Below are 57,671 nucleotides of genomic sequence, written 5' to 3'. Positions count from 1 at the left end.
TTTTTTTGAGAGAGCATCATTTCAAGTCATACTGTTTATTGTGCTTGCAATTCCTACAATTTCTCTCTATATTGCGAATGAAGTGCGGAAATTACAAAAGGAAGAGTTTATAGATGCTGCTCGTATACTAGGAGGAAGTAAGCGGCATATTGTTATGAAACATGTTTTTCCGCACTTATATATGACGTTTGTACTTGTGTTTATGCAGCAGTTTATTCAAACACTGATTCTTTTTCTTCATTTAGGATTACTTGAAGTATTTTTTGGAGGGACGGTACAGTTTGGTGGAATGGATAAAGAACTAGATTCTTATACACATGAATGGTCAGGTTTAATAGGTGTCTATTTTAGATCCCTAACAGTGCATCCGTGGATTCCACTCGTACCGATTACTTTCTTTGGACTTACTATTTTTTCAGGGAATATGATTGCACGAAGTATAGAGGATGCAATCGCGAAAGTAAGAGTAGGTGAAAGGAAAAAACAAGAAGGAGTAAAAGAGGTGCAGCAGGTTTCACTTCCTAAAGAAGAGTTATTTACATTTAAACATACGATGTAAAAGAAAAGAAGCAAGCACTTGTTAGAATGCTTGCTTCTTTTTTTATTTCGTAGAAACTTTACCTTCTGTTTGTGTTTGCGGAATAAAGTATCCTACAATACCTCCAATAATTGCTGGGACGATCCAACCAATCCCTAATTTGTAAAAAGGAATTGTACTTGCAATAGATGTAATCGCATGTGGCATCATTCCCACATTATCAAGCGCGTGAATACAGCTAATGATGAATGCAGCAATCATTGCACCGATGTATACAGATGGTTTACGTTTCGTATATTTATCAATAAATGATACAAAAATTAAGATGATTGTAATTGGATAAAGAATGATTAACACAGGTAACGTAATTTTGATTAACAAGTTGAGTCCTAGGTTTGAAACGATAAAGCTAAAAATACAAACATATAAGACAAGCTTTTTATAAGAAACATTGGTTAATACATTTGTGAAATAATTGGCAAATGCACTAACTACACCAATGGCTGTCGTTAAGCAAGCAAATATAATGGCGATGCTTAGCAGAATATTACCGCTTGTCCCAAATAATTGGTACATAATAGTTGCTAATAGCTGTCCACCATTTTCAAATTGTCCTAAATTCCCATTTGATGCTCCGATATATCCAAGTAAGAAATAAACGATTGTTAAGAAGAAAGCAGCAATACTTCCGCAAAGAATTGTGTATTTTGCAATAGATTTTTTTTCCTCAACACCATTTTGACGAATCGCATTTACGACAATTGTCGATAAAACGAGAGCGCCAATCGCATCTAATGTTAAGAATCCTTCTAAAAACCCTTTGAAAAATGGAATTTCTTTATAGTCGCCGACAGGGGGGATAGGTGTTCCCGCTGGAGACAGAATTGCTTTTGTTGCCATAACTGCAATAATTCCAAGTAAGATTGGTGTTAATATTTTTCCAATATGATCAACTAATTTGGATGGGTTTAATGATAAGAAGTAAACAACCGTAAAGAAAATAAGGCTAAACAGTAACATGGAATACCATTGGTCCTGGAAAAGTGGTGCGATTCCAATCTCATAAGAAACAGATCCAGTTCGTGGAATAACAAATAGTGGGCCAATTGAAAGGTAGATAATAATAGCTAGTATTGCTGCGAATTTTGGATGAACACGGCTCGCTAAGTTGTTAAAGCTACCGCCTGCAAGGGCAACAGCAACGATTGCTAATAACGATAAACCAACATCTGTAATGACAAATCCTGAAATAGAAACCCACATGTTTTCTCCTGAAGAAAGCCCAAGAAGTGGTGGGAAAATCATATTACCAGCGCCGAAAAAAACTGCAAATAGCAATAAGCTAATTGAGAGAATTTGCGATGGTTTTAAAGTTGTACGCATGTATAGAAAATCCTCCTAAGAATCTTTTTTTGTCGAAAATTCAAATAATTTGTCGAGTAACTGTTTTAATTTTAATCGTCTGATGACTAGAAAGCAACAGGGAATTTTAAAAAAAATTAAAAATAATGCGTTAAGTTGGATAATTATACGTTTATCCCGCTATGTGAGAGCAGTAATCTTCCTATTTCAAGATTCATAGAGAACATTGTCCAGTTCCAGTGGCTAGAATGTTCGGTGGCTTCGCTTCTTCCTGCGAGGTAAAAAACACCTCTACGTTAGAAGCTCCATCCCCTCACATTCTGGACGAGCCACTTCCACTTTTCTTTAAGAGGGTAGGTGGGAGATGATTTTTTGTGAAATTCCGATGGGTGCTGATTAATTCAAGTTTCGCTTTATATTTTTCTCATTTAAGGTGGCATACTACGTGTAAAGCTGTTTTGGATTAAGAAAGTAAAACTTTAACTAGTGAGGGGATTTTGTCTAGTTTCTTTTTCTAAATGATGATGTGAAGGTGTCACTGTCTGCGAATAGCGCGATAAAAATGTGTGAAATAAAGAAAGGTGACAGAGTATGGATTATGTAGAAATTTTTATTGAACTGCTATTTGGGTATGTTGTGTTATTTTTTGTCGTTAAAATCCTTGGGAAAACGCAAATAAGTCAAATTACACCATTTGATTTTATTTCAGCACTCGTTTTAGGGAATTTTTTAGGGGATGCTATTTATAATAAAGATGCCCATATAGGAAGGATTATCTTTTCCGTTATTGTGTGGGGAGCTTTCATATTAACTACAGAAATTATTACGCAAAAATGGAGAAAAGCTCGTTTATTCCTTGAGGGAAAACCATCTATTTTAATTGCAAATGGAAAGTTAGATTGGACCGAAATGAAGAAAAATCGTTTAGATGTTGATCAACTTCAGCATTTGCTTCGTGCAAAGGATATATTTTCTTTGCAAGATGTAGCGTTTGCAGTTTTAGAAAATGATGGATCGATAAGTGTGATGAAAAAATATGATGTAGATATGCCAACAAGAAAAGATTTGAAAATAAAAGGGAAGGAAAATGTATTGCCGATCCTTCTTATTAGCGACGGGGAGCTTATTACATACAATTTAAAAAAGTTTGGGTTACATGAAGTATGGCTGCAAAAAGAGCTAAAGAAGCAGAAAACAGATTTGAAAGAAGTATGTTATGCGGAATGGAGTAAAGGAGGGAGTCTTTATATTCAAAAATATTAGTAGGGAACGTGCACATACTGTTTTGGTATGTGCACAAAATAGTTAAAAATATATTTTCTTATCGCGTTCTTCTTTCAAAATTTCAACAGCTTCGCGGAAACGTTGGGAATGAACGATTTCGCGCTCACGTAAAAAACGAAGACTATCATTTATGTCAGGGTCATCTGATAAATTGATGAGCCATTGATATGTTGCTCTTGCTTTTTCTTCTGCAGCAATATCTTCATATAAATCTGCAATTGGATCCCCTTTTGCTTGTATGTATGTGGCTGTAAATGGAACGCCGCCTGCATTGTGATAAAATAGTGCACTATCATGATTGGCGTACTGAGCATCCAGCCCAGCGGCTTTCATCTGTTCTGGGGTCGCGTCTTTTGTTAATTTATAAATCATTGTTGCAATCATTTCAAGATGAGCAAATTCTTCTGTGCCGATATCTGTTAGTAAACCGACTACTTTATCAGGAATGGTATAGCGCTGGTTTAAATAACGGAGAGCAGCTGCTAATTCGCCATCTGCGCCGCCATACTGTTCAACTAATAATTTAGCAAGTGCTGGATTACAAGTACTTACTTTCACAGGGTACTGCAATTTTTTTTCATATATCCACATATTTTATCTCCTTTATCCCGCTATTTATGGAGGGTAATACTCCGATCTTAAAATTTAGCAAAAGAAAAAAGTTAGGTGAAGATTGATTATGAGTGGGGGATAAAACCCCCACTGATTCGATTTTCACTTCATATTTGCCATGGCCATGGACCTTTGCTCCATTCCCACGGGGCTTTAGAATAACTATTACCAAATTGTTGAAGTGGACCATACTTTTCCTCAATCTTTTGCTTTTGCAACCTTCTTTTATAGGAAAAATCATTAAATTGATTGATAGCTGTAACATCATCTGGATGAGTATCTAAATAAAGCGTGAGTTCGACTAATACAAAATCGAGTTCTTGCAGCTCTTCTATCCACTTATAATATTCATCTGGCAATGTTTGAGCCACGGATTCTCTCACCTTCCTTTCTTATAAGGGTTTTCATAAAAATCATAGAAAGCAGGCCACAAAGTGCCCTTTCTTAACGCTTCGTTAGGCGGGAATTGAGGTAAGTTTGGTGGCTGGAATCCCATATATAAATGAGGAGGAGTTGAATAAAATTTCTTTCCAATAGGCGGACAAGGATCGTTTGGGCCATGGTAAGGTGTGAAAGATTTCATAAATTTGTCCATAATATAAGCCTCCTTTACAAGTAAAATATTCATCACTATGTATTGTATTCAGACATAATTGTCATTTATGACTCATATAGAAAAACTAGTAGGGACAAGGGGGAGGTATATGTGGAGACGATTACAAATAACATTGTATTAGAAGTGAGGAATTTAAAGGAAACCTTATACTTTTATGAAGGGGTTTTAGGGTTTAAACCGAGTAGACACCGTCCGCAATTACATGTGCCTGGTGTTTGGTATGATGTTGATGCAACGAGAATTTGCTTCGTTTTAAATCGAGACAAAGATCAGGCTGTCGGCAGGGCATTATCTTCTTATATAAATGTTAATTTGCCATTTGACGATATAGAAAAGGTGCGGAAAAAATTAGAATTCTATTGTGTGTCATTTGAAGAATTAAAGGGATGTAACACGGAGAGAAGGGGGATTGTTGTGCATGATCCTGATGGGTATAGAATTTTAATTGAGCCGAGAGAGTAAGTAAGGAGGAGTTAATGGGATGAATAGCACGTATGAAGAAAATGCATTGTTTGAACATAAATTTTGGCTAAAGGTTCTTGGTGATCACGCCCAGTTTCTTTTAGATGCTTTAGCTCCAAATGAAAAAGAAGATATTCAAAAAGCGATGTATTTTGTCCAAATATTTGATAGGTTCCTCAGCAATATCCATACAGTAAATTTAATTGCATTTGCGAAAGATGCACACGAAGCCGCAGAGGGAATTAGGAAATTTAAGCTGAGTATTATACAAAAGCAGCTAGAAGGAAAAATCAAAATTCATTTTACACCAACTTTTCTTAACCATATGGTGAACGAAGTGGAAGAGTATATAACTGTGTTAGAGTATTTAATGAAAGGAGAAGTGCCACCTATTTTTCATGAGTTACATTATCATCTCGTTTGGCTAACGGATGCAGCTGGGCATGCAGGTTCCATTTCAGGTGGGCTAGATCTTGTCGAAAAACGACTGAAAGAGAAGTGCGAGAAATATGAAAAGCACTTTGAACAATTCTACTTGAAAGCTGTGGAAATGACGGGTTACTTACGGACAGAACTACACTCTTTTCCAGCCCTAAAGAAATTTACCAAAGATGTTGCATTGGAATTGAAATTATTTTCTCATTTTCTTCACGAGCTAGAGGAATTGGGAATATCTAATCAAGTATTAAGCATCATCTCTGCAAGAATGGCAGACCATATGGCAAGGGAAGAATGTTATTATTTATTGAAACTGGCACAAGCTTCTGGCTTAGAGACACCAAAGTGTAATCCACTTTAATTCATACTAATAAAAATTCGCAGAGATGTGGATTTTTATATGGTATTTTTGTTTTTTTAGGAGATGCTAGAAAGGAATTTATAGAAGGGAGGAATAGGAATGCAATTAGCAACGCATGAATTACGGGACTTAAGTGAACTGATAGCAGGAGACTATAACACAATTAATACGATGTCTACATATATACAGCAAGCACAGGATACGGAGTTGAAACAAATGTTACAGAAGCATCTTCCTCTTCATGTGCAAGATTATAATTTGAAGGTGGAATTTATACAAAGTGAGTCACCTCCCAATATATCAAAGTTTCAGCCGTCTAAATTAAAACCAGTATTAGCTTCTTATACAGAGTCACCTTCACAACAATATTCCCCCGTTACACCAAGCGTGGCTGCGCAGCTTCCTAATGATCGGTCAATCGCACTTGGATATTTACTGAATCAAAAGTCGTCTGCGTTTAATTGTGCAGGTTCTTTATTAGAGTGTGCGAATCCAGAGCTAAGAACGCTTTTAGAAAATACCTTCTTAAACAGTAGTCATCATGCTTATGATATTTGGCAGTATATGGTGAAAAAAGGATATTATCAACTATCGCCAGCACCAAGTTCTGAAATGCAAGCCATAGCAAGTATGTATCAGCCACTTCATGAAGGATAACTGAAAAAGATTGACAAGTTCTAGCAAATATTTTAAGGTAATTTTATAAGATTGCGTATATAAAGGGGAGTAACTTATCACAATAAAGTCGTCATTACAGGGAGAAACCCTCGGCTTTATTGGCAACATCTTTGTTGTTAGTGAGACCTTTACCGGCAATGGTAAAGGCCCCTTATTGTCTTTTTTAGGACCTTTACTATATTTGGTAAAGGTCCTTTTTGTATGCAGAAAAGGAGAGGTGAAAAGTGAAAAAGTTTATAAACCGATTTCGATTTATGCTTCATCTTCGCCAGTTTGGTCCATTTCTATATGACTTTTTTACATCAAAAGAAGTCGCAGTGCAGAAGAAAATCCTATCCATTGCTTTATTAATCGGGTATGTCATGTTTCCATTTGATCTTATCCCTGATTTTTTACTATTCTTTGGTGTATTAGATGATATTGCTGTTGTCTTATTTATTTTGCAGCGAATTGTGAAAATGGCGCCGAAGCACTTACAAGAAAAATATAATTTAAATAAAGGATAGGAGTTAATAAATGGAGCAGTTTATTTTAGATGTAATTGACTATTTAAAGCAGTTTTCTTATTTTGGTGTCATTCTAGCATTAACATTTGAGTTTATTCCAGCAGAAATTGTGCTGCCGCTTGTGGGGTATTGGGTATATGAAGGAGATATGAACTTTTGGCTTGCGGTATTAGCTGGAACGGTTGGAGGAACGACGGGGCCTCTAACACTATATGCACTCGGTTATTATGGTGGTCGACCGTTATTACTGAAATATGGGAAATACTTTTTTATTAAGGAAGAACAGATTCAAAAAGCAGATCATTTCTTTGAAAAATATGGACCAGCTGTGGCGTTTCTTGGGCGCTTTATTCCAGGAGTTCGTACGCTTATTTCAGTTCCATGTGGGATGGCGAAAATGAACATTTGGAAATTTAGCATATACACATTTGTAGCGATGTTACCGCTCACGACGCTATATATATATATCGGATTGAAGTTAGGACCTCATTGGAAAAAGGCAGGGGCAATGGTCGAACAATATACGCTACCGATACTAGGAGTTGTTTGTCTCATTGTAATAGGAATATTCATTTTCAAGTTTGTGAAAAAGAGAGATAAAGCGGAATCTATGTAAAAGATGATGAGACTATTTAATGCCTGTTCTAGATTATAGATCTAAATCCTTTTGTATTCCATGCAGGGCTAATCAACATCATATCTACTTGTAAATGGGACAATAAATGAAAAAGAGGCAACAATTAATCGTCGTGATTTCTATAAGAATTCTGGGACAAGCTTTTTTTTCATAGTAAGAGTTCATATTGTCTATTGTGGAAAAATTGATGAGTTGTGCCGAATCGCCGATATATAGAGTGATTCCGCTGATATATGAATTCGTGTTAGAATAAAAGTAGATAAAACATTAAGGGAGCGAATATTTTGGAACAGAAAAAGCTAAAAAGAATTCTTGAGTATGTATGGACTGCAGTTGTGCTCCTTGTTGGATATTATTTTTTGAAAGACAAAAGCATCTGGATTCTATTTTTAATGACTTTTTTATTAGCAGGCCTAGGAACGTTGTTTATTAACTTTTTCTTTGATAGTTTAAATGTATGGAGAAAGAAAAAGAAAGAAGCAAAATAGTAAAGGGGAATGAGTATGCGAACATAGAAGCTTGTGTATCAATTGGTTTACAGCTTGCATAAGCATATTTTTCATTCTACAAACGTTACTGGAAAAACCTCGAATGTAAAACAGCTCGCCTCTAATATGGCGAGCTGTTTTTTCATGCTTCTTTTTGTTCACTAGTATTTTCTTTAGTCAGTAAATGGCTATTGCGTCTAGAATAGAAGAAATATACACATAGCCCAATAACAAGCCAAACAGCAAAACTTTTCCACGTTGTTGCGGAAAGGTTAATCATTAAATAGAGACAACAGCAAATTGCAACGATTGGTAATATCGGTACGAATGGAGTTCGGAATCCTCGCTTTAAATTTGGATGTGTTTTCCGCAAAATGAGTACAGCACAGCTAACAAATATAAAGGCAGTCAATGTGCCAATATTGACTAAATTTGCAAGTAGATGTAGATCTAATAGACCCGCTAATAAAGCAGCTACAATTCCAGTAATCCATGTATTTAATAAAGGAATTTTCACTCGTTGATTCACACGAGATAATGCTTTTGGAAGTAGTCCGTCACGGCTCATTGCATAAGAAACACGAACTTGTCCGTACATAACGACTAAAAGAACAGTTGTCATTCCTGTCATTGCACCGACAGCTAATAACCCAGCGATCGTATCTTCACCAACAAAATGAAGAGCGAAAGCAACTGGATCTGAAACATCTAGCTGTGTATAAGGAACCATTCCAGTTAAAACAAAGGATACAATCATATATAGTGCCGTACAAATTAGAAGGGAACCGATAATTCCAATGGGTAAATCTCGCTGTGGTTTTTTCGTTTCTTCAGCAGCAGTTGCAATGGCATCAAATCCTAGAAAAGCAAAAAATACGGTTGCTGCACCTGTAATAATTCCATCATATCCAAATGGTAAAAATGGTGTCCAATTTTCAGGTTTGACGTACTTTGCACCTGCTACGATAAACGCGATGATAACTGCCAATTTAACTAATACCATAATATTATTAATGCGAGCACTTTCGCGTACACCGAAGCTAAGAAGGAGTGTAATCAAAAGTAAAATACATACGGCTGGTAAGTCGATTATTCCGCCTTTTCCCGTCCCGGGGGCCGAGGCGATAATGGCAGGTAGATGAATATTAAATCCGGAAAGTAACGATTGTAAATACCCTGACCATCCTACGGCTACTGCTGCAACTGCTAGTAAGTATTCAAGCATTAAACACCAACCGACGATAAAAGCAACAATTTCTCCAACTGTCATATATGCGTATGTGTAAACGCTTCCTGACATAGGGATAGAAGAAGCAAATTCTGCGTAACAGAAAGCTACGCATGCACAGGTAAATGCGGCAATAAGAAAAGATAACATAATACCAGGACCAGAGTGCTTGGCCGCAACGATTCCTGTTAAAACGAAAATACCTGTCCCAATTACAGCACCAATACCTAAGAAGGTTAAATCTAATGCGGTTAATGTTCTTTGTAATTGTTTTGGTGATTCAGTAGTAAGTGCCTTTTTTCGTAATAGTGACTTCACTTGGACTCCCCTCTCATTCCTTGATTTTCACAACTGCGAATATAATACGAGCCCATTGTAAAAGAGTATGTAAGTGAATAGAGGTACAGTTGTGTATGGATTATAAAAACTCTAGAATTGCTGTAGTCATTTTATTATAATTCAGAATATTTTGTCAAATAAAAATATGAAAAATAAAATTTTGATTGGAAGGGAAAACTATCTTCAAGAATATAAGCATTTTTTAGTAGGAGAAGATACTATGTTATTTTATTTTGAACTTGTCGTTATTTTACTTTGTACGAAATTAGCTGGCGATATTAGCGCCCGGCTTGGCCAGCCATCGGTGTTAGGGAAATTAATTGTGGGAATTATTATTGGACCTGCTGTCTTTGGAATTATTAATAGCTCTGAACTTATTGATGAACTGAGTGAGATTGGTGTTTTGTTACTTATGTTTATGGCAGGGCTCGAAACGGATTTAGAAGAATTAAATCGTAATTTGAAATCTTCATTCGCGGTAGCGATGGGAGGTATCATTTTTCCTTTTCTCGGTGGATATTTGGCAGGACTCGCCTTTGGGATGTTACAATCACATGCCATTTTTCTAGGATTATTGCTGTGTGCAACATCGGTGAGTATTTCTGTTCAGACATTACGTGACTTAGGAAAAATGAATACAAGAGAAAGTATAACAATCTTAGGAGCTGCGGTGTTTGATGACGTTATCGTTGTCATTTTATTAGCTTTTGTGATGAGTTTTTTAGGCACGCAAGATGTGAATATTACACTTGTCATCGCTAAGAAAATTATCTTTTTCGTGAGTATTGTTTTTATTGGCTGGAAAGTTGTTCCGTGGATTATGAGGATGCTGGTACCACTTCGAGTATCGGAGGCATTAATAAGTGCAGCACTTATTATTTGTTTTTCATTTGCGTACTATAGTGAAAAAATGGGGATTGCTGGTATTATCGGTGCATTTGCTGCGGGGATTTCAATTTCCCAAACAACATATAAACATGAAGTAGAACATAAAATAGAGCCGATTGCGTATGCGATTTTTGTTCCGATCTTTTTTGTTAGCATTGGTATGGAAATAACATTTCAAGGGATTGGAAACCAAATTTGGTTTATCACTATCATGACAATTATTGCAATTCTTACGAAATTAGTGGGATCTGGATTAGGCGCAAGGTTAACAGGATTTAATTTGGAATCCTCGATTAGCATTGGAGCTGGGATGGTATCACGCGGAGAAGTGGCACTGATTATCGCAGCTAATGGATTAACAGCGAATTTATTGGCGAAAGAAAGTTTCACTTCAATTGTCATTGTTGTTATACTTACAACGATTATTACGCCGCCATTATTGAAGAAGTATTTTGTATAAGCGAAAGGAACTTATCGGTTGTTGATAAGTTCTTTTTCATTAAAATAAAAGCAACCGCTAGCAATGGAGGTTGAATAGTGAAATCGTCAACGTTACTATCTAAAATAGAAAATCAGAGGAATCAATTTTCACCAGCTAAAAAAGGTTGCTGGGTATAATAGAAATGCAGAAATTTTTTCTAAATTAAGCAAACAAGAGAAACAGCAGAACGATTAGGAAAATTGAAATCAGAAAAGGTGGGGGAAACCTCATCCTTTTTTGCATGAAATAGACACATTTTTGTTATAAGAAGAAATGAAATCCCATAAAATATATTCGAATATTCGATTTTAAATTTCGCGAGGATGTAATAAAGGTGTGAAATGAAATTTCAAAGTAGGTGAGCGAATGCTAGAAAATTTATCGACAGAGCATCGTAATGAAAATACTATGAATTTAGATGAAATGAGTATAAAGCAGATTTTACAAACAATGAATCGAGAAGATTATAAGGTTGCTATAGCGGTAGAAAAAGAGATTGAGCATATCGAAAAAATTGTACAAAGTGCTATCACATCTTTTCAAAATGGTGGTCGTTTAATTTATATCGGAGCTGGTACAAGTGGGCGGTTAGGAGTTTTAGATGCTGCCGAATGTCCACCGACATTTGGAACAGATGAGAAACAGGTACAAGGATTTATCGCAGGTGGATCAAAAGCGTTTACGAAGGCAGTGGAAGGTGCTGAAGATCGAGAAGAATTGGCAGTAGAGGATTTAAAGGCTATTCAGTTAAATGATAAGGACACTGTTATTGGAATTGCTGCAAGCGGTAGAACACCTTATGTAATTGGCGGATTGAAATATGCAAACTCCGCTGGTGCAAGTACAGCTAGCATTTCCTGTAATAAAGGGGCAGAAATAAGTAAATTTGCAAAAATGAGCGTGGAAATAGAAACAGGGGCAGAGGTGTTAACAGGATCTACACGCTTAAAGGCCGGAACTGCACAAAAATTAGTGCTGAATATGATTTCAACAGCTTCGATGATTGGGGTAGGAAAAGTTTATAAGAATTTAATGGTTGATGTGCAATCAACAAATGAAAAATTAGTTGAGCGCTCCAAGCGAATTATTATGGAGGCGACAGGAGTAGATTATAAAGAAGCGGCAGTATATTACGAGAAAGCAAAGCGTAATGTGAAAGCTGCAATTGTCATGATATTACTGCAGTGCGAATATGGGGAAGCACTTGAAAAATTAACAGATGCGAAAGGATTTGTGAAAAAGACACTATAAAGAAGTGGGATTTATTGAAATGACACGAAAGGAAATACATAATGCAAAGAAGCTGTAAAGAGAAGCAAAAACTTTAATTATAAATCAAAATTACTTTCTATTCTAGAACGCTGGGAAATTCAAGGTGGTGATACTGGAAAGGCGACAGAGTGTTTATTGCCAGCAGAAGAACAGCACTATTGAAAAGAAATGAGATGAAAAAAATGAAGCGTGTAAAAATATCGCCATTATGTTAAAGATAATGGCGATATTTATCTATTAAGAGTGTTGCCGTACTAAAGTTTGGCTAGGCTGATGTGCAACTGCTTTAAAATGGGAAAATAAATAACAGCCAGTAACAACGATGAATGTGCCTACAATTTGTATCCAAGTTAGTTCTTCCCCTAAGAAAGGAAACGCTAAAATGGCAGTGAAAATGGGATTGAAATTTAGGAAGATACCTGATGTAGTTGCTCCTAATTTTTGAACGCCAATATTCCAAAACACCATACAGACTACAGTTGAAATTAAACCTGTATATAGTAGTGAAGTGATAAATGAAGCATTAATATTGGAAACAGTAAAGCTTGGTATATTAAATGGAAGCAATATAATGACACCAAAAATACCAGAATACAAAGTTGCCATCATTGGTGTAGTTGTTTTTGTTGCCCATTTACTACAAACAGAATAGATACCCCAAATACAAACTGCGGCCATCATCCACAAGTCTCCGCTATTAAAATGTAATGAAAATAACAGTGCGATATTTCCTTTTGAAAGGACGAGAATTACACCAAAAAAAGAAAAAATCATAGATAAGATTTGAAGTGTATTGATTTTTTCCTTTAAGAATAAAGATGAAAAGATTGCAATTGAAATCGCATTTAGTGTAGAAATAAGCCCTACATTTGTTGCCGAAGTTTGCTCTAACGCTAAAAACTGAAAAATATTAAAGAGAACAACACCGGTGATTCCCATAAGTAGTAAGGGAAGAATTGCGGCGCGCGGTGGGAGAATTTTCTTTTCTTTAAACCAGACAATTGGTAATAAGCAAAGAACGGCAATGATCCATCTTAAATTTGTAAGCGTCATTGGAGAAGCATGATCTACAAGTGACTTTCCAACGACAAAGTTTCCCCCCCATAGTAAGCTTGTTAGAAGTAGTAAAAAGACATAAAAATAAGGCATCGTTTAAACCCCTTTGTAAAAGTGAGAATGAATTGTAAATAATTTTAGCATTTTTCTTTGTTATCTAATACATTCTTTTGTATAATGGTGAAAATTCAATAAAATGTTTTGTTAGATGGTATAATTACGAAACTTTATTTAATTTTACTGAGATTATTATACATTTTTCCGAAGAATCGTCGGTAAGAAAAAAGGGGGATTTTTATGGAGGCATCTATTATTAAAATGGTAGATGATTTGGACGTACAAATTTTAGATATTTTACAAAAGGAGTCACAGGTAAGTAATGCCGAACTTGCACGTCGTGTTAATTTATCACCAGCTGCAATGCATGCAAGAATAAAGAGGTTAGAAGGGGAAGGCTTCATCGATAAACAAGTTGCCATTTTAAACCAGGAAAAGCTTGGATTCGATTTATTATGCTTTATTTTTATGAGCACAAATATTCATCAATCTGAAAAACTTGAAGTACTGGAAAGGGAACTGGAATCTATGCCGGAAGTATTGGAATGTCATTGTTTAACAGGGGAGTATGATTACTTACTAAAGGTCGCAAACAGAGATCGTAAGGAACTTGAGCGTTTTATTAGAAAGTTAAATAAGCTTGGAATTACAAAGATACAAACGAGCTTAGCGCTTCGTGAAATTAAGTATTCTACAGTATTACCGATAAGAAATTCGAAAACAAGTACTGAATGAGAGCGGTACTTGTTTTTTATATGTAAAATTCAGAATAATAATTGACGTGAGTAAGGAGTGGGTGTATTATTATATAAATTTATGAATTAATATACATAAAAAGGTTATAAATATTTAATTTAAGGGGATCAATTATGCAAATATGTAACGCGATTACAAGTGATGTGAAAGATATATATAACTTAATTGAAGTATATTCGAAGGAGGGAGTTGTTCTTCCACGTTCTCTTTTATCTTTGTATCAACACTTGCAAAGTTTGTATGTTGTAAAAGAAAAAGGGAAAATTTTAGGGGTTGCTGGATTACATGTTTTAGGAGAAGACCTTGCAGAAATACGCTCATTAGTCGTATCAGATACATATGCAGGTAAAGGGTTAGGACGTATGTTAGTCAATCATGTAGTGAGTGAGGCTTCTAAAATAAAGGTAAGAAGAGTTATTTCCTTAACGTATGAAACTACATTTTTTCAGAAGTGTGGTTTTGATTTTGTTGATAAGAAGTTGTTACCTGAAAAAGTGTGGGTGGATTGTAGACATTGTCCGAAATTTGATTGTTGTGATGAAGTTGCGATGATTCGGTATGTGGTGTGAATGTTAGAGCGTATGGGGCACATACTCAGCGAGAACGTATCACTATTGAGTATGTGTTGTTTCTATAAGTCTAGCTACGAACAAAAAGAGGTATAAAAAATAAAAATGGATGATTGACATTTTATAAATCATTCATGTAGAATATACATGAATGACATTCAGTCATTTTTGTGAAAGGGTGTAGATAATGTCCAAAAAAGAAAAAATTGTATACGCTGCTATCGAATGTTTTAGGGAAAAAGGAATTGAAAAAACAAAGATTTCAGATATCGTGAAATCTGCTGGTATCGCTCAAGGAACCTTCTATTTATATTTTTCGTCAAAACTATCTGTAGTGCCTGCAATAGCAGAAGTTATGATTGAGAAGATGATACGTGCAGTTGAAGAAAAAACAAAAAATAGCTCTTCTTTCTTCGAGACATTTTCGCAAATCGTAGATGCAATTTTTGATTTTACAAAGGAACATTACGAAATACAGGCATTAATATATCTTGGTTTAGCATCAACTGAACATATAAAAAAGTGGGAGAGTGTATATCAACCTCTTTACATTTGGATAAAACGCTTTTTAGAAGAAGCGAAGGAAGCTAATGGGGTACGGAATTCTATTCATGTTGAAAGAACGTCAAAACTTTTTATTGCTTTAGTTGAATCAGCAGCAGAACAAATTTATTTATATGATCATGTAAAAGAGGAGGAAGCTAATTTACAAAAAGCTGAAATTTTGGATTTTTTAACACATGCATTGCATATAAGAAAATAAATATCCATTGGTTGTAACATAATGGATAAATTTTTTTAAAGAAAAATGAATGATAGTCAGTCATAAAGGGTGGTAATTTATGAAAAATAAAGCTTGGTTATATGTAATATTAACATGTATTTTTGAAGTGTTTTGGGTGTTTGGTTTTAATACTGCACACGCATGGTGGCATTGGATGATAATTGTAGGAATCATTATGGTTGATTTCCAAATGCTGTCTAAAGCGTGTGAACATCTTGCGACAGGAACAGTATATGCTGTTTTTGCCGGAGCTGGAACTGTAGGAACTTTCTTGATGGACGTTTTTCTTTTTGGAGGAAGTTTTAGTCTAGGAAAATTATTCTTTATAGTTATGATAGTAGCTGGCGTTATTGGCTTGAAGTTAGCTGATAACAAAGAAGCAAAACAAGAAGAAGTTATGAAAGGAGCTGCTTAAGGATGGGATGGATTTTCGTCTTTTGTGCCGCAATTAGTGAAATGATTGGTGTAATCGGTCTTAAAATGTATAGTAAAGATAAATCAGTAACAAATGGCGTCATTTATATAGGTGGATTTGCTATTTCTTTTGCATTCTTATACACATCCTTCCTATTTTTACAGGTAAGTGTTGCCTATGCAGTTTGGATTGGTATAGGAACAGCGGGCGCCGTCTTGTTAAATATGTTCCTATTTGGAGAATCAAAAAGTAAGGCACGAATTATCAGTGTGGCTCTTATTGTATGCGGAGTTACGGGATTAAAGGCCCTTTCTTAAAGAGGGGAAATATATGTATGATTTTATCTCCTAATAGAACAATCTTCTAAGTTCTATCAGGAGATTTTTTCATGGAGAGATAAAGGTGAATCATCTAGGGTGTGCCTCTCTTTAATATTTCTATCAAAATCGTAATAACCGCTTTTATAATTTGATTCAGCCACCCAAAAAACAGTATATTAGAAAAATTCACATTAGATTCGGCTCTATTGTTGACAGTACAATAAAATTTCATATAGAATGAATGACAGTCGTTCTATACGTGTGTGAAAGGACTCAGATAATGAATAAAAAAGAGAAAATTGTTTATGCAGCTATTGAAGTGTTCCAGGAAAAAGGGGTTGAAAAAACAAAGATCTCTGACATTGTAAAATTGGCTGGCATTGCCCAGGGGACTTTCTATTTGTATTTTCCTTCTAAATTATCTGTTATGCCTGCAATTGCAGAAGTTATGGTTGAAAAGATGATACATGCAGTAAAAGAAAAGGTACAAAATAATGAACCTTTTTCAAAGAAAGTTATGCAAGTGATAGATGCTGTTTTTGACTTTATAGAGGAAAATCGTGAAATACAAGCATTAATGTATGCTGGTCTTGCGTCCACTGAACATATAAAAGAATGGGAAGCTGTATATCAGCCTCTTTATATGTGGTTAAGTCAATTCTTAAGTGAAGCAAAAGATTTAGGCGTAATTCGTAATTCTATTCATGTGGAAAGAACTGCAAAGTTATGTATCGCTCTTGTTGAATCCGCAGCAGAGCAAGTTTATTTATATGATCATAAACAGGACGATCAGGTCAATCTTCAGAAAGCTGAAGTACTAGACTTTTTAACACATGCATTGGATATTCGTGAATAAGCTGTTAGGTGAATCCATTTATAGCAAAGAGATGGATTCACTTCACCTGAAATGAATGAAAATCAGTCATTTCAGGGCAGAGATTTTATGAAAAAGAAAGGCATAGGTAAATACGATAAGTAAATTTCATTCTTCCATCCATATGGAAGATATAATGTTTCAGCAATCAGTGATTTTGTTGTATCCCGTTATTTGTAGGGGGTGGGAAGAATTTTCGCTAACAAAAACCCTCGTGGATATCATTAGCGGGAAGGATTTCACATCAATGATTTTTACAGAAAGAGGTGTTGATAAATGAAGAAATCAATAAAAGAACAAAAAATGGTATTAATCATTCTTCTTAGTAATATATTCATTGCATTTCTCGGAATTGGTCTCATTATCCCGGTTATGCCGTCATTTATGAATATTATGCAATTATCAGGAAAAACGATGGGATATCTTGTTGCCGTATTTGCAGTGGCGCAATTACTGATGTCGCCATTAACAGGGCGCTGGGTCGATCGTTATGGCAGGAAGAAAATTATCATAATTGGATTATTTCTTTTTGGTATTTCAGAACTTATCTTTGGTTTGGGAACGCATGTATCGGTCCTTTATATATCAAGGATGTTAGGAGGAATTAGTGCTGCCTTTATTATGCCTGGTGTTACGGCATATGTTGCAGATATTACATCTGTTCAAGAACGGCCAAAAGCGATGGGATATCTTTCTGCTGCCATCAGTACTGGTTTTATTATTGGGCCTGGCATCGGCGGGTTTATTGCAGAATATGGTATACGCGTGCCTTTCTTTTTTGCGGCAACCATTGCCTTTATTGCATGCGTTTCTTCCATATTTATTCTGAAAGAACCGTTAACAGCACAGCAGCTAGCAGAAATTTCTGCTAGTACGAAGCAATCAAACTTTATGAGAGATTTAAAAAAGTCCCTAAGTCCGGTATACTTTATCGCATTTGTTATTGTATTTGTACTTGCTTTCGGTTTATCAGCATATGAAACTGTTTTTAGTCTGTTTTCTGATCATAAATTTGGTTTCACACCGAAGGATATTGCTACCATTATTACAATAAGCTCAATCTTTGGTGTTGTTGTACAGGTATTTTTATTTGGAAAGCTAGTAGATATACTTGGTGAAAAAATGTTGATTCAATTATGTTTGATTACAGGTGCAATATTAGCTGTCGTATCTACATTAGTTTCTAATTTTTGGGTAGTACTGGCTGTAACGTGTTTTATCTTTCTTGCATTCGATTTACTTCGCCCGGCATTAACAACATTTTTATCAAAATCAGCTGGGAAAGAGCAAGGCTTTGTTGCTGGGATGAACTCAACTTATACAAGTTTAGGTAATATCGTTGGACCGGCTATGGGGGGAATACTATTTGATGTAAACATTCATTACCCGTACCTTTTCTCTGCTCTTATTATGGCTATTGGTCTTGGTATTACATTCATGTGGAAAGAAAAACAGTTGGCAGAAAGTTTAGCGAAATAATGAAAAATAAGTAAAGTGAATTTTGAAATATAGCCTGAAAATAAGCAAAATGCCCCTTAGAACTTGAAGGGGGATTTTGTGAAATTATAGGGGTTCTGGAATGGATTTCCATTTTTCAACATGGTGATAGATTGATAATAAGAGCTAAAAATGATATAGAGAGGAAGTAAAAACATGGATTGCTTTGCCAGATTCAATCTTAAAATATAAAACGATTTCATAATTACTCTTTTCCAGAATGCTATTCAAATCAAAAAACATCTCTTGTTTTTTGATTTGAATTTATAATTCCGATTATAAATTCGAATGTTTTGTATCTAGCAATTAAGCATTCCTATCAATCAAAGATAAATAACAAAGGAGATTGACCGCCGCATATTTGTGTATAGGCTGTCATCTCCTTTTTATTTTATCTCACTATGCGGGCAGTAATACTCCCACCTCAAAATTCAGCTAAAGCATTGTCCAGTGCCAGTGGCTAGAATGTTCGGTGGGAGATAAACTGCCCGTAAAAGCCCGATTGGTGAGGGCTAATAATCAGTGGGTGATGAAGAAATCCCCTACTTTATAAAGTGAGCCCAAAGCGCTTTAATTCGATAAAAATACCTTCCAATTGTTTCCCTTTATCCGTGAGAGTATATTCCACTCGGGGAGGAACCTCAGGATATACCGTTCTCGTTACAATACCTTGACTTTCTAATTCTTTAAGGCGAAGTGAAAGTGTTTTTGGGCTGATACCATCCATTGATTTTAGTAGATCACTAAATCGCAATGTTCCTTCAATAAGAAGATCACGAATAATTAAAAATGTCCATTTTGTTCCAATTGCGTCGAGTGTTTTTGCAATAGGACAAGGTATACCAGGTGAACCTTTCGTTAATACAATCGGATCTATATTGCTCATGGAAATAGCCTCCATAAAATTTTTTTGAATTGATTTGCTTTATAGTATCACAAAACTATCCTTTTAGTAACTATATGTAAAAAATATCACTACTTCCAAAAGGGAAATTACTACATATAAAATAGTATTAGGAACCACAAATGATTTCTAAACTAAGGGGGTGACTATAATGAAAATGAAAAATGGAACAAAAAAGGTATGGTGGTCATTTAGTTTCCTTGTAATTTGCATTGTCATAATCGGTACCGTGTTTACTGCATGCAGTAATACAAAAACGTCTACTTCTAAAAGTGAAATTCAGTTGTTGAAAGACATGCCAGAACCTAAGACAATGACAATCGATCCTTCATTAAGTCAAAAAGAAGCTACAGCAATGATTCATGCAGCCCAACGTTTTTATGCATTTTGGAATACTGGCAATGCGGATCTTATTCCACAAACCGTTACAGAGAAATTCTTTGATAATACGTTGCCAAAAGGACGCCCGCAAGGTCCCGAAGGCTTAGCATTTGCTGCAAAAAACTTTCGTAAAGTTGTTCCGGATATACATTGCGCGATCGAGGATTTATTAGTGGTTGGTGATAAGGTTACAGCTCGTTTATCCTTTACAGGAACACATAATGGAAAGCCAATTAACTTTCTTGCAATAGATATTTTGCGCATTAAGGATGGGAAAATTACTGAAGACTGGCATTTAGAAGATAATCTTACTCTTATGCAACAACTTGGAGTAGTAGCTGAGAATTAAATAATAGAGAATGTAAATATAAAATTCAATAAAGATAAAGGAGAGAAACACGATGAAAAACATATTAATCATAAATGGTCATCAAAAATATAGTGCAGACGGAGGGAAATTAAATCAAACATTGGTTGATCACATGGTCAGCTTACTAAGTGAAAAGAATCATGTGAAAACAACGATTATCCAAGATGGATACAATATTAAGGAAGAACAACAAAAATTTTTGTGGGCAGATATTATAATCTATCAAACGCCAATCTATTGGTTTAGTGTTCCGGGGTTATTTAAAACGTATATGGATGAAGTCTATGAGTATGGTTTGTTTTTTAAAGGGGCAGATCAATATGGCACAGGAGGATTACTAACAGAGAAACAATATATGTTTTCTACTACATGGAATGCAACCAAGAAAGCATTTCAAGATCCTTCGCAATTTTTTGAGGGTGAGAATTTAGAAGAAGCAATCAGTCACTTGCACCGAGTGCAGAAATTTATTGGCATGAAACCTTTAAAGAGTTTTGCGTGCTATGATGTAGTCAAAAACCCTAACATTGATACGTTTTTAGAAGAACTTGAAATGCATTTAAAAGAAGTGGTAAACATTTTCTGAATTTTAGAAATAAATAGCTAGTAAAACCTCAATCTTCAAATTGAGGTTTTACGGTTATGCAAGTTATTCATATTATATAAATGCGGATTGAAAGATCGACATAAAACCATTTCTTTTAAGAGGGGAAGGGGACCGATCATTTAGCCCCATGTCATGTGAAAACAGAAGGAGAAAATGAGTGAAGAACTTCTTTTGTTTTCATAAATGCGACTTATATGTCGGAAATATAACATGGATATATAAATAGTTAATTAATTTGATTTCAATACTCTTTAGCTGATTCCGTAGGATGAATCCAGAGCTTTGAAAAATCGGTCCAACCAAAAGAGTCAATTGTTACGTTTTTCAAAGAAGAGGGATATGTTTTCTTCTTAAAAACATGATAATTAAATAGAACAATATATTCTGTTTGAAGAAAATCTTCAATCTCATACATAAGTTTATAGCGCTTTTCTTTATTCTCTTCTGCTAAGAACGTATCTAGTAAACAATCAATCTGCTTTTTGTAGTGGGAATGCATAAATCGATTAATAAAGCAGCTTTTACTTTTAAATATATTGAGAAAAGCTATTTCTATATCTGAATTCAAAACTTCTCCCATTAAAATAATATCTGCGTGTTGATCAATAGAACGATCCGAGTAGTCTGAGACTGGAAAAGGGTGCAATTCCACTTGTATGCCTAAGGCTTGGCAACGTTCTTTTAGCCAGATGGCATCACGGGCACTATCTTTAAAGGAGAAGAAATACATATGTATAGTTTCACCTTGATAGGTACTCTTCTGTAAGTAATATTTAGCCTTCTGTAAAGAATAGAATTGTTTTTCTGCTATCCGACTTCTCTCTGGAAAGAAGCTGAATGCGGGAATTGTGCGCGTTCCTTGTAAATCGCGAATAATCGATTCAACATCATATAGCTCTCTCCAAGCTTTTCGAAAATAAATATCATGATGGGGACCGGGTTTTGTAAAGTTGAATGCAGCATATATACAGCCGGTTTCTTCTATTTGTACTTCGTGTTCTTTTGTATGTTCAGTATTTGGCAGTTCATAATGTGTATGTATTTGTGCATGTTCCGGAATCCGCCAAAATTCAATACGATCAAGTAAAGCACGTTCTTTAAAATAATCGGCAAATGCTTCTAATATAACTTGATCATCATCATAACAATGTAATTGAAATGCGCCTGTCCCGATATAATGATGATTCTGTATTTCTGCATCATGAGGTAGAATAGCTAATTGTATTGAACTTACATAATGTAGGAAAAACAAGTTTGGCTTTCGCAAATGAAAGCTTACTTGAAATGGTGATGGTGTTCCAATCTGTACAATCTCTTCTGTTAGCCAAGCGTAGGGAGAGTGAACACACCGTAGTCTTTCAAATGAAAATTGAACATCTTTAGAAGATAAAATGGTTCCATTATGAAATTGAACGCCTTTGCGTAAATGAAAAGTCCATGTAAGTTGATCATCACTCACTTCCCAAGTATGAGCGAGATGTGGCTCAATTTCTTCTGTGGCGTAGTTGTAAACAACTAACGTATCAAAAATTTGACTAATGAGGTGACCCTCTGTTGTGACAGCTGCAAATGCTGGATCAAGCGGTAATATCTTTCTCGAACAAGGTATCTTTAACACGTCATACATATCGTTTAAAGGTCTGTATCCAAAATGTTGTTGTAGTTTGTCTTCTAAACCTTTTCGAAGGGAAATAGGAAACGGTTCTTTCAAAAGAAGAAATACTTCCTTTAATTTATCTTGTTGTAATAGGAATTCGGCATAGGGAATAACTATTTCTGAAATGGTATGGTGAAAGAGAATTTCACTTTTATTTCCTCGTCCACGTCCTGGTATCCACGTAATTAACTTTTCTTCAGTCATTTTTCTAAGTACAATTTTCACGTTTTTTGTACTGCAGTATAAAATATCGGCTAGTTCTTGCAAGCTATTATGTATGTACTGTTTTTCTGGATCATGCAATCGTAGTTGAATATAGTAGTCCATCACTTTCATGTTTAAACGACTCCTTCTTTCTAAAAGGGGAAATTCTTTAGAATATTCTAACCTTTTTCTCCCTTTTTTTCAAAGTAAAATGAATACACATAAGGGGGAGAGAACAAATGGGATTTTGGAGCATGCATCGGAATATAAAAATTAGAATTATAACTTCATTTTTAACACGTACGGTATCAACGATGATTTTCCCGTTTATGGCAATTTATTTTTCAGTAAAACTCGGAAGTGCTCTTGCAGGCGTTTTATTATTAGTGAACGTAATGGCAGCGTTAATTATCGGGCTTTATGGCGGTTATATTGGAGATCGATTAGGGCGAAAAAAGGTTATGGTTATAGGACAAGTGATACAAGTTGTTTCAATTGCTTGTATGGGAATTGCAAATTCAGATTATGTAGATTCACCTTGGCTTACTTTCGTGTTTATGTTAATGAATAACCTTGGTTCAGGGCTTATGAACCCGGCGACAGAGGCGATGTTAATTGATGTGAGTACACCAGAGAATAGAAAGGTAATGTACAGTATCAATTATTGGGCAATCAACTTGTCTATTGCGATTGGAGCGATATTTGGAGGGTTATTATTTGAACACTATCGCTTTCAACTGTTTGTCGTATTAACAGTAGTAGCATTACTGACATTGTATTTGATTACAGCATATATGGAAGAAGTATATGTTACTCAGCAAAAGACAAAACAGAAGCATGTTTTAAAAGAAATGGCTGAAAATTACAAGGTTGTTATGACAGACAGGGCATTTTTGATATTTTGTTTGGCAAGTATATGTACGTTATCGTTAGAATTTCAGATCAATAATTATTTAGGTGTACGCTTGCAAAAAGAATTTGAAACGATGCACTTTGCATTTGGCAACGATATTCGTTTTGATCTAACAGGTATCCGTATGCTAAGTTGGATTTCCGCAGAGAATACGATTTTGATTGTTTTATTTTCAGCGCTTGTGATTAAAATGATGAAACGTTTTAATGACTTGAAAATTCTATATGTTGGCTTGTTTATCTATACAGTTGGATTTACAATACTTGGATCGAGTAATAGTTTGTGGATTTTATTAATAGCAGGGCTTTTTCAAACGGTTGGTGAGATGATGTATGTGCCGGTTCGTCAATCCATTATGGCAGACATGGTACCAGATAATGCGAGAAGTTCTTATATGGCGATTAACGGAATGGTTTTTCAAGTAGCCAAAATGAATGGCGCATTAGGCATTATGCTAGGTTCTTTTATAGCATCATGGGGAATGAGCTTCGTTTATTTTCTAGTGGGTGTAAGTAGTATTTTATTATTTAGAAAAGCAATTAGTAGGACAGAATACCGTGAAGAAAACATACCTCATATAGGATAAGGAAATATATAAAAAGCGAATCGTTTTTATAATGATTCGCTTTTTATATTCCATTAAAAAAAAAACGTCTGCTTCAGCTAATGTATTGCTAGTGCCTGGGTTCATTCAAAGGTTCTTCAGTTCACCTACTTCAGAGAGTGTGACAATGGTATAACCACTAATTAATACAATGAGTCCAATGCCCCTTAATGTTTGCGAGCTAATATTTCTTTGGTTTTCCTCAGAGTTACTTGGGGGCGTTAAAGTTTGAGTGTTGTTCATCGTAGGGCTCCCATCTTTTATATATGTGATCAAACATTTTTGCACCAGAACTGAGATAAAATGAATACGAGTATTTTTACATATGAATCTATGAAAAATTGATGGAATTGTCAGTTTTTTATTTTTGAAAAAATTATTTATCTATTTTTATAAAAAAATATTTTTTTGACCCCCATAAAATTTTTATTTCCTCCGAATATATATAGTGAAGAAAGAAAATGGGGGAAAAATCATTATGAAAAAAACACTGTTAAAAGGCACCATGGTAACTATGATGGCATGCAGCCTGTTTCTGATGGGAACAGCAGCGTATGCTAGTGAAAACACATATGCGATAAAAACAACGGAAACAGAAAAACCATCTTTAGTACAAGGTGACGTTTTTTATTTTGTGAAAACTATGGTTGAAGATATTAAAATGGCTCTTGCGACAAACGATTTAGAGAAAGCGAAGCTACTGTCTGAGCAAGCCGCAGAACGAATTACTGAAGCAAGTGTACTAATTGAAAAAGGAAAAGGAAATCTTACACAAGATACATTAGAAAAAGCGGCGGAAGACTTAGAAAAAGCAGATAAGCTTTCTGGCGAAGAGAAAGCAGAAACAGAAAAATCTGCTGACGAAGAAGAAAAAGAAGGAGCGAAAGTAAAAGTGCACATCGGAAACAACATCGAAGCATTAGCAAAAGTGCTAGATCAAGTGAAAAATCCGAAAGCAAAAGCCGCAATTACCAAAAATATAGAGAAGAGTTTTTCAAAGATTGCAGCTAAAATAGAGAAAGAGCAAGAAAAACAAGCGGACGCTATTGCAAAAGAAAACAAGAAATCAGATCAAAATACAGAAGTAACTCCAGCACAACCAGAACAAGTAACGCAACCAGAACAAGTAACGCAACCAGAACAAGTAACACAACCAGAACAAGTAACGCAACCAGCACAAGCAACACAGCCAGCAAAACCAGCGCAACCAGCAAAACCAGCACAACCGGCACAGTCAGCAAAACCAGCGCAACCGGCACAGCCAGCACAACCGGCACAGCCAGCAAAACCAGCGCAACCGGCACAGCCAGCAAAACCAGCGCAACCAGCACAACCGGCACAGTCAGCAAAACCAGCACAGCCAGCGCAACCAGCACATAAACCGGCTATTTCTCATGAGAAGCATGAGCAATCAAACCAAAAGGGTCAAACAGAAAAGAATGATCATCAAGACAACGGTAAAAAGGTCGGTCACGAAAAGCATGAAGAACAGAAAGAGGACAAGCACAAAGAAAAGTAGTAAGAAAATGTGGTGAAATGGTCACTTTTTTAGTGACCATTTTGCTATTTGAAGCAAAAGGAGGGAGGGGGATTACTAGTGTTGAGTTTAGTGATGAAGATCATAAACAAACCGACCATAGAAGATATCGTATTTAACATACAAAACAACGGAGGAGATAAGGAAGCTTTTATCGCACAGTATCGGCCTTTTATTCGAAAATCAATCTCGTCTGTCTGCTGCCGGTATATTACGGAGCAGGATGATGAATATAGCATTGGATTGTTTGCGTTTAATCAAGCAATTGAACAGTATTCATATAAAAAAGGAAAATCTTTTCTAGCGTTTGCTGAGCTTCTTATAAAAAGAGATGTAATTGACTATATACGCAAGGAGTCTAAGCATAATCTCGTCTTTTTAAAAGAAGACCAGCAAGAGGAAATGGTAGAAATGCAGGTATCGCTTACGGAGTATATGAAAGAGATGGAAAACAGAAACCGTAAGGAGGAAATTCTTCATTTTCAAATTGTGCTAGCTGAGTTTAAAATCACATTTTCAGAGCTTGCTAAGGAATCTCCAAAGCATCGTGATACGCGTGAGCACTTAATAGAAATTGTAAAGATTATTATAAAAGAAGAGAAAATGATGGAAGAGCTGTTCCGAAAGAAAAAGTTACCGCTTAAACACATTGAACCGCGTGTTAGGGCAAGTCGGAAAACGTTGGAGCGGCATAGAAAATATATTATTGCAATGTGTATTATCTTTGCAAACAACTATACATATATTCTTGATTATATAAGAGGGGGGAAGCATGATGAATAAAGGGATTGTGATGGATATAAAAAAACGTAGCGTAGTTGTGTTAACTCCGGATGGAGAGTTTATTACGTTTAAAAGAAAATCGCACTCTTATATGATTGGAGAGGAAATCTCGTTTAACGAACAAGAACAAAGAGTACCGCGTTTTTCAATCCCTTCTTTTTTAAAGCCTGTATCATTACTTGTTGCTTGTTTTCTATGTGTGTTTCTGTTTTTCTACTACCAACCGGAAGAAAAAGCATTCGCTTATGTCTCAATTGATATTAATCCCAGTTTAGAGGCAAGCGTAACAAAGGATCTTCGTGTTATAGATTTGCGAGCTTGTAATGATGATGGAAAGCGCATTTTAAAAGAAATGAAACGATGGAAAAATAAACCTTTGCAAGACGTAGTACGTACCATTGTAAAGCAAAGTCAAGAGGATGGATACTTAACGAATGACAAGCAAGTTATGCTAACAGCTGTTACAAAGGACAAGTCGCTAGAACCCCAGTTGGAAAAGGCTATGCAAGAATTAAAGAAAGAGTATGAGACAAAACATGTTACAGTCGTATATCAAAGCAGTACGATGCAAGTGCGAGAGAATGCCAAGAAAGCAGGAGTCAGCACAGGCGTCTATATAAAGCAAGAGAATGAGAAGAAGAAATCGCTTACTCCTCCTGCACCGCCGTCTAATCAGGAGGAACACCCTCAGGAGAGACATTCGCAACCAAAGTCATCATCCGATGCATCAGCGGATTTGTCTCCTGTAAAAGAAGAAAGATTTGAGAAGCAAGAGCAAATAGAACAAAAGCAATCCCAGGAACAGCAACCCCAGCAATCAAAAGGAAATAATGGGCATCAGCAAGAAAACAACGGTAAAGAGTCTAAACAAGAAAATAAAGAGTCTCAGCAAGAAAACAACGGTAAAGGACATAAACAAGAAAATAAAGAGTCTCAACAAGAAAACAACGGTAAAGGGTATAAACAAGAAAATAAAGAGTCTCAGCAAGAAAACAACGGTAAAGGATATAAACAAGAAAATAAAGAGCCTCAGCAAGAAAACAACGGTAAAGGACATAAACAAGAAAATAAAGAGCCTCAGCAAGAAAACAACGGTAAAGGATATAAACAAGAAAATAAAGAGTCTCAGCAAGAAAATAAAGGCAATATAAACGCAAATAACGGGCATAAAAAAGAGGACAAAAACGTTCCTGCCACGCAACATCAGGGGAAAGAAAAGAAAAATCCATAGAATATTGAAGAATAGGGTTTGTTCCATGTTAGGATTGAAATCATTTCGTACAGCAACCTTGATTTTGAGAGGTATCGAAGCCATGCATATGATGAAAAAAGGGCAACTTCACCAAAGGGTGAAATCTGCTCAAAATGAGGTTGAAGTCATTCATAGGTTATTTGGATTAGTCGTTTGATCTCAAAGTTAACAGGAAATTACTGTTCTATATTTCTATTAAGCTATTTTCGCACCAAAACCCTAGAAGGTCTATCTATTAAAATAGTTTGCGTTTGTATTCAGAATAAAAAGAAAAGGAGTATGTAAAAAAATAATGGAGAAAAAAATTCAACAAGAGACAGATAAATCAAAACCCGTTTTTTATGATCCTAAAGGAAGAAGAAAAATAGCTTTCAGTTGGTTTCTATGTATCTCAATAGTTAGCGTAAGTATTGTATTTTATTTTTTCTTTCGAAGTATTTTTTCAACACCAGAAATTCCAAATATGAATCCTTCTGTAAAGCAAGATACTAAACTTGTACCTATTAATCAAAAACTCAGCGACCAGCAGTTAAAGAAGGAAGAATTCAAATCTCCTAATACCGAAAAAAAGAATAATGAAAATTCGGGAAAATCAACAGGCAATGGCGAACAACCTAAAGAAGTTTATGGTTTTTATGTAAACTGGGATGAAAATAGTACTGCTTCTTTAAAAGAAAATATCGATTCATTAACCATGTTAGTACCAGAGTGGTATCACTTAAAAGCAGACTTAACAATTAGTAGTGAGATTAAGCCTGACATTGTAAAGTTAGCAAAAAAAAATCATGTGAAAATTATGCCTTTACTTACTAACTATACTCAAGAAGCTTCTGGTCCTGATAGTAAACTTGTTCATAAGTTACTGAATGCTCCAGATAATGTACAGACAAAGTTTATTAATGATTTAGTAAAGCGAATTGAAGAGAATCAATTTGCGGGTATTAATATTGACTTTGAGTCAATACCTGAAGGCGATAGAGATAAATTAACAAATTTCATGAACGAACTTACTACGGTCTTTCATAAACATCATTTGCTCGTAACTCAAGATGTCCCTGCTAATGATAAGGCCTTTGATTATGATGCATTAGCTAAAGTAATAGATCGTATGATTGTCATGATGTATGACGAACACTATGGGGCAGGGAAACCAGGACCAATTGCTTCAAATAAATGGTTTGAACATACGCTCAATGAACTAGACATTCCCTCTGAGAAACTTATCGTTGCTTTCGGTAATTATGGATATGATTGGGAAGTAAAGAGTAAAGCACCTGCGAAGTCTTTAACTTTCTCAGAAGTTATGACAATGGCTCATGATTCAAATATAAAAATTCAATGGGATAAGATTAGTGGAAACCCTTATTTTCGATATAAAAAAGGAGCGAAAGAACATACTGCTTGGTTCTTAGATAGTGTTACTCTTTATAATCAAGTAAAAATCGCAATGAACAACAATGCAAAGGGGTTTGCATTATGGAGACTAGGATCAGAAGATCCTACTGTATGGAAAGCTTTAAAAGATCCTATTGAAGTACAAAAAAATCCTGATGCATTACATAAAATCGCTAGTTTAGATGAAGTAAATTATTCTGGGCAAGGCGAAATTTTACAGATTGAGAATGAAAGACAAAATGGATTAAGAGATTTTAAAGTAGGCAAAGAAGGTTATCTTACAGATGAAGTGTATCAATCACTACCATCTGCATATCAAGTGCAGCGCTATGGAAAACCAAAAGGAAAACAAGTAGTACTAACATTTGATGATGGACCAGATCCTAAATACACACCGGAAATTCTAGATATATTAAAAGAGAATAAAGTAAAAGCAGCCTTTTTTGTACTTGGTGAAAACGCTCAACTAAATCCTAGTCTTGTTAAAAGAATATACGATGAAGGGCATGAAATTGGCAATCATACCTTCAAGCATCCTAACGTAGCTGATACGTCTTTACTACGAACAAAAGTAGAACTGAATACAACTCAGCGCCTGATTCAGGAAATAACTGGACATTCTACGGTTTTATTTAGGCCACCATATGAAGCAGATGCTAACCCGGATTCATCAAATGAAATATTGCCTATTTTGCGTGCACAAAATATGAATTATACAATGGTGGCAGAAAAAGTTGATCCTGAGGACTGGGCGACGCCATCAACAAATGAATTGGTAAAGCGTGCTCTTAATCCCATTTATAAGGGGGAGGGAAATGTTGTTCTTCTCCATGATGCAGGAGGGAATCGTACTCATACGGTAGAGGCGCTGCCAATGATTATTAAAGACCTTAAAAAGCATGGATATAGTTTTGTAACAATTTCAGATTTAATGGGCAAAGAACGAGATGAAGTTATGCCTCCCGTTTCTTCTGAGGGTAAGCAATATTTACTTTACAATAAAGCTGTTTTTTCTGGAGCGGGATATGCTAAGCACATATTAACAACTATTTTTTATATTGCTATTGGATTAGGTATTTTCCGATTCCTATTTTTAATTTATTTTGCATTCAAGCAAAAAAGGAAAACAAGGTCCCGTTTATTTACTAATTCGTCTTATCAGCCTTCCGTTAGTGTTGTGATAGCGGCATATAATGAAGAGAAGGTTATAGCCAAGACGATCCGCTCAATTTTGGATAGTGATTATAGAGATTTTGAAGTTATTGTTGTTGATGACGGCTCGAAAGATGATACGTCAAAAGTAATTCAAGAAGCATTCCATAAACATCCTAAAGTTCGTTTAATTCAGAAGGAAAACGGTGGGAAATCATCCGCGATGAATTTAGGATTTCAAAAATCACGAGGAGAAATCATTGTCACTTTAGATGCGGATACTATTATTGCGCAAGATGCTATTTCGCTAATGATTAGACACTTTGAAGATCATAATGTAGCGGCAGTTTCAGGCAATGTCAAAGTGGGAAATAGACGGAATTTGTTAACTACTTGGCAACATGTTGAATACATTACAGGATTTAATTTAGAACGCAGAGCCTTTGATGAATTGGATTGTATCACGGTAGTTCCTGGAGCTATTGGGGCATGGCGTAAAAAGAATGTAGTTGAATCTGGATATTTAAGCGAAGATACACTTGCAGAAGATACGGATCTTACTATAACATTTTTACGTCAAGGGCATCGAATTGTATATGAAGAAGAAGCGTATGCTTATACGGAGTCGCCTGAAGATGTGAAAAGTCTCATTAAACAGCGATATCGTTGGTCGTATGGTACACTGCAATGTCTTTGGAAACATCGAAAGGCGTTGTTTAATCCAAAGCATAAAACATTAGGGTTTGTTGCATTACCTAATATGTGGCTATTTCAATATGTTCTGCAATTCATTGCTCCTTTAGCAGATATATTAATGATTATGGGGCTATTTGGTAGCAATCCTCTAAAAGTTTTAGGATTTTATCTTGTGTTCTTTGTAATGGATCTTCTCGCTTCTCTTTTCGCATTTAAATTAGAGAAAGAGAATCCTAAACCATTAGCGTGGTTAATTTTACAACGTTTTATTTATCGTCAATTTATGACTTATGTTGTAATTAAATCTGTCTTTTCATCTATTCGAGGAGTAGCTGTGGGATGGAATAAATTGAAGAGAATGGGAAGTGTTGAGCACTCCTCTAAACATAATGAGGCATCATAAGAGAGCAGATAATCTGCTCTCTTTTTTTACTAGTAGCTTCTTAATTTGAATAACAATAGCTATGAATGATGTGGAACGAAAAATGCAAGTGGTAGAAAAAGAGAGAACGGGAAAATATGCTTTCTTCGTCTGGCGATATTAATCTTCATCACAATTTCCAAGTCCAAACAATAACCCAAATAAATGCACAAGATAGAATCCGAAAATCAGCTTCACAAATGTGAATATTTACTAAAATTCTATTTTTTGTACACATTACCATTTAGAATATTCTTGCATTTTCTAATGTCTCGTTTGATTTGCTGATTTTCAAAAAAATAAACCTCTGTACCTGACCAAATAAAAACCCAACACACAATGCTTAATACTCCTGCAATATAGGCATGATTGTTTGAAAGCTTCAAGAATATCACCCCAATAATAATACCAATCACAAACAAAACAATAGCCTTTTTGACATTTCTAGCATATGTATATTCCTCTTCGTTCAAAAGGTTAGAAAAAGTGTTAAATGTGGCAGTCTTCAATGACTTTTCATCAAAATCATTCTGACCTGAAAAAAATATTTCTACTTCTTTTCTTTTGCCACTGTGTAGCTTTGACAAAATAAAATCTTCAAGGTCAGAGCTTAGGTGAACATCATCTGAGCTATAATATCTTGAAAACGGAGTATCAGTTTCATCTAAATAGATATTTATACTTAATTCATCTTTCATGTTAACCCTCCTTTAAATCTAATTTACTAGTTGAAAGTCAACCTTTTATCAGTATGGTCAAGATAGCAACAATTCTTACGAAAACAGCGTTGTAAAAAGAGAAAGTCAATTCAAAAGAAATAAGAAACTAGCAATATAACCAATACAGTTAAGCAACCAGCCTAGGTGGTTATGGTGATTGGCGTATTGTGTGTTGTGTCATTTATTATCGCAGTGTAGCGTGAGCATTGTGAATTTTTATTACATTATGGTAATTCCTAAAAAAAATATTTGATTCCATAATATATAAATGTAACAATTGTAACTGTCTTCTTTTAAAAATTTTATTTGAAGAACACGAGCCGAAAAAGAACTCATCTTCTAATGAGTTCTTTTTTTCGTTTATATAAAATAAAATGAAGCAGATATTTTAGTGTGTCTATAGGTTCTATAAACAATTTTATCGAGGGTAACTGTTTTGGCTAGGACCGAAACAGGAGAATCCCCCACCTCAAGCGCGTGTAGAGGTAGGTGGGGTAGTTCAATAAATTGAAGATACATCATCCTAGGTACATATCTTCTAGAGTTAGTTTTGCTATTTAATGAGTGTTTCATTAGTTATGTTATATAGATACTTTCTTTAATGTACTTATTTTACTTCTCCTAATCTATTTAATTGTTGAAAATATAAAAACAGAATACACAATCATTCATTTAAATTTCCGATGAAGAAATTCGTTTTTTTGTTTTTGGTACGATAATAAATTTAATAAAAAATATGCTGACTATAACAGTTGAAAGGATAGGTAAAAACTGCTGTAGTGAAGCGAATATAATAATAGAAAATACCGCTAGCTGAACGACTGCTAATGAAAATAAAAGAATAAGAAATTGACGCACCCTCTCTTCAGATGCAATCGGATATAATGCCACAATAGTATTTCCTGAAAAATATTTCCACAAGGAACGCAGTTGCATCGAGGTCATATATAAGAGACAACAAGTAATAGCGCCTTTTACAAATATATTTGGTACGAAATATAAAGTAAAAGAACCAATGGCAGTTAATCGAATGTATATTCCAAAATAATCATTTGCACGTAAGAATGATAAAGTGTTCAAATATAAAAAAGTAGATTGGTTTTTATGTAATATAGGTTCTATCCAATTTGTTAGCCATTTTCTTTTCTTTACTTGTTTTTTCAGCTGCGGAACATCAGTGAAAAAGCTTGCAAATTGGTAAAAGTGCATGTCCATTTTTTCTTCTTGTTCAATGATATACTCCCAGTTAATTCGTTTTGTTGGTTGTTTTACTGTATAAATAAGTATAAAGGCTGGAAGCAAGAGAACAGCACCGAATAGAACGATTGATACGGACTGAAAGAGCATATAAAGAATCAGTGCGTTACAAGTGAATCGAATGATGAACCAGATTTGGCTGTTATATTGATCACGCCATATCCAATTGATATACAGGTTCCAACCTTTTATTAACATTAAAATGAAAAAGATCGTACATAAGAATGGAACAGGTGTCTGTAATGTTTGTATTGCCAACGGTGTAATGATTAGAAACGTAAATAGTAATGGGAAAAGCTGTATGGCGTAATTATAGAAAAGAGATTGTTTGAAATAAGGTGTTAATTTCTCTTCAAGTGCCAGTAAATAGACAGCGTCAGGCTTTTGGATAAAAGTACGGATCTTACATCTCGTTATAACGATTGTAAGTACAGTTGTGATGAGTAATAATGAGATTCCTTTAGAAGGAGCTGTTTTTAAAAACTTGGTGTAATAATAAGCACCGATACACGAGATAAAGATGAAGCTATACAATAAACCACTAATCATCCGGAAAAAATACATTATGCTGTTTTGAAGATGTTTTTGAAAGCGATCGCTCCATAGCGTTTCAATTGACATGTTTTTCACCTCTATCATCTATTATAAAGGTTTCTTTCTTGTACCAAAATAAAAACGAACAAATTGCTTTAAGCAACTTGTTCGTTTTTATTTCTTTTTTGATCACGATTCATTAATGGATAAAAGGCGAAACCAATTACAAATAAGCCAATTCCAAGAAGGAATGTTTTTATATCTGAGGATCCCGTTTTAATAACCCATAGTGCATAGCAAAGGGCAATGAATGCGACAATACCATCTATAATTCGTGAGCTCATTTCATTTTTATACGTTTCACCAGTTACAACAAGTTTTAATTGGAAGATCGGTGAAACGAGATAAGGGATTAAGTAGGCTAAGGTTGAGACAGTAATAACGAATGTATAGGCCTCAGCAATTGTCCCTGATAATGTTGAGAATAAGAATACTTGTGACATAATGTTTGTTAATCGTAATGAGTAAATAGGACTTCCTTTTTTATTTGTTTTTGCAAAGAAGGAAGGGAAGAACCCCTCTTTTGCCGCTTGATACGGTACTTCTGAGCTTAATAAAATCCAGCCTAAGATAGAGCCGAATAGGGAAGTAAGGGCAAGGAGTGCCATTAATTTCCCACCGCCATGACCCATTGCAGCATTTAATGCATCAGCTAATGGACGTTCAGAAGTTTGTAGTTTATCAATGTGAAGAACACCCATTGTTAAAATTGTAATTCCTAAATAAATGGCAACAGTTATTAATAAGCCAGCTACAGTAGCATGTTTTACCGTTTTTGGCGATTTCGCACGGTTTGATAAAAGAACGGCTGATTCAATACCGATAAATGCCCAAAGTGTTGTAAGGGCAGCTAAATTTACTTGTGAAAGTAGTCCATGTGACACGCCTTCTTTATCAATCATTGGTGTGTACCATTGTCCAAATTTAGAAGCTTGAAATGCAAACAAAGTAACAACGATAAATAGAAGGAATCCAGTCACCTTTGTTGTTGTTGCTAGGAAGTTTAATTTCCCGGCTCCGTTTACACCGTTTGTTAAAATCATATGTGTTCCCCATAGTAAGCAAGAACAGATGCAGAATGTAATCAGTTTTCCAACTTCCACATCGAAAGAGCCGATTGAAAATAAGATACGTGTATCTTTCATAATAGGGAAGAAGAGTGATAAATAACCTGCAAAAGATGTAATAATAGCAACATTACTTGCCCAGTTTGCGACCCAGTAGCCCCAAACTATGCTGAAACCAGCCATTTTTTTCTTTTTTGGTGATGAGAATAAAGCATATGCATGACTTTGTGGTCCTGTTGTTAAATCAGGACGACGAATTGCCAAATTACCGAAAACAAGAGCTAGCATTAAAACACCAAATCCTGTTGTTAACCAAGCTAATGTAACACCGAGTGGGCTTGCTGTTTGTGCTAATGTACTAGGCACCATGAAAATACCGGCGCCAACCATATTGCCGACAACAAATGCTGTCAGTACCCAAAAGCCCCATTTTTTTTGTTGCATAAAAGAATACCTCCCAAGTTAGTATAACCAAGTCAAGCGAGGAGATATGTATGCCTTCCAAAAAGGAAGTAAGGTAAGCTTCATACAAAACAAAAAAAGCACGTGTCATTGTCGCTACGTGCTTTCTATCTTATAGGAAACCCACGACATACCTCTCGATAGCTCTCCACAAACAAATTGTTTGTGACAGTTCTGCACTTATTAAATAGCAGACCCAGCAAGAATGCACAGTGGGCATGTCTTACTTCGGCAACCATTCCTTTCCCATTCATTCATCGATGCCACTACATCTCCTGAAATGATACTCTTAATGACTGCAACCTCTACCTCACCGAGATACGAATGAGGATTTATGTATTAAATTAACATAATCAAGGGTAACAAATGTATTTTTATACGTCAATGGATATGGTAATAGTCAGACTATAGCGAACAATTTGTTAGTAAAAGAAGAGAGCATTTTTTAGAAAAAAAAGTTCGGTTAATTTATGTGTTAAACTATTGAAGCGTAATAGTGAAATCGTGTTTCGGAAAAAGAATTACATAGTAATTAGTAAATGGAGGTACGGTATGACGTTAATTTGTTTAGAAGGTGCCAGTGGTATTGGTAAAACGACGACGTGTAAAAGGATTGCGGAGTTGTACAATGCTTATGTGATTCCAGAAGTAAATTTCTTATTTCAGCGCCCTAATCCTGAACCGAAAAATTGGTATCTCGAAAGGCAAGTTGAAAGATGGCAACTCGCACAAGAAAAATTAAAATCGTATGATGTAGTTTTATTTGATGGAGATATTTTTCAGCCCATTTGGTATAACTGGATTTATGAGGGGGAGTTTCCACAAACTTTACCGTTTTTGAAAGAGTTTTATGTAAATCAAATGAAACGGAAACAGATAGGATTTCCGGGTGTCTACATTCATCTTTCTACAAGTGAAACAGAATTAAGAAAAAGGAAAGAAAATGATACGACCCAAAGACGAAGTAACTTTGAAAAACATCTAAGGCTTATAGAACCACAAAAGCAGTATTTTCAATATATGAATACTGTTTCTCCTAATGTAGTCCATTTTGTAGATGCAGTGAGTATTGAAGAAAATACAAAAAATATTTTTGATATTTTGTCTCGCTTGAATCTAGAAAAACAACATAATTACTCTGTATCTTTATTAGAGAATGTAATGGATTGGGTAATGAGTAGTAACCCTAAAGCATATGAGATAAGTGAATAGGGAATGAAAGAATATATATCCGACTTGATTTTCCAACATAGATGTATCCATTTTAACTGAGAAGTCCATCTTCTCTAAAGGAAGTGAAGTGGGGGGATTTCAATTTCAAGCACTTAAGTCGTGGCTATGAAAATAAAAGGTAATCTCCGCTCGCTTTCTCCTTTTGTTCTCGCTTGGCATGGGGGCAAAAAGGCACTGATGATTCTATCCATGGCCGGACGCTCTCTTCCTAACTAAAAAGAATGGCTTTTCAATTTGTATTTATATAAAAAAGAAGTTAATCTACAGCCGTAGATTAGCTTCTAACAGGATTTGTCCTCCTAAAATAGCAACTTGTAAGAGTGAGTATATGGTGATTGTGGGGGATAATATTTTTTAAATAAAATATTTATGGGAATGATTTCTTATATGATTTTTATTTTGCATGCTCTTTCTGAAAGGGATTTACCTTATTTATAAGTGGAATATAAGGTTATTATAATATTATTGATAGATAATTTTTTTCGAGTATTGAAAAGGGAGTGTATATCTTTCATTTTTTGTGATAAAAGTTTGTTTGGTAAAATAATGAAAAAACAATTGACAGAAAAGTTACTCAAGTTATAAAATTAAAAATGGAAAATAAAACAAGGAGGTGTGTGTAATGATTGTAATGGTAAATATGACTGGCTTAGCTGTATTACGTGGTGGAAAACATTTATATCATTACGCAACCCGTACGGAAAGATAGTGCTTTTTTGTTTTCAAAAAAGCGTACGCTGCGTATTTCGTAACGTACGCTTTTATGCGTTTTTGCGCATATCGTCAAGCGGCGGTATGCGCTTTTTTGTCTTTACTTTTGGTTGTTTCCATACTTTGTATGGTTTCGATAAAGAAAAATATGGAAGGTGAGATGTAATGATGAAACAGTACAAATTACGTAATGTAAAAGTGGGGCCTTTTGATAGTGGATAACAGAGATAGACTGAAACAAGGTCGAGAAGGGAGAGATTTCATTGTTTTCAGTATTACAAAAGTTAACATGGTTTTTTAAAGAACATTGGAAGAGGTACAGTATCGCAATTGGAGCGCTTCTAATTGTAAATGTAGTAGAGATAATTCCTCCAAAAGTAATCGGTTTAACAATTGATCATATAAAAATAGGGTCTTTAACAAGCGAAGTAATTATGAAATATATTTGTATTTTAGTCGTGACGACGATAGTTGGATATGTACTCACGTATGTATGGCAGCACCAATTATTTGGCGGGGCATTCGTGCTTGAAAAAACGATGCGTTCAAAATTTATGGGACACTTGCTCAAAATGACACCTACCTTTTATCACAAAAATCGTACTGGTGATTTAATGGCGAGAGCGACAAATGATTTAAAGGCGATTGCTATGACTGCAGGATTTGGGATATTGACGCTCGTTGATTCTAGTTTATATATGCTCACAATTGTTTTTATGATGGGCTTTTCAATTAGTTGGCAACTTACAATTGCGGCGCTTCTTCCCCTGCCGATTATGGCATATGCGATGAATATATATGGGAAGAAGTTACATGAACGCTTTACCGTTGCGCAAGATGCGTTTGGGGATATGAATGATAAAGTACTTGAATCGATTGCAGGCGTGCGTGTTATTCGTGCATATGTGCAGGAGAAAGCGGATGAAGAAAGATTCCATCAATTAGGAACAGATGTATATGAAAAAAATATGAAAGTAGCAAGAATTGATGCACTGTTTCAGCCAACTGTGAAGATGTTAGTTGGTCTTAGCTATTTAATTGGTCTTGTATATGGAGCGTTTTTAGTTTTCCAATCAAAGGTGACGCTTGGGGAACTTGTTTCCTTTAACGTTTACCTTGGGATGATGATTTGGCCAATGTTTGCGATTGGTGAATTAATTAATGTCATGCAGCGGGGGAATGCTTCGCTAGATCGTGTTAATGAAACGTTAGCGTATGAGCCTGACGTGAAGAACGTGAAAAAGCCGATGCGTGTACACGAACCAGAGTATATCGATTTTGATAAAGTTTCCTTTTCGTATCCGGCCTCACCTGAACTTAATTTGAAAAATGTTTCTTTTTCATTAAAACAAGGAGAAACGCTTGGCGTTGTTGGGAAAACAGGGAGTGGTAAAACGACTCTTGTTCGACAACTTCTTCGCCAGTATCCACTTGGAGAAGGGGATATTACAGTGTCAGACATTACGCTTGGTCAAATTTCAACCGAAAGCGTGCGAGGCTGGGTTGGGTATGTACCGCAGGAGCATATTCTATTTTCAAAAACAGCACGCGAAAATATTTTGTTTGGAAACAGGGAAGCAAGTCAGGAGGAACTTGAAAAGGCTATTGAAATCGCGGCATTCAAAAAAGATTTGGAGTTTCTTCCTGAAGGATTAGAGACGCTTGTTGGAGAGAAAGGTGTTTCTTTATCTGGCGGGCAAAAACAACGGATTTCAATAGCGAGAGCTGTTATTCAAAATCCAGAAATTTTAATTTTAGATGATTCATTATCGGCTGTGGATGCCAGAACGGAAGCGGCGATTATTGAAAATATAAGAAGAGAAAGAAGCGGAAAAACAACAATTATAACAACGCACCGCCTGTCAGCTGTGCAGCATGCGGATTGGATTCTTGTTATGGATAATGGTGAAATCATAGAAGAGGGAACGCATGATAGACTCGTTTCTAATGACGGCTGGTATGCGGAGCAGTTTGAAAGACAACAGGGTGAGAATATAGAGGGTGAGGTGAAAATATGAGTGTTTCAAAGCGGTTATTTAAGTACGCCATGAAAGTAAAAGGAACGATTTTTGTGGCACTTGCAATGTTATTTATTTTCGTTATTGCAGAGCTCGCAGGGCCATTTGTGGCAAAGGTAATGATTGATGATCATATTGTCGGCATTGAGAAGCCTTGGTATGAAACGGGGCAAGGTGAGGACGCAGTATTATATAACGGCACTTGGTATAAGCGAAGCGACCGTTTTGAACAAGGGGAACAAAAAGGAAAAGAAGTTCGTATTATACAGGTCGGTTTCACTTATTACTTTGTACCTAACAAAATTGCAGCAGAGGGAACGCGTTCTGTAAAGGGAGATATCGTTACAGTTCAAAGTGGGAAAGCAACGCAAGTGTATAAAGCAAAAATGTTAACAGCTAAAGAGGTATATTCGTTTTATAAACCTGAGATGAAACGATTGCTTTTACTTGGCGGAGGATATTTTGCACTATTATTAGTTGTATCTTTATTTGCATATGGTAAGCAATTTTTCTTACAGAAAGCATCGAATAAAATCATTCAAATTATGCGCGAAGATGTTTTTTCTCATATTCAAACCCTGCCGATCCGTTATTTCGACCATTTACCAGCAGGGAAAATTGTATCGCGTGTAACGAATGATACAGAGGCGATTCGTGAGTTATATGTAACAGTTTTAGCGACATTTGCTTCTAGTTTTATTTATATTATTGGAATCTTTATTGCTTTATTTTTACTTGATATGAAATTAGCGCTTCTATGTTTAATCATCATACCAATTTTAATTGTTTGGGCTGTTGTATATCGAAAATATGCCTCGGTGTACAATCATAAGATGCGCTCTCGGTTATCAGATATTAATGGAACAGTGAATGAATCAATCCAAGGGATGCCTATCATCCAGGCATTTCGTCAAGAACGTACAACAAAGAAAGAATTTGAAGAATTAAATGAAGATTACTTTAAGTATCAAAATAAAATTTTAAATTTAAATGCAGCGACATCCCATAACTTAGTAGGAGTCTTGCGTAATATTGCTTTTACGGCCGTTATTTGGTATTTTGGCGGCGCCTCTTTGAGTGCTGCTGGGGTTGTCTCTTTAGGAGTGCTGTATGCATTTGTCGATTATTTAACAAGGCTCTTCTCACCAATTACAAATATGGTAAATCAGCTCGCGAATTTAGAGCAAGCGCGGGTTGCATCGGAACGTGTATTTGAACTGTTGGATGAAAAGGGAGAAGTACTTCAGGAAGAGCGTATCCCGCGTCTGAATGGAAATGTTCGATTTGATAATGTTTCATTTTCTTATAACGGAAAAGATGAGGTGTTAAAAAATATTTCTTTCGAGGCGAAAAAAGGAGAGACGATTGCTCTTATTGGTCATACTGGGTCTGGGAAAAGTTCCATTATGAATGTACTTTTTCAATTTTATGAGTTTCAAAAAGGAAAACTTACAATTGATGAGTATGATGTGAAAGATATACCAAAGCAGGCACTTCGCGAGCATATGGGGATTGTGCTGCAAGATCCATTTTTATTTAGTGGTACGGTAGCTTCGAATGTAAGTTTAGAGCATCCAAAGATTTCAAATGATCGAGTTATAAAAGCACTGCACGATGTAGGAGCAGAGCGATTTGCTAACAATATAGAAGAAGAAATTACGGAAAAAGGAAGTACGCTTTCAACTGGAGAGCGTCAACTTATATCCTTCGCACGTGCGCTAGCATTTGATCCTGCCATCTTAGTGTTAGATGAAGCGACTTCAAGTATTGATACAGAGACAGAGGCGATGATTCAGGGCGCGCTAGAGGTTGTAAAGAAAGGAAGAACAACCTTTATCATTGCACATCGCCTTTCAACCATTAAGAGCGCGGATCAAATTATTGTACTCGACCGGGGAACGATTCTCGAAAAGGGTTCTCACGATGAATTAATGCAGAAAAAAGGTCGTTATTATGAAATGTACAAAACACAAATGGAAGGAAGTCAAAGTGCGTAACTTTCACGAAATGTTCAGAAAACTTTAAAGCAATGTTTACAAATGCTTCCGTATCTTTCCTTATCCATGTGATATGTTGGAGGAAAGGGGGAGATAGGGATGGAAGAATTATCAGTTACATTTAACATTGCTTTCTTTTTGCTATTGTGCGGAATGATTGGGTATTGTGTATTAGATTCTTAAAAGAGCTTGCTAATGTAGCAAGCTCTTTTAAAGGTGTTGAGAAACAGGGGCACCTGCCCTCTGTGCGCCGATATCGTTTTAAGGTATTGGCGAAATTGACGAGGCGTATTTTTTGTGCTCAGAAGAAGGGAAACGTAAAGTGGATTTAAGTTGGTTTCAAATTCTGGACAACAAACATAGGACTAATGATTGTGCGATGTGCCGTTAAAGGATAGGGTCGTGGAATACGCATCAGGCTAATTATGCAATGGGAGATGGGGATTATTTAAATGATACGTGCTTATAGGGAAGAAGATAAGGTCAGTATATTACATCTAATACAGAGTATGGAGATAGAAGAAGAGGTAGGTTCTTTAGAGGATATTGTCCTAAATTCTACCCAATTTCTCTTATATGAACAAAATGGAATTGAAGGGTTCTCATACTCATCTGTCTATACAAATAGTGCTGGAGAGTCTATTGCTCAAATCAGTGTTTATGTAGAACCAGATTCCTGTTTAAAAGGTATTGGTTCTACATTATATAAAGCGATGGAAGAGGTGATTTCTGAAACAAAACCGGATTTTGTATGTACTTATATGAGAGTCGAATCAGAAAACCCTACTGGTTTTGCTAAGAAAATGGGGTTTGAAAAATGGTGGGGTTCACTTGAATCGGTATACAAGGGAGGGGCCTTTCCTAAAACAGAAATTAAGTTTATTAAATATGAAGATCGATTTTTTGATCAGTTTGTAAAAATGGTGCAGGCATGTTATTACGAGCTGCATGAAAAGAATGATATTAAACCTTACCTCGCTCCGGAAGACAGTGTAAAAACATACAAATTAAACAATAAAAATAATGTATATTTGGTGTTAGAAGGTGAGCAAATTGTTGCATCGGTTACGACTGGGGAAGGGATATTAGATAATTTAATGGTTGCGCCAAGTCACCAAGGAAAGGGATATGGACGTAAGGCTTTACAATTCGGTATGAACGAGATGTTAGAAACAGGGTACAAAGAAATTCGAATATGTTTTTTAGAGGGAAATGAAAGTGCTGAGAGGTTGTACAACTCTTTAGGCTTTAAACCGCTTCACAATACACAGGTTTATCGAAAGTTCTTATAAATGAAACACTCATTATTCCACAGGGACTTTAATGGAGAAAGGGAACTCAAATCATAGGAGTTCCCTTTCTTTATCTCAAAAAGCAACAACATTGATTTTTCGTGCGGCATGAGGCGAAAACAGCCCTGTCCGCATCTATGCATGGTTGGCCGCTCTCTTTCATTTAAAAAGAAAGGTTTTTTGTTTTACCTTTTCCTATATAAATGCTATATTTAAAAACGTTACTTATTTTTTGTATGTATTGATTTTATATCATGTTGTTTGATTATGAAAAAAAAGGATACACTAATCACGAACATTTTCATTGAAAAATTGTTCAAGATTGCATACAATCAATATAGTTTTTAAATTCCTATCTGAATACTTGGAGGACTAATATCATGAAGAAATTATTTTCAGTGCTTGCAGTAGCTACACTAGCGATCGGAATTGTAGCGGGCTGTGGCAAAGAAGAGAAAAAAGATACAGGTAGTCAAGATGCATTACAAAAAATTAAACAAAGTGGTGAACTTGTAATTGGTACAGAAGGTACATATCCACCATTTACATTCCATGATTCAAGCAATAAATTAACTGGATTTGACGTTGAGTTAGCAGAAGAAATTGCAAAACGTCTAGGCGTGAAACCAGTATTTAAAGAAACACAATGGGACAGCTTACTTGCTGGACTAGATGCAAAACGTTTCGATATGGTTGCAAACGAGGTCGGAATTCGTGAAGATCGTCAAAAGAAATATGATTTCTCTAAACCATATATTTCTTCTTCAGCAGCACTTGTCGTTCGAAAAGATAAAGATAAGCCAGCATCATTTACAGATATTAAAGGTTTGAAAGCAGCGCAGTCTTTAACAAGTAACTATGCGGACATTGCAAAGAAAAATGGCGCAGAAATCCAAGGTGTAGAAGGATTTAGCCAAGCAGTAGAATTACTTAACTCAGGACGTGTTGATTTCACAATCAATGACAAATTATCAGTATTAAATTATTTACAAACGAAAAAAGATGCAAACATTAAAATTGCAGATACAGAAAAAGAAGCATCACAAAGTGGGTTTTTATTCCGTAAAGGTAGCGATAAATTAGTACAAGAAGTAGATAAAGCGTTAGAAGATATGAAAAAAGATGGTACGTATGACAAAATAACGAAAAAATGGTTCGGTGAAAATGTATCTAAGTAGTGTAATCGTTACAGATCGATTATCTACATGGATAGATATCATGCAAGCATCCTTCAAGCCTATGCTGGAGGGTGCTCTTTTCACGACAATTCCATTAACGCTTATCACATTTGTGATCGGTATTATATTGGCGACCTTCACGGCTTTAGCTCGCATTTCAAATAGTCGCATTTTACAATGGATTGCTCGTATCTATGTATCTATTATTCGCGGAACACCACTTCTTGTACAATTATTTATTATTTTCTATGGACTTCCAACTTTACAAATTGAGATTGATCCATATCCAGCAGCTGTTATTGGATTTTCATTAAATGTTGGTGCGTATGCATCTGAAATTATTCGTGCATCTATTTTGTCTATTCCGAAAGGACAATGGGAAGCAGCGTATACAATTGGTATGACATATCCACAAGCGCTAAAACGCATTATTTTACCACAAGCAACACGTGTATCGATTCCGCCACTTTCGAATACGTTTATTAGCTTAGTGAAGGATACTTCATTAGCATCGTTAATTTTAGTAACAGAAATGTTCCGAAAAGCACAGGAAATCGCAGCGATGAACTATGAATTTTTAATTGTTTATTTTGAAGCAGGTCTTATTTATTGGGTGATTTGTTTCTTATTATCTATCGTGCAACAAATATTAGAAAAACGTTCAGAACGTTATACTTTAAAATAATCCTTTTACAAAAGGAGTTTTTGTTTTTATGATTTCAATTCAACATTTACAAAAGAGTTTCGGTGAGAACACTGTACTAAGTCATATCGATTTATCCGTGGAAAAAGGTGAGGTTGTTGTAATTATTGGACCATCTGGATCTGGTAAGACAACATTTTTACGTTGCCTGAATGTATTAGAAACACCAAATGCAGGTATTGTTCGTATTGGTGATAAAGAACTGGATTTCTCTAAAAAAATAACGAAGAATGATATTGTAAATCTTCGTATACAAACAGGTATGGTGTTCCAGCACCACAATCTATTTCCTCACTTAACAGCAATCCAAAATGTTATGGAAGGGCTTGTTACAGTGAAAAAGATGGGGAAAGAAGAAGCGAAGACAAAAGCGACGTATTTCCTTGAAAAAGTTGGACTTGGTGACAAGATGAATCTATATCCATTCCAACTATCAGGCGGACAACAGCAGCGTGTCGGAATTGCTCGTGCGCTTGCGATGGAACCACAAGTTTTATTATTTGATGAACCAACGTCAGCATTAGATCCAGAACTTGTACAAGAGGTCCTAAAAGTAATGAAGGAACTTGCAAATGAAGGAATGACGATGGTAATTGTAACACATGAAATGCGCTTTGCTCATCAGATTGCGAACCGTGTCATTTTTATGGATGGCGGCGTTGTTGTGGAGCAAGGTACACCAGAAGAGGTATTTACAAATCCGAAAGAAGAACGCACGAAGCGATTTTTACAAATGCTTCAGTAAAAAGAAAGGTCTCAGGGCGAATACCCTGAGACCTTTTTGCCATATATATTTATCTTTGGAATCCGCCAAGGCTTTGCTCAGCCATTGCTACTAAACGTTTTGTGATTTCGCCACCAACAGAACCGTTTGCACGAGCTGTAGAATCTGCTCCTAATTGTACACCAAATTCTTGAGCGATTTCGTATTTCATTTGATCGATTGCAGCTGTTGCACCTGGTACTACTAATGGGTTATTTTGGTTTGCCATAGGAATATATCCTCCTTAGAGTATAAAAGTTTTTTTGGTTGGATTAGCTGGAGTTGAACCAGATTATCGCCCGTTTGGCGCTAATCCATCGTTTGAGATGAGTGTAATCATAGTATGGGTGTTACGTAGAAAGATATGCGGTTTAATAAATTGTAAATTTTGTAAATGAATAAACCAACTTTGATTTTTCACCATATACGTCACGGCTGTGGATAACGAGAGGTGGCTAGCACTCTTTTTCTTTATTGGTTTTCTGCTAAGGTCTGGCGTAGGAAGAAGATTTGACAGCTTCTATGCATGGCCGGATGCTCTCTCCCACCTAAAAAGAATGATTTTATTTCGTTTTTTTAATTTGTATTTTTCTAAAAGAAGGTCACACTAATCGTAAATATGAAACCTCTATGATTGGAGGAGTTATCAATGGCAATCTGTCCACTTTGTAATGCGCTAGAGGCTCAAACATATAGTTGTCAAATTTGCATGAATGTACTCCAAGATTATGGGAAAGTTGTAGATTATACAGATGCTTATAGCGCATATATGGATCAAGATTTATTAAGTGCAGTAGACGGGTTAACAGGGGAGAGTTCGGAGCAATATTGTGTTCATGTTTTCTATTGCGGGACATGTGGCACACAAACTGAACTAATGGTAAAACTGATGTAATGAAAAAACTTCCACCTATTATAGGATGGAAGTTTTATCTTCTGGTAATAGCTTTTTTGAATGAGAAGAATGCTGTTCTGTTAAATGTATGGCATACTCATAAAATAACTGTCTCGTCAGTTCATTATATTCTTGTAATTTTTCGGACTGAAATACGGTTCTTCCAGGTTTGGAATTGGCTTCAAATAGCCAAATCTTCTCATCTTTATCCAAACCTAAATCAAAACCAATTTCTCCGATATTTCCTTCTATATGCTGATCCAAAATAGAACTTAATTGTAAGGCTGCATCTGTTAATTTATTCGTAATTCGAATACGCTCCGTTGCATCAGGAAAGATATCTTGGAGTAGCTTTACTTCACCGCCACTATTTATATGAGTTGTTATACTGCCTTTTCCAGCAACTTTGACAACGATAGCACTAACTCTCCAATTACCAAAACGATTTTTATTTGTATGAATTCGAAAATCTATTGGCTGCCCATCTATACGTAATAATACAATTCCTTGTTGAACGATAAACTTTTTTAAATCCTGACCTTGCATAACATGATTGATAAGTGTTTCCAAAGAGTGATATTTTCGTAATTTATTCTGGTTCTTCTCACGATAACGACAATAATAACGGTTTTCTGAAGCAGAATAAAGAATTTGATAAATATCGCGCCCAAAACTACCATGTGCAGGTTTCATATAAATGTGTTTGTATGATGATAAGAAACGCTCTACTTGTTCGAAGTGCTGAAATGTTTCTGTTTGAGGTAAAAAGGAAGCGACTGTTTTTTCATTTATAAGAAGCTGATGTATATTCCATTTATTGAAAAATTCTGAGTTAAACCATGGAATGGCGTATTTTGTTTGTAATTGTTTTTTTGCCCGAACAATAGGTTTGTAAAGCTCTGCTTGCCGATTAGGTAATCGATCATAAATAACGTTTGGAAAAGGAACCTTACACTGTGCCCAGTTCCCCTCTCTGAAAAAGTATCCATCAATTGTTTCTTCATCCCAGTTTATATGTTGTGCACCAAATAAGAAAACAAATGGGTGTAAAGAATGAGGTGTGGTCAGTAACTCTTTGAAACCGATGGAACGGTCGCCAATGGGATGAGAAGCTGATTCCGAAAAACCTGTTGTGAAAATACCGATTAATGGCCCTAATATAAGTGTTTGATTTTGAATGAAAGCATGAACGGTAGTTGAAAACGGGAGATAAAGTTCCTTCGCAATTTGTTCGCCAATTATAATTTCGTGAGCATAAGTATAATGAATTTCAATATTTTCACATGCCGTATGTCGTGTGCCGAAGGAAATAAATGTAAAGAGAGAAGGACTAGAAAATATATAGGGCAATGTTAACGACCTTGGATGATCAGTAGAAATTTGTAATGTGTAAATATGATCTTTCAATATAGTAGTCACTCCTTTTTCAGTTACGGTGTAAATGGATGCAACCGTAATGGGCCGTGGGAAGCTCTTTCGGCCAGTGAATAATCATGTTGTTTTCGAATTAGCATGTATAATTGGAAGTGCTCTATTGAATCCATTATGTAAAAAGAGAAGAGAAAGCGGCTCAATTTTTTTGGTTTCTCTTGTGAAGTTGCGCGGTAATGGCTTCAAAACGGTTTCATCATACATGGTAAACATGTTTCCATACCATTATACTGTTGCCCGTATAACGATATTCTATTTTTGGATGATCAATGTGTTAGTACAAGAGTTGAAAAACGGACAGAAAAACTTTTCTTTTAGGTGGGAGGTAGGATTCCGGCTATGGATATGGATAGAATCGGTCAGAATTTTTTTCGCCAAGCGAAAGCAAGTATATCGCAAAATGAAGTGATGGTTGCGTATTGTTCTTATAACAAGTTGTAGTAAGATATAGATATATATTTGGAGAAATGGAAGGCTGATATTGTCATGAATATGTGGTTAAATATGTTAACAACAACAGGGTTAGGAGCGATAATTGGTGGGTATACGAATCATTTAGCGATTAAAATGTTATTTCGCCCGCATCGCCCTATTTATATTGGAAAGTTTCGAGTACCGTTTACACCAGGATTGATTCCGAAACGTCGTGATGAACTTGCGGTGCAACTAGGAAAAATGGTTGTGGATCATTTGTTAACGCCAGAAGGAATCGGAAAGAAGTTAACAGATGAAAAGTTTCAACAAGAGCTTATTCAGTGGGTACAACTAGAGGTAGATAAAATTTTGGTGAACGAGCAATCATTACGAGAGGTTTTAGAAAAATGGGGCTTAGAGGATGTAGAAGGAAAGGCAGTCCAACAAATTGAAAATATGATTGTGGAAAAAATTGAGGCGTTTTTATCACAATATTATACATATACGTGGGAACAAGCTTTACCTAGTTCTGTTCATGAAAAAGTGGAGCAAATGATTCCGAATGTAGCATCATTTATTTTAGATAGAGGTAAAAGCTTTTTTGAGAGTGCAGAGGGAAAAGAGCGCCTTGCTAAAATGATTGATGACTTCTTTGCTTCACGAGGTACATTATTAAATTTAGTAGGTATGTTTTTAGGGAATGTAAGTTTAGTGGATCGTCTGCAACCAGAAGTGATTAAGTTTTTAGAACAAGAAGGAACGAAGCAGCTTTTAAGTGATGTACTGCAAAAAGAGTGGGAGAAATTAAAGGGAAGAGAAGTGAAGGAACTGGAATCCTTTATAGAGAAAGAAAGGCTTGTAAAGTCAATTCTATCAACAGTTAAAATAGAAGAAACAGTAAGAGGATTTTTCGATCAATCTGTTCAAAAAGTGTGTGAACCAGTTAGGGAAAAGGTTGTACAAACAATGATTCCAAGTTTAGTGAAAAAAGGTTTAGTGTTTGGAATAAACAATACCGAACAGATTTTGAAAAATTTACGTCTTGCTGAAATCGTACAACAAGAAGTATCTACATTCTCAACAGAGAGATTAGAAGATCTTGTGCTATCGATTACGAAAAGTGAACTGAAGATGATTACATATTTAGGAGCGTTATTAGGAGGGACGATTGGACTGATTCAAGGATTGTTATTGCTGCTTTTCAGCTAATCGGATGCCTCTAATTATAAATAAAGTGAAATTTCTTCACATCTCGTGTATAGTTTGTTATTGTAAAAAGGTGCGTATCACAAGGTACTCAAAGAGCGAGGGAAAATAGACCGAGCTCTCTAAAGGAGGAAAAATACAATGACAAAAAATATTCATGATGTTGCATATGAATTACAAAAAGCAATCGCAGAAAATACAGATTTTCAAGCACTAAAAGAAAGTTATGCAGAAGTACAAGGAGATGCAGCGTCAAAACAACTATTTGATCAATTCCGTACAATGCAAATGGGCTTACAACAAAAAATGATGCAAGGCCAAGAAATCACAGAAGAAGATAACCAAAAAGCACAAGAAGTTGTAGCGCTTATTCAACAAGATCCAAAAATCGTAAAATTAATGGAAGCAGAGCAACGTTTAAATATTGTAATCGGCGACATTAACAAAATTATCATGAAGCCGCTTGAAGAAGTATATACTTCATATCAAGCTTAATTAGAAAGGCGTTTCCTGGGAGGGAAACGTCTTTTTTATTTAGATACAAATGGATGACCATTAAAATAAAACCGCCAAGGATAATGAACGGCTTCTTCTGCATAGTCAATATTGATGCGGGGACCAGTCATTATTTCATATTGAGAGGAGAGATGTTGTTCTTCAGGGACTAATTCAATATATAGTTCATCCCCTTGCAGTGATAGCCCTCGTTCCTTTAAAGTAATTCCAAGTGCGCGGCATAGCTTTCCAGGTCCGTTCGTTACATTTTTGTATTGTGCTTTCGTAAGTTCCGTTTTACCATAGCGTGCTATTTTCATTTCTTCTATTCCATCAATAGGCTCTAGTGCCCGGATGAGAACGCCTTGAGGGGTACCAACTGGAGCAGTGATGACATTAAAACAATGGTACATACCATAAATAAGATATACATAGGCATGTCCTGGTGCACCAAACATGACTTCCGTTCGTTCGGTTCGTCTTCCGCCATAGCTATGTGCAGCTTTATCATCTGGCCCTTTATACGCTTCTACTTCTACAATGAACCCGCTTCGTTTGATTCCATCTACTATATGTACAAGTTTCTGACCGAGTAAATTTTTAGCAACTTCTAATGTATCGCCCTCATAAAAAGAAGGAGGTGCTTTCATATGGATATCCCCTTTACTGATGATATACGTATATCATAAACCAAATTTATGACAAGGATTCTAACTCGTTCTAATTAATAAATTTCTTTCATAAATTATGGATAGAGTAAAAGCAGCTAAGAGGAGGAATGCGTCATGATTTATCGCTTGTTGGCTCTTAATATAGATGGAACACTCATGCAGAAAAACGGGAAGATACCAAAAGGAACACGAGAAGCGATTGATTTTGTAAAGCGAAAAGGTGTATATGTTACGCTATTTACAAGTCGGCACTTTCAATCAGCTCATAAAATAGCGAAGTCATTAAAACTAGATTCCATATTAGTTACGCATAGCGGTGCTTTTATTTCTGCTTCATTAGATAAACCGCTCATTCAAAAAAGATTATCAGAGGAAAAAACGTTTAATATCGTGCAAGTACTGGAACATTTTGAATGTAATATCCGTATTTCACATGAACGTTTTTCTATTGGTAACCGTGAACGAAATACACCAAACTTAATTGCGCGCACTGTATTATCGAGTTCGGACCCGTTATTTTATCCTGTTCAATTTGTAGATTCATTAGGGGACGCACTTCGTGATCAACCTGTTGCAGCTCCGAAAATTGATGTTGTCTTTGCCAGTAGAGGAGAAAGAGAACGTGCGCTTAAAACGTTGAAAAAAGCGTTTGAAAATGTCGAGTATGTAGAATCCGATGGGGGAAGGATAGAAATTCTTCCGCTGCATGTATCGAAATTAAGAGGATTGCAATTATTGGGAGAACACCTTGGAATCGAACTGAGTGAAATGGTAGCAATTGGAGATAGTTTGGAAGATTTAGATGTTATCGAGAATGTTGGATTAGGAGTTGCGATGGGAGATGCACCTGTTCCAGTGAAACAAGCAGCAGACTGGATTACGCGTTCTAATAGTGAAAACGGAGTCGAGTATATGATTAAAGAACATTTTCGAAAGCAATTTCCACTTCCATTTCTAAAAAATCACTCGCAGGTTCATAAATGGTGATAAGATGACGAAAGAACGCAGCCTGAAAGCTGCGTTTCTTAGTGTTTGTCTTTCCGGGAAAATGAGGTAAAAGCTTCTGTATTGACCTGAAAACGCCCTTCAAGTAAACTAAAGAGAGTTTACAAATGAAAAGGTGATAAGTGTTGTTAATTTCAATAAAAACGTTACAAGATGATCGTTTTTTACGTCCGCTGCAAAATATTAGCGGCTTATTTTTTGAAGAAAGTACGATAGGATTTGAGAAAGAAGATGCGAATCTTATTGTTGAAATACAGATAGAAGGAAACGTGACAGCTTCAGCACGTTTAACAGACGCTCAAACTGGGGATGTATATGAAGAAACGTTCTCAAAAGATTTATCTTCTTTTACAGAAGAAAAAGAAAGAATGAAGCAGGTAAAGCATGTGGTTTCTTATGTGTATCTTTCTGTTCTGCAGCAGTTAACAGGATTGGAACAGAGTTGGGGCATTTTAACAGGAGTGCGTCCAACAAAGCTTCTTCACAAAATGCTTCAAAACGGTATGTCAAAAGAAGAAGCACATAAGGAACTTCGTGAAAGCTATTTAATCCACGAAGAAAAAATTGAACTTCTGCAGCGCATTGTTGATTGCCAATTAGCAGTTGTTCCAGATTTATATCGTTTGAAAGAAGAAGTAAGTATTTATATCGGTATTCCGTTTTGTCCGACAAAATGTGCATATTGTACATTCCCTGCTTATGCGATTAATGGGCGTCAAGGATCGGTGGATTCTTTCTTAGGCGGTCTGCATTATGAAGTTCGTGAAATCGGTAAGTTTTTAAAAGAAAAAGGTGTTAAGGTTACAACGATTTATTACGGAGGCGGTACACCGACAAGTATTACAGCAGAAGAGATGGATATGCTGTATGAGGAAATGTACCAATCGTTCCCGGATGTGAAAGAAGTACGCGAAGTAACAGTTGAGGCAGGTCGTCCAGATACGATTACGCCAGAAAAACTAGAAGTATTAAATAAATGGAACATTGACCGTATTAGTATTAACCCGCAGTCGTACCATCAAGAAACGTTAAAAGCAATTGGACGTCATCATACGGTAGAAGAAACGATTGAGAAGTATCATCTGGCACGTCAAATGGGAATGAACAATATTAATATGGACTTAATCATTGGTCTTCCTGGTGAAGGGTTAGAAATCTTCAAACATACGTTAGATGAAACAGAAAAGTTGATGCCAGAATCATTAACAGTTCACACATTATCATTTAAACGTGCTTCTGAAATGACGCAAAATAAGCGTAAATATAAAGTGGCAGGTCGCGAAGAAATTACAGCGATGATGCATGAAGCAGAAGAGTGGACAAAGAATCATAACTACGTACCGTATTATTTATACCGCCAAAAGAACATTTTAGGTAACTTAGAAAATGTTGGTTACGCAATGCCGACGCAAGAAAGTATTTATAATATCGTAATTATGGAAGAAGTACAATCCATTATCGGTCTTGGTTGCGGTGCATCAAGTAAATTTGTTCATCCAAAAACGGGGGCGATTACGCATTTCGCAAACCCGAAAGATCCGAAATCATATAATGATGGTTACATTAAATATACAGAAGATAAGCTTGAAATTTTAAAAGAGCTATTCTCATAAAGTGAAACTTTAATCCGTGGGGGCTCATCCTCCACGGATTATTAGTTAAAGCGGGGGAAGCAACTAATTAATAATCGCCTCCTTGTAATGAACAAATTGTGTTATGATTACAAAAAATAGGAGGTTTCAAAATGAGCGAGGACAAAGAAACTCCTGAAAGAGCAAGAGAAAGACTAAGGCAAGAAGAGTTAAAAAGAAATCCAACTGGAAATATGAATGATGCATTTAATAGGGCTGGAACTGGAAACCTTGCTGATTTAGTAGGTAGTTTAGGTTGGAAAGGTATCGGCATCCTAATCCTTGTAATTGTACTAGGTTTTGTCTTAGCATCACTATTCTTTAAATAAGAAGACCTCTTTTTGAGGTCTTTTATTATGCACTTTTCAAGAATTCAGCCGTAGTATGATTGGATTTTGGACGCGCTGAAATAAACATTAACATTTGTTCTACTTGCATTTCAAGCTATCTGAATCAATAGAGAGTTATCATGGTATTTGGTTGCCACACCTTGAAATTTTCTCATCCAGGTCTTTAAACGGCCAGTGCCTTTTTTCGCCCTATGCCATGTTAAAACAAAAGGAGAAAATGAGTGGATATCACTTTTTGCCTTCATAGCCACGGCTTGGATGCCTGCAAATCAAAATAGGATATGTTTGTAAAACAATGTCGAGAATGATCAGAAAAAGAAGGTAAAAATGTAGAGGAAATGTCTACTTATAGACGAAATGATAGATTTATGAAAGTTAAAAGGGGGCATATTTTGACATGTATATGACGATTGGGAGGATTTTTGAGTTATCTGTAGGGAAATATGCAAATAAAGAAGCGTTAGTGGAACCTGAAAAGAATATCCGCTGGACATATAAAGAGTGGGATGAACAGGTCAATAAAACAGCGCATGCTCTGCTTGCAGAAGGTGTGAAAAAAGGGGATACTGTATCAGTTTATTTATATAACTGCCATGAATTTGTAAACGTTTACCTTGCTTGCGCTAAAATTGGAGCGATTTTCAATCCAATTAATTTCCGTTTAAAAGCAAAAGAAGTAACTTATATTCTCCAAGATGCGTCCTCCAAAGTTGTTGTATTTGAAAAAGCTGTTGAAAAGACAGTTGCTGCCATTGAACGAGATTTCCCAAACAGTTCTTTTTTGTATATAGAAGATGATGTGCCTTCATACGCTGCTTCGTATCATGAAAAGGTAGATGCTGCTTCATCTGAGCCGGCGGATATTGTCGTTGAGGAAACAGATTATTGCTCTATGCTCTATACAAGTGGTACAACAGGTCATCCAAAAGGGGTGTTACATCGACATCGTGACATGGCTGAACATAGCATGATTTGCACGTATTTCTTAAAATATAACCGTGATAGTATTGGGCTTGTAGTAGCACCGTTATATCATTGCGGTGAATTAAATGCTGGTATTATACCAAGAATTCAAGTTGGTGGGAAAAATATTATTTTACATCAATTTGATACAAAGACGGTACTACATACAATTGAAAAAGAAAAAATCACGACATTCTTTGCTGCACCAACGATGTGGAATATGATGTTACAAGAGGATTTATCACAATATGAATTGCGTTCGATGAAAATTGGAATATATGGGGGAGCTGCGATGGCGCCAGCGCTCGTAAAAGAATGTAAAGAGCGTCTACATATTGATCTTGTCCAAATTTATGGAATGACAGAGATGGGGCCGGTTATTGCATTCTTAGTAGAAGAAGATCAAATTACGAAAGCCGGTTCAGCTGGAACTCCTTGCTTTAGTCACGAAATTCGAATTGTAAAACCAAGCGAAGAGGGCCCGGCAGAACCGGATGACGTGTTACCACCGTATGAAGTGGGAGAAATTATTTCACGTGGACCAACCATGATGGCAGGATATCATAATCGTGAAGAAGCGAACGCAAAGTCTATGTATAAAGGTTGGTACCATTCGGGCGATCTTGGTTATTTTGATAAAGATGGTTATTTATATGTAGCAGATCGTGTTGACGATATGGTGATAAGTGGTGGGGTAAATATTTATCCGCGTGAAATTGAAGATTTTCTGCATAGTCATCCTAGCGTACTAGATGTTGCTGTACTTGGTGAACCAGATGAACTATGGGGCGAACGTGTTGTTGCGGTAGTGGTGAAAAAAGATGAACATATTACGGAAGCGGATTTAGAAAGTTATTGTAAAGAAAGTGATGAATTAGCTGACTATAAACGTCCGCGTCACTACATATTTGCAGATGAACTGCCTCGTAATGCGAGCGGAAAACTGCAGAAATTTGTACTTAGAGAATCGTTAAAAGGTGCTAAAAAATAATAAAAATGCCTTTCNNGAAAGGCATTTTTATTATTTACGCGAGAAACCTTCTTCATCAAGGTATTCTGCAGCTTCTGGATAAGAGTTAAATGTACCGTCTAAGTTACTGCCGGCGTACACATTCCACATATCGTCTTCTTGGATAAGAGTAAGAATATGGCCGTCTTCATTGCGCCACTCTTCTTCTTTAGCAGGTGCAGCTTGTGCTACTACTTCTTCTTGTTCTTGAGATAGAAGGTCAATGGATTTTTGGATTAATGAGCGTAGTTCTTCTGCTGAGAACTCACGGATGTTAACCATGCCTTTATCATCTGTTTTATAACCGCTAATGCCGCCTGCGTATACGAATCCGTTACCGTTTGGGTGTAAATGATATACAACGTTCTTTTTGTCTAAGCGACTTTCTTCAAAATGAAAGTTCACACGTTTTAATGATACGTTCTTTCTTTCCAACTCTGGGAAAGATTCGATAATCGATAATTTTTCTTCAAAAGTTAGCATAGTGCCTCCAAATATATAGTAAAAGATTTAATCCGTTCATTATAGCATAGGGGAATTGTTTTCTAAAGCGTTAGCGAGAAGGGGATTTGAAAAATGAAGGCGATTACTTCACGATACTGTCAAGAGTTTATTCTAAAAGGCACTGACGAATGTGCTTTGTCCACGCTACAATGGAACGTGGACATTATATCGAGGTGATTTTTTTATGATTCAAAGAATAGCGAAAGAGTGTTTAGCAGGTTTTACTGTTGCAATTGTTGCACTGCCGCTTGCGATTGCATTTGGGATTGCTGCAACAGGAACGTCTGAAGGTGCGTTAGTCGGATTATACGGCGCCATTTTTGCTGGGTTATTTGCTGCATTGTTTGGCGGAACAGCCGGGCAAGTAACAGGTCCTACAGGCCCGATTACAGTGATTGCGACAGGAGTGATCGCGACTCACGGATTAGAAGCGAGCTTTATCGCATTTATGATGGCAGGGATATTTCAAATTTTATTTGGTATATGCAAGCTCGGTTCGTATATCCGTTATATTCCATATTCTGTAGTTTCGGGATTTATGAATGGAATTGCACTTCTGATTATTTTAGGAGAAATGAAGCATGTAAAGAATAGCTTTTTACTTGTTTTGTTAACAATTCTCGTTATGCTTGTTGCAGGGAAGTGGATAAAAGCAATTCCATCGAGCTTAATTGCACTAGTTGGGGTTACGGCAACACTGCCGTTATTTTCTCATGTATTACAGGGGCTTACGATTCAATTACCTTTTGTGGGAGCGATACCATTAAACGAGATGATTGAAAAGATTGGAGCCATTCCAGAAGCAATGCCGTCACTTCATTTGACATCTTTTAGTGGAGCGGTTGTACTAGAAATGATTTTACCGGCACTGAGTATTGCGTTATTAGGATCAATTGACTCATTATTAACATCCGTTGTGATGGATAATGTAACAGGCACGCGGCATAAAAGTAATAAAGAGTTGATTGGACAGGGAATAGGTAATATCGTTAGTGGAATGTTTGGCGGATTGGCAGGGGCAGGAGCAACTGTAAGGTCCATTGTGAATATACGAAGTGGTGGGAAAACAGCATTGTCTGCTTGTGTGCATAGCGTAGTTTTATTTATTTTCATTATGGGACTCGGTGCAGTTGTGCAATATATTCCACTTGCAGTATTATCAGGTATTTTAATTTTAACAGGCATCGGCATGTTTGATTGGGATAGTATGAAAAAGATGCATGTAGCGCCAAAAGGTGATGTTATTGTGATGCTGTTCACGATGGTAGTTACAGTGAAGTTTGATTTAATGATTGCTGTTGCGTTTGGTATACTACTTTCCTTCATTTTATATATGGTGCAATGCAAGAAACGAAAAGCTTCTATTATAAAAGGAGAAGGGGAAATGTATATGATTCAGGGGCCGCTTTCCTTCTTATCTGTTGATCGTATTTTCTCTTCGTTACAAGAAGTGAAATCTCATTTGATATTACGTTTAAATGATGTGCACTATATGGATGCTTCAGGAGCGATGGCACTATTGAACTTTGTTGATCACACGGAGAAAATGGGGGCAAGTGTAACGCTTGAGCACCTGCAACCACACGTTGAAAAGACGCTACTCAATTTGGCAAATGATGAACAAAGAGAAAAGCTGAAGATGGTGAAAGTACAGTAGCATTGTAATGATGAAAAATAGCATCCATATGATTTAAAGTGAACCCCATTAA

Annotated in this window: 56 protein-coding genes, 1 pseudogene and 1 riboswitch (1 of these 58 running past the window's edge); of the genes and pseudogenes, 40 read left to right on the top strand and 17 right to left on the bottom strand. The window is 35.9% G+C overall.

Going from position 1 to position 57,671, the window contains the following annotated elements; all coding sequences use genetic code 11:
• Positions 1 to 559 carry the 3' portion of an ABC transporter permease gene (locus CN288_RS00295; RefSeq protein ID WP_026592778.1) on the top strand. The gene continues 446 nt to the left of window position 1, outside the view, so the window shows 559 of its 1,005 coding nt (coding positions 447-1,005); its start codon lies beyond the left edge, outside the window; it ends in the stop codon at positions 557 to 559.
• 42 nt (positions 560 to 601) lie between these two features.
• Here the strand turns inward: CN288_RS00295 and brnQ2 are convergent, their stop codons facing one another.
• Entirely contained in the window at positions 602 to 1,921 is a 1,320-nt protein-coding gene (brnQ2, locus tag CN288_RS00290) for a branched-chain amino acid transport system II carrier protein BrnQ2 (RefSeq protein WP_098301652.1), read from the bottom strand.
• A gap of 570 nt (positions 1,922 to 2,491) precedes the next feature.
• On the opposite strand from brnQ2, the gene CN288_RS00285 reads away from it, so the two are divergent.
• The gene (locus CN288_RS00285) at positions 2,492 to 3,163 is read left to right on the top strand and encodes a DUF421 domain-containing protein (RefSeq protein WP_026590769.1); all 672 of its coding nucleotides are present in this window, start codon (positions 2,492 to 2,494) and stop codon (positions 3,161 to 3,163) included.
• Between the two features lie 42 nt (positions 3,164 to 3,205).
• Here the strand turns inward: CN288_RS00285 and cotJC are convergent, their stop codons facing one another.
• The 3 genes from cotJC to CN288_RS00270 form a co-directional block, all read right to left on the bottom strand.
• Positions 3,206 to 3,775, bottom strand: a complete 570-nt coding sequence (cotJC, locus tag CN288_RS00280) for a spore coat protein CotJC (protein WP_026590768.1) — start codon at positions 3,773 to 3,775, stop codon at positions 3,206 to 3,208.
• A 128-nt stretch (positions 3,776 to 3,903) separates the two neighbouring features.
• Complete coding sequence (locus tag CN288_RS00275; protein WP_026590767.1) at positions 3,904 to 4,167, bottom strand: spore coat protein CotJB; 264 nt, start codon at positions 4,165 to 4,167, stop codon at positions 3,904 to 3,906.
• 8 nt (positions 4,168 to 4,175) lie between these two features.
• Positions 4,176 to 4,391, bottom strand: a complete 216-nt coding sequence (locus CN288_RS00270; protein ID WP_026590766.1) for a spore coat associated protein CotJA — start codon at positions 4,389 to 4,391, stop codon at positions 4,176 to 4,178.
• A gap of 111 nt (positions 4,392 to 4,502) precedes the next feature.
• Between CN288_RS00270 and CN288_RS00265 the strand changes: the two genes are divergently transcribed.
• From CN288_RS00265 to CN288_RS00240, 6 genes are all read left to right on the top strand, one after another.
• Positions 4,503 to 4,874: a VOC family protein gene (locus CN288_RS00265; RefSeq protein ID WP_026590765.1), complete on the top strand. Its 372-nt coding sequence runs from the start codon at positions 4,503 to 4,505 to the stop codon at positions 4,872 to 4,874.
• Positions 4,875 to 4,893: 19 nt separating this feature from the next.
• Positions 4,894 to 5,673 (top strand): DUF2935 domain-containing protein, encoded by a 780-nt coding sequence (locus tag CN288_RS00260; protein WP_026590764.1) that lies wholly within the window; start codon positions 4,894 to 4,896, stop codon positions 5,671 to 5,673.
• A gap of 99 nt (positions 5,674 to 5,772) precedes the next feature.
• Positions 5,773 to 6,330, top strand: a complete 558-nt coding sequence (locus CN288_RS00255; RefSeq protein WP_026590763.1) for a spore coat protein — start codon at positions 5,773 to 5,775, stop codon at positions 6,328 to 6,330.
• A gap of 245 nt (positions 6,331 to 6,575) precedes the next feature.
• Positions 6,576 to 6,857 carry a YkvA family protein gene (locus tag CN288_RS00250; protein ID WP_026590762.1) on the top strand — a complete coding sequence of 94 codons (282 nt, stop codon included), beginning with the start codon at positions 6,576 to 6,578 and terminating at the stop codon, positions 6,855 to 6,857.
• Between the two features lie 10 nt (positions 6,858 to 6,867).
• A complete protein-coding gene (locus tag CN288_RS00245; RefSeq protein WP_026590761.1) occupies positions 6,868 to 7,473 on the top strand; it encodes a DedA family protein in 606 nt (201 codons plus the stop codon).
• A gap of 305 nt (positions 7,474 to 7,778) precedes the next feature.
• Positions 7,779 to 7,982, top strand: a complete 204-nt coding sequence (locus tag CN288_RS00240) for a hypothetical protein (protein WP_026590760.1) — start codon at positions 7,779 to 7,781, stop codon at positions 7,980 to 7,982.
• Between the two features lie 142 nt (positions 7,983 to 8,124).
• Here CN288_RS00240 and CN288_RS00235 read toward each other — a convergent pair whose 3' ends face one another.
• Positions 8,125 to 9,528: an amino acid permease gene (locus tag CN288_RS00235; RefSeq protein WP_026590759.1), complete on the bottom strand. Its 1,404-nt coding sequence runs from the start codon at positions 9,526 to 9,528 to the stop codon at positions 8,125 to 8,127.
• A gap of 241 nt (positions 9,529 to 9,769) precedes the next feature.
• Between CN288_RS00235 and CN288_RS00230 the strand changes: the two genes are divergently transcribed.
• Positions 9,770 to 10,897 carry a cation:proton antiporter gene (locus CN288_RS00230; protein ID WP_098301651.1) on the top strand — a complete coding sequence of 376 codons (1,128 nt, stop codon included), beginning with the start codon at positions 9,770 to 9,772 and terminating at the stop codon, positions 10,895 to 10,897.
• A 387-nt stretch (positions 10,898 to 11,284) separates the two neighbouring features.
• Positions 11,285 to 12,169: an N-acetylmuramic acid 6-phosphate etherase gene (gene murQ, locus CN288_RS00225; RefSeq protein ID WP_026590757.1), complete on the top strand. Its 885-nt coding sequence runs from the start codon at positions 11,285 to 11,287 to the stop codon at positions 12,167 to 12,169.
• Between the two features lie 258 nt (positions 12,170 to 12,427).
• Here murQ and CN288_RS00220 read toward each other — a convergent pair whose 3' ends face one another.
• On the bottom strand, positions 12,428 to 13,339 hold the full coding sequence (locus CN288_RS00220) for a DMT family transporter (RefSeq protein ID WP_026590756.1): 912 nt from the start codon (positions 13,337 to 13,339) through the stop codon (positions 12,428 to 12,430).
• Between the two features lie 204 nt (positions 13,340 to 13,543).
• Between CN288_RS00220 and CN288_RS00215 the strand changes: the two genes are divergently transcribed.
• The 7 genes from CN288_RS00215 (at position 13,544) to CN288_RS00185 (ending at position 18,500) form a co-directional block, all read left to right on the top strand.
• The gene (locus CN288_RS00215; protein WP_098301650.1) at positions 13,544 to 14,038 is read left to right on the top strand and encodes an Lrp/AsnC family transcriptional regulator; all 495 of its coding nucleotides are present in this window, start codon (positions 13,544 to 13,546) and stop codon (positions 14,036 to 14,038) included.
• Positions 14,039 to 14,172: 134 nt separating this feature from the next.
• On the top strand, positions 14,173 to 14,628 hold the full coding sequence (locus CN288_RS00210; protein ID WP_098301649.1) for an N-acetyltransferase: 456 nt from the start codon (positions 14,173 to 14,175) through the stop codon (positions 14,626 to 14,628).
• A 184-nt stretch (positions 14,629 to 14,812) separates the two neighbouring features.
• Positions 14,813 to 15,391, top strand: coding sequence for a TetR family transcriptional regulator (locus tag CN288_RS00205; RefSeq protein WP_141527910.1), 579 nt, complete (start codon positions 14,813 to 14,815; stop codon positions 15,389 to 15,391).
• A gap of 79 nt (positions 15,392 to 15,470) precedes the next feature.
• A complete protein-coding gene (locus CN288_RS00200; RefSeq protein WP_026590752.1) occupies positions 15,471 to 15,827 on the top strand; it encodes a DMT family transporter in 357 nt (118 codons plus the stop codon).
• 2 nt (positions 15,828 to 15,829) lie between these two features.
• Positions 15,830 to 16,144, top strand: coding sequence for a DMT family transporter (locus tag CN288_RS00195; RefSeq protein ID WP_026590751.1), 315 nt, complete (start codon positions 15,830 to 15,832; stop codon positions 16,142 to 16,144).
• Positions 16,145 to 16,424: 280 nt separating this feature from the next.
• Positions 16,425 to 17,003: a TetR family transcriptional regulator gene (locus tag CN288_RS00190; RefSeq protein ID WP_026590750.1), complete on the top strand. Its 579-nt coding sequence runs from the start codon at positions 16,425 to 16,427 to the stop codon at positions 17,001 to 17,003.
• A gap of 294 nt (positions 17,004 to 17,297) precedes the next feature.
• Positions 17,298 to 18,500, top strand: coding sequence for an MFS transporter (locus CN288_RS00185; RefSeq protein WP_090691295.1), 1,203 nt, complete (start codon positions 17,298 to 17,300; stop codon positions 18,498 to 18,500).
• Positions 18,501 to 19,065: 565 nt separating this feature from the next.
• Here CN288_RS00185 and CN288_RS00180 read toward each other — a convergent pair.
• On the bottom strand, positions 19,066 to 19,404 hold the full coding sequence (locus tag CN288_RS00180) for a winged helix-turn-helix transcriptional regulator (protein WP_026590748.1): 339 nt from the start codon (positions 19,402 to 19,404) through the stop codon (positions 19,066 to 19,068).
• 169 nt (positions 19,405 to 19,573) lie between these two features.
• Here CN288_RS00180 and CN288_RS00175 point away from each other — a divergent pair, with 169 nt between their 5' ends.
• Both CN288_RS00175 and CN288_RS00170 read left to right on the top strand, forming a co-directional pair.
• Positions 19,574 to 20,152 carry an ester cyclase gene (locus CN288_RS00175; protein WP_098301647.1) on the top strand — a complete coding sequence of 193 codons (579 nt, stop codon included), beginning with the start codon at positions 19,574 to 19,576 and terminating at the stop codon, positions 20,150 to 20,152.
• A gap of 52 nt (positions 20,153 to 20,204) precedes the next feature.
• Positions 20,205 to 20,759, top strand: a complete 555-nt coding sequence (locus CN288_RS00170) for an NAD(P)H-dependent oxidoreductase (protein ID WP_026590746.1) — start codon at positions 20,205 to 20,207, stop codon at positions 20,757 to 20,759.
• A 262-nt stretch (positions 20,760 to 21,021) separates the two neighbouring features.
• Here CN288_RS00170 and CN288_RS00165 read toward each other — a convergent pair whose 3' ends face one another.
• A complete protein-coding gene (locus tag CN288_RS00165) occupies positions 21,022 to 22,773 on the bottom strand; it encodes an SgrR family transcriptional regulator (protein ID WP_026590745.1) in 1,752 nt (583 codons plus the stop codon).
• 107 nt (positions 22,774 to 22,880) lie between these two features.
• Between CN288_RS00165 and CN288_RS00160 the strand changes: the two genes are divergently transcribed.
• A complete protein-coding gene (locus CN288_RS00160; protein WP_090691300.1) occupies positions 22,881 to 24,140 on the top strand; it encodes an MDR family MFS transporter in 1,260 nt (419 codons plus the stop codon).
• A gap of 105 nt (positions 24,141 to 24,245) precedes the next feature.
• On the opposite strand, the gene CN288_RS28560 is transcribed toward CN288_RS00160, so the two are convergent.
• Entirely contained in the window at positions 24,246 to 24,401 is a 156-nt protein-coding gene (locus CN288_RS28560; RefSeq protein WP_098301646.1) for a hypothetical protein, read from the bottom strand.
• 235 nt (positions 24,402 to 24,636) lie between these two features.
• On the opposite strand from CN288_RS28560, the gene CN288_RS28555 reads away from it, so the two are divergent.
• From CN288_RS28555 to CN288_RS00125, 5 genes and pseudogenes are all read left to right on the top strand, one after another.
• Positions 24,637 to 25,677: a DUF5667 domain-containing protein gene (locus CN288_RS28555; RefSeq protein WP_176527636.1), complete on the top strand. Its 1,041-nt coding sequence runs from the start codon at positions 24,637 to 24,639 to the stop codon at positions 25,675 to 25,677.
• Positions 25,678 to 25,755: 78 nt separating this feature from the next.
• Positions 25,756 to 26,478: an RNA polymerase sigma factor SigI gene (gene sigI / locus CN288_RS00140; RefSeq protein ID WP_026590742.1), complete on the top strand. Its 723-nt coding sequence runs from the start codon at positions 25,756 to 25,758 to the stop codon at positions 26,476 to 26,478.
• A complete protein-coding gene (locus tag CN288_RS00135) occupies positions 26,471 to 27,709 on the top strand; it encodes an anti-sigma factor domain-containing protein (protein WP_098301645.1) in 1,239 nt (412 codons plus the stop codon). Before sigI ends, CN288_RS00135 begins: the two co-directional genes overlap by 8 nt.
• A pseudogene (locus CN288_RS00130) lies at positions 27,705 to 27,887 on the top strand (IS6 family transposase); the annotation flags it as partial. The gene CN288_RS00135 and the pseudogene CN288_RS00130, both read left to right, overlap by 5 nt.
• Positions 27,888 to 28,022: 135 nt before the next feature.
• Positions 28,023 to 31,376: a glycosyltransferase gene (locus CN288_RS00125; RefSeq protein ID WP_098301644.1), complete on the top strand. Its 3,354-nt coding sequence runs from the start codon at positions 28,023 to 28,025 to the stop codon at positions 31,374 to 31,376.
• Positions 31,377 to 31,615: 239 nt separating this feature from the next.
• On the opposite strand, the gene CN288_RS00120 is transcribed toward CN288_RS00125, so the two are convergent.
• From CN288_RS00120 to CN288_RS00110, 3 genes are all read right to left on the bottom strand, one after another.
• Complete coding sequence (locus CN288_RS00120) at positions 31,616 to 32,092, bottom strand: hypothetical protein (RefSeq protein ID WP_026590738.1); 477 nt, start codon at positions 32,090 to 32,092, stop codon at positions 31,616 to 31,618.
• Between the two features lie 693 nt (positions 32,093 to 32,785).
• A complete protein-coding gene (locus CN288_RS00115; protein ID WP_098301643.1) occupies positions 32,786 to 33,991 on the bottom strand; it encodes an ABC transporter permease in 1,206 nt (401 codons plus the stop codon).
• A gap of 68 nt (positions 33,992 to 34,059) precedes the next feature.
• A complete protein-coding gene (locus tag CN288_RS00110; protein ID WP_026590736.1) occupies positions 34,060 to 35,475 on the bottom strand; it encodes an amino acid permease in 1,416 nt (471 codons plus the stop codon).
• Positions 35,476 to 35,626: 151 nt separating this feature from the next.
• Positions 35,627 to 35,809, bottom strand: a riboswitch (Lysine riboswitch).
• Between the two features lie 236 nt (positions 35,810 to 36,045).
• Between CN288_RS00110 and CN288_RS00105 the strand changes: the two genes are divergently transcribed.
• The 7 genes from CN288_RS00105 (at position 36,046) to CN288_RS00065 (ending at position 45,370) form a co-directional block, all read left to right on the top strand.
• Entirely contained in the window at positions 36,046 to 36,705 is a 660-nt protein-coding gene (locus tag CN288_RS00105) for an AAA family ATPase (RefSeq protein ID WP_026590735.1), read from the top strand.
• A 995-nt stretch (positions 36,706 to 37,700) separates the two neighbouring features.
• The gene (locus CN288_RS00095) at positions 37,701 to 39,455 is read left to right on the top strand and encodes an ABC transporter ATP-binding protein (protein WP_098301642.1); all 1,755 of its coding nucleotides are present in this window, start codon (positions 37,701 to 37,703) and stop codon (positions 39,453 to 39,455) included.
• A complete protein-coding gene (locus CN288_RS00090) occupies positions 39,452 to 41,452 on the top strand; it encodes an ABC transporter ATP-binding protein (RefSeq protein ID WP_098301641.1) in 2,001 nt (666 codons plus the stop codon). The genes CN288_RS00095 and CN288_RS00090 overlap by 4 nt, the downstream gene beginning before the upstream one ends.
• Positions 41,453 to 41,904: 452 nt before the next feature.
• The gene (locus CN288_RS00085) at positions 41,905 to 42,744 is read left to right on the top strand and encodes a GNAT family N-acetyltransferase (RefSeq protein ID WP_026590732.1); all 840 of its coding nucleotides are present in this window, start codon (positions 41,905 to 41,907) and stop codon (positions 42,742 to 42,744) included.
• 380 nt (positions 42,745 to 43,124) lie between these two features.
• The gene (locus CN288_RS00075) at positions 43,125 to 43,922 is read left to right on the top strand and encodes an amino acid ABC transporter substrate-binding protein (RefSeq protein ID WP_026590731.1); all 798 of its coding nucleotides are present in this window, start codon (positions 43,125 to 43,127) and stop codon (positions 43,920 to 43,922) included.
• A complete protein-coding gene (locus CN288_RS00070) occupies positions 43,909 to 44,607 on the top strand; it encodes an amino acid ABC transporter permease (RefSeq protein WP_026590730.1) in 699 nt (232 codons plus the stop codon). Before CN288_RS00075 ends, CN288_RS00070 begins: the two co-directional genes overlap by 14 nt.
• A 28-nt stretch (positions 44,608 to 44,635) precedes the next feature.
• On the top strand, positions 44,636 to 45,370 hold the full coding sequence (locus CN288_RS00065) for an amino acid ABC transporter ATP-binding protein (RefSeq protein ID WP_026590729.1): 735 nt from the start codon (positions 44,636 to 44,638) through the stop codon (positions 45,368 to 45,370).
• Between the two features lie 49 nt (positions 45,371 to 45,419).
• On the opposite strand, the gene CN288_RS00060 is transcribed toward CN288_RS00065, so the two are convergent.
• A complete protein-coding gene (locus tag CN288_RS00060) occupies positions 45,420 to 45,617 on the bottom strand; it encodes an alpha/beta-type small acid-soluble spore protein (RefSeq protein WP_026590728.1) in 198 nt (65 codons plus the stop codon).
• Positions 45,618 to 45,680: 63 nt separating this feature from the next.
• Positions 45,681 to 45,812 (bottom strand): hypothetical protein, encoded by a 132-nt coding sequence (locus CN288_RS29335; RefSeq protein ID WP_255259937.1) that lies wholly within the window; start codon positions 45,810 to 45,812, stop codon positions 45,681 to 45,683.
• A gap of 225 nt (positions 45,813 to 46,037) precedes the next feature.
• Between CN288_RS29335 and CN288_RS00055 the strand changes: the two genes are divergently transcribed.
• Positions 46,038 to 46,283: a hypothetical protein gene (locus tag CN288_RS00055; protein ID WP_026590727.1), complete on the top strand. Its 246-nt coding sequence runs from the start codon at positions 46,038 to 46,040 to the stop codon at positions 46,281 to 46,283.
• 18 nt (positions 46,284 to 46,301) lie between these two features.
• On the opposite strand, the gene CN288_RS00050 is transcribed toward CN288_RS00055, so the two are convergent.
• On the bottom strand, positions 46,302 to 47,690 hold the full coding sequence (locus CN288_RS00050; RefSeq protein ID WP_026590726.1) for a YheC/YheD family endospore coat-associated protein: 1,389 nt from the start codon (positions 47,688 to 47,690) through the stop codon (positions 46,302 to 46,304).
• 510 nt (positions 47,691 to 48,200) lie between these two features.
• On the opposite strand from CN288_RS00050, the gene CN288_RS00045 reads away from it, so the two are divergent.
• Entirely contained in the window at positions 48,201 to 49,337 is a 1,137-nt protein-coding gene (locus CN288_RS00045; RefSeq protein WP_098301640.1) for a DUF445 domain-containing protein, read from the top strand.
• A 138-nt stretch (positions 49,338 to 49,475) separates the two neighbouring features.
• The gene (locus CN288_RS00040) at positions 49,476 to 49,829 is read left to right on the top strand and encodes a YlbF/YmcA family competence regulator (RefSeq protein ID WP_026590723.1); all 354 of its coding nucleotides are present in this window, start codon (positions 49,476 to 49,478) and stop codon (positions 49,827 to 49,829) included.
• 35 nt (positions 49,830 to 49,864) lie between these two features.
• On the opposite strand, the gene CN288_RS00035 is transcribed toward CN288_RS00040, so the two are convergent.
• On the bottom strand, positions 49,865 to 50,479 hold the full coding sequence (locus tag CN288_RS00035) for a DNA-3-methyladenine glycosylase (protein ID WP_098301639.1): 615 nt from the start codon (positions 50,477 to 50,479) through the stop codon (positions 49,865 to 49,867).
• Positions 50,480 to 50,614: 135 nt separating this feature from the next.
• Here CN288_RS00035 and CN288_RS00030 point away from each other — a divergent pair, with 135 nt between their 5' ends.
• The 4 genes from CN288_RS00030 (at position 50,615) to CN288_RS00015 (ending at position 55,440) form a co-directional block, all read left to right on the top strand.
• Positions 50,615 to 51,487, top strand: coding sequence for a Cof-type HAD-IIB family hydrolase (locus CN288_RS00030; RefSeq protein ID WP_026590721.1), 873 nt, complete (start codon positions 50,615 to 50,617; stop codon positions 51,485 to 51,487).
• Between the two features lie 140 nt (positions 51,488 to 51,627).
• Positions 51,628 to 53,118, top strand: a complete 1,491-nt coding sequence (locus CN288_RS00025) for a coproporphyrinogen III oxidase (protein WP_026590720.1) — start codon at positions 51,628 to 51,630, stop codon at positions 53,116 to 53,118.
• A gap of 131 nt (positions 53,119 to 53,249) precedes the next feature.
• Entirely contained in the window at positions 53,250 to 53,465 is a 216-nt protein-coding gene (locus CN288_RS00020; RefSeq protein ID WP_026590719.1) for a DUF6366 family protein, read from the top strand.
• Between the two features lie 418 nt (positions 53,466 to 53,883).
• Positions 53,884 to 55,440: a fatty acid--CoA ligase gene (locus tag CN288_RS00015; protein WP_098301638.1), complete on the top strand. Its 1,557-nt coding sequence runs from the start codon at positions 53,884 to 53,886 to the stop codon at positions 55,438 to 55,440.
• Positions 55,441 to 55,470: 30 nt separating this feature from the next.
• On the opposite strand, the gene CN288_RS00010 is transcribed toward CN288_RS00015, so the two are convergent.
• Positions 55,471 to 55,941: a hypothetical protein gene (locus tag CN288_RS00010; protein WP_026590717.1), complete on the bottom strand. Its 471-nt coding sequence runs from the start codon at positions 55,939 to 55,941 to the stop codon at positions 55,471 to 55,473.
• Between the two features lie 205 nt (positions 55,942 to 56,146).
• On the opposite strand from CN288_RS00010, the gene CN288_RS00005 reads away from it, so the two are divergent.
• Complete coding sequence (locus CN288_RS00005; protein WP_098301637.1) at positions 56,147 to 57,619, top strand: SulP family inorganic anion transporter; 1,473 nt, start codon at positions 56,147 to 56,149, stop codon at positions 57,617 to 57,619.
• Positions 57,620 to 57,671 lie beyond the last annotated feature (52 nt).

Source organism: Bacillus sp. AFS023182 (assembly GCF_002560575.1).
Classification (GTDB): domain Bacteria; phylum Bacillota; class Bacilli; order Bacillales; family Bacillaceae_G; genus Bacillus_A; species Bacillus_A arachidis.
The sequence above is the reverse complement of the archived record's forward strand: the minus strand, read 5'-3'. Positions and strand labels throughout refer to the sequence as shown.

Bases quoted from the DNA above. Each gene is read 5' to 3' on its own strand.
- CN288_RS00005 (WP_098301637.1), top strand. From the start codon at position 56,147: ATGATTCAAAGAATAGCGAAAGAGTGTTTAGCAGGTTTTACTGTTGCA.
- CN288_RS00120 (WP_026590738.1), bottom strand. From the start codon at position 32,092: ATGAAAGATGAATTAAGTATAAATATCTATTTAGATGAAACTGATACT.
- brnQ2 (WP_098301652.1), bottom strand. From the start codon at position 1,921: ATGCGTACAACTTTAAAACCATCGCAAATTCTCTCAATTAGCTTATTG.
- CN288_RS00030 (WP_026590721.1), top strand. From the start codon at position 50,615: ATGATTTATCGCTTGTTGGCTCTTAATATAGATGGAACACTCATGCAG.
- CN288_RS00215 (WP_098301650.1), top strand. From the start codon at position 13,544: ATGGAGGCATCTATTATTAAAATGGTAGATGATTTGGACGTACAAATT.
- CN288_RS00075 (WP_026590731.1), top strand. From the start codon at position 43,125: ATGAAGAAATTATTTTCAGTGCTTGCAGTAGCTACACTAGCGATCGGA.
- CN288_RS00060 (WP_026590728.1), bottom strand. From the start codon at position 45,617: ATGGCAAACCAAAATAACCCATTAGTAGTACCAGGTGCAACAGCTGCA.
- cotJC (WP_026590768.1), bottom strand. From the start codon at position 3,775: ATGTGGATATATGAAAAAAAATTGCAGTACCCTGTGAAAGTAAGTACT.
- CN288_RS29335 (WP_255259937.1), bottom strand. From the start codon at position 45,812: ATGGTGAAAAATCAAAGTTGGTTTATTCATTTACAAAATTTACAATTT.
- CN288_RS28555 (WP_176527636.1), top strand. From the start codon at position 24,637: ATGAAAAAAACACTGTTAAAAGGCACCATGGTAACTATGATGGCATGC.
- CN288_RS00055 (WP_026590727.1), top strand. From the start codon at position 46,038: ATGGCAATCTGTCCACTTTGTAATGCGCTAGAGGCTCAAACATATAGT.
- CN288_RS00165 (WP_026590745.1), bottom strand. From the start codon at position 22,773: ATGAAAGTGATGGACTACTATATTCAACTACGATTGCATGATCCAGAA.
- CN288_RS00045 (WP_098301640.1), top strand. From the start codon at position 48,201: ATGAATATGTGGTTAAATATGTTAACAACAACAGGGTTAGGAGCGATA.
- CN288_RS00110 (WP_026590736.1), bottom strand. From the start codon at position 35,475: ATGCAACAAAAAAAATGGGGCTTTTGGGTACTGACAGCATTTGTTGTC.
- CN288_RS00040 (WP_026590723.1), top strand. From the start codon at position 49,476: ATGACAAAAAATATTCATGATGTTGCATATGAATTACAAAAAGCAATC.
- CN288_RS00245 (WP_026590761.1), top strand. From the start codon at position 6,868: ATGGAGCAGTTTATTTTAGATGTAATTGACTATTTAAAGCAGTTTTCT.
- CN288_RS00020 (WP_026590719.1), top strand. From the start codon at position 53,250: ATGAGCGAGGACAAAGAAACTCCTGAAAGAGCAAGAGAAAGACTAAGG.
- CN288_RS00200 (WP_026590752.1), top strand. From the start codon at position 15,471: ATGAAAAATAAAGCTTGGTTATATGTAATATTAACATGTATTTTTGAA.
- CN288_RS00180 (WP_026590748.1), bottom strand. From the start codon at position 19,404: ATGAGCAATATAGATCCGATTGTATTAACGAAAGGTTCACCTGGTATA.
- CN288_RS00125 (WP_098301644.1), top strand. From the start codon at position 28,023: ATGGAGAAAAAAATTCAACAAGAGACAGATAAATCAAAACCCGTTTTT.
- CN288_RS00210 (WP_098301649.1), top strand. From the start codon at position 14,173: ATGCAAATATGTAACGCGATTACAAGTGATGTGAAAGATATATATAAC.
- CN288_RS00115 (WP_098301643.1), bottom strand. From the start codon at position 33,991: ATGTCAATTGAAACGCTATGGAGCGATCGCTTTCAAAAACATCTTCAA.
- CN288_RS00035 (WP_098301639.1), bottom strand. From the start codon at position 50,479: ATGAAAGCACCTCCTTCTTTTTATGAGGGCGATACATTAGAAGTTGCT.
- CN288_RS00105 (WP_026590735.1), top strand. From the start codon at position 36,046: ATGACGTTAATTTGTTTAGAAGGTGCCAGTGGTATTGGTAAAACGACG.
- CN288_RS00255 (WP_026590763.1), top strand. From the start codon at position 5,773: ATGCAATTAGCAACGCATGAATTACGGGACTTAAGTGAACTGATAGCA.
- CN288_RS00230 (WP_098301651.1), top strand. From the start codon at position 9,770: ATGTTATTTTATTTTGAACTTGTCGTTATTTTACTTTGTACGAAATTA.
- CN288_RS00220 (WP_026590756.1), bottom strand. From the start codon at position 13,339: ATGCCTTATTTTTATGTCTTTTTACTACTTCTAACAAGCTTACTATGG.
- CN288_RS00175 (WP_098301647.1), top strand. From the start codon at position 19,574: ATGAAAATGAAAAATGGAACAAAAAAGGTATGGTGGTCATTTAGTTTC.
- murQ (WP_026590757.1), top strand. From the start codon at position 11,285: ATGCTAGAAAATTTATCGACAGAGCATCGTAATGAAAATACTATGAAT.
- CN288_RS00160 (WP_090691300.1), top strand. From the start codon at position 22,881: ATGGGATTTTGGAGCATGCATCGGAATATAAAAATTAGAATTATAACT.
- CN288_RS00185 (WP_090691295.1), top strand. From the start codon at position 17,298: ATGAAGAAATCAATAAAAGAACAAAAAATGGTATTAATCATTCTTCTT.
- CN288_RS00260 (WP_026590764.1), top strand. From the start codon at position 4,894: ATGAATAGCACGTATGAAGAAAATGCATTGTTTGAACATAAATTTTGG.
- CN288_RS00015 (WP_098301638.1), top strand. From the start codon at position 53,884: ATGTATATGACGATTGGGAGGATTTTTGAGTTATCTGTAGGGAAATAT.
- CN288_RS00270 (WP_026590766.1), bottom strand. From the start codon at position 4,391: ATGGACAAATTTATGAAATCTTTCACACCTTACCATGGCCCAAACGAT.
- CN288_RS00195 (WP_026590751.1), top strand. From the start codon at position 15,830: ATGGGATGGATTTTCGTCTTTTGTGCCGCAATTAGTGAAATGATTGGT.
- CN288_RS00085 (WP_026590732.1), top strand. From the start codon at position 41,905: ATGATACGTGCTTATAGGGAAGAAGATAAGGTCAGTATATTACATCTA.
- CN288_RS00065 (WP_026590729.1), top strand. From the start codon at position 44,636: ATGATTTCAATTCAACATTTACAAAAGAGTTTCGGTGAGAACACTGTA.
- CN288_RS00285 (WP_026590769.1), top strand. From the start codon at position 2,492: ATGGATTATGTAGAAATTTTTATTGAACTGCTATTTGGGTATGTTGTG.
- CN288_RS00090 (WP_098301641.1), top strand. From the start codon at position 39,452: ATGAGTGTTTCAAAGCGGTTATTTAAGTACGCCATGAAAGTAAAAGGA.
- CN288_RS00070 (WP_026590730.1), top strand. From the start codon at position 43,909: ATGTATCTAAGTAGTGTAATCGTTACAGATCGATTATCTACATGGATA.
- CN288_RS28560 (WP_098301646.1), bottom strand. From the start codon at position 24,401: ATGAACAACACTCAAACTTTAACGCCCCCAAGTAACTCTGAGGAAAAC.
- CN288_RS00010 (WP_026590717.1), bottom strand. From the start codon at position 55,941: ATGCTAACTTTTGAAGAAAAATTATCGATTATCGAATCTTTCCCAGAG.
- CN288_RS00170 (WP_026590746.1), top strand. From the start codon at position 20,205: ATGAAAAACATATTAATCATAAATGGTCATCAAAAATATAGTGCAGAC.
- CN288_RS00135 (WP_098301645.1), top strand. From the start codon at position 26,471: ATGAATAAAGGGATTGTGATGGATATAAAAAAACGTAGCGTAGTTGTG.